47 protein-coding genes, 3 pseudogenes and 1 other annotated feature are annotated in these 48,482 nt (G+C 52.3%); of the genes and pseudogenes, 34 read left to right on the top strand and 16 right to left on the bottom strand.

The window, feature by feature from the left end; all coding sequences use genetic code 11:
• On the top strand, positions 1-60 hold a 60-nt coding region (locus ABZJ92_RS07175), incomplete at its 5' end, for an IS1 family transposase (RefSeq protein WP_071528444.1).
• 213 nt (positions 61-273) lie between these two features.
• Here the strand turns inward: ABZJ92_RS07175 and mnmE are convergent.
• The 6 genes from mnmE to ABZJ92_RS07145 all read right to left on the bottom strand — a co-directional run bounded on the left by mnmE (position 274) and on the right by ABZJ92_RS07145 (position 4,440).
• Complete coding sequence (gene mnmE / locus ABZJ92_RS07170; RefSeq protein ID WP_001282349.1) at positions 274-1,638, bottom strand: tRNA uridine-5-carboxymethylaminomethyl(34) synthesis GTPase MnmE; 1,365 nt, start codon at positions 1,636-1,638, stop codon at positions 274-276.
• 105 nt (positions 1,639-1,743) lie between these two features.
• Complete coding sequence (yidC, locus tag ABZJ92_RS07165) at positions 1,744-3,390, bottom strand: membrane protein insertase YidC (protein ID WP_000378252.1); 1,647 nt, start codon at positions 3,388-3,390, stop codon at positions 1,744-1,746.
• A gap of 2 nt (positions 3,391-3,392) precedes the next feature.
• A complete protein-coding gene (gene yidD / locus ABZJ92_RS07160; RefSeq protein ID WP_001307474.1) occupies positions 3,393-3,650 on the bottom strand; it encodes a membrane protein insertion efficiency factor YidD in 258 nt (85 codons plus the stop codon).
• Complete coding sequence (gene rnpA, locus ABZJ92_RS07155) at positions 3,614-3,973, bottom strand: ribonuclease P protein component (protein WP_000239730.1); 360 nt, start codon at positions 3,971-3,973, stop codon at positions 3,614-3,616. Before rnpA ends, yidD begins: the two co-directional genes overlap by 37 nt.
• A 16-nt stretch (positions 3,974-3,989) precedes the next feature.
• Entirely contained in the window at positions 3,990-4,130 is a 141-nt protein-coding gene (rpmH, locus tag ABZJ92_RS07150; RefSeq protein WP_000831330.1) for a 50S ribosomal protein L34, read from the bottom strand.
• 229 nt (positions 4,131-4,359) lie between these two features.
• Positions 4,360-4,440, bottom strand: a complete 81-nt coding sequence (locus ABZJ92_RS07145; RefSeq protein WP_120795392.1) for a protein YsdD — start codon at positions 4,438-4,440, stop codon at positions 4,360-4,362.
• A 296-nt stretch (positions 4,441-4,736) separates the two neighbouring features.
• On the opposite strand from ABZJ92_RS07145, the gene dnaA reads away from it, so the two are divergent.
• The 6 genes from dnaA (at position 4,737) to yidA (ending at position 12,325) form a co-directional block, all read left to right on the top strand.
• Complete coding sequence (gene dnaA, locus ABZJ92_RS07140) at positions 4,737-6,140, top strand: chromosomal replication initiator protein DnaA (protein WP_000059107.1); 1,404 nt, start codon at positions 4,737-4,739, stop codon at positions 6,138-6,140.
• 4 nt (positions 6,141-6,144) lie between these two features.
• A complete protein-coding gene (dnaN, locus tag ABZJ92_RS07135; RefSeq protein WP_000673462.1) occupies positions 6,145-7,245 on the top strand; it encodes a DNA polymerase III subunit beta in 1,101 nt (366 codons plus the stop codon).
• Positions 7,245-8,318, top strand: coding sequence for a DNA replication/repair protein RecF (gene recF / locus ABZJ92_RS07130; RefSeq protein WP_000060115.1), 1,074 nt, complete (start codon positions 7,245-7,247; stop codon positions 8,316-8,318). The genes dnaN and recF overlap by 1 nt, the downstream gene beginning before the upstream one ends.
• 28 nt (positions 8,319-8,346) lie before the next feature.
• Entirely contained in the window at positions 8,347-10,761 is a 2,415-nt protein-coding gene (gene gyrB, locus ABZJ92_RS07125; RefSeq protein WP_000072067.1) for a DNA topoisomerase (ATP-hydrolyzing) subunit B, read from the top strand.
• A 239-nt stretch (positions 10,762-11,000) separates the two neighbouring features.
• Positions 11,001-11,399 carry a YidB family protein gene (locus ABZJ92_RS07120; protein WP_005052034.1) on the top strand — a complete coding sequence of 133 codons (399 nt, stop codon included), beginning with the start codon at positions 11,001-11,003 and terminating at the stop codon, positions 11,397-11,399.
• Between the two features lie 113 nt (positions 11,400-11,512).
• Complete coding sequence (gene yidA / locus ABZJ92_RS07115) at positions 11,513-12,325, top strand: sugar-phosphatase (RefSeq protein ID WP_000985549.1); 813 nt, start codon at positions 11,513-11,515, stop codon at positions 12,323-12,325.
• A gap of 45 nt (positions 12,326-12,370) precedes the next feature.
• On the opposite strand, the gene ABZJ92_RS07110 is transcribed toward yidA, so the two are convergent.
• Positions 12,371-13,027 (bottom strand): YidX family protein, encoded by a 657-nt coding sequence (locus ABZJ92_RS07110; RefSeq protein WP_000772934.1) that lies wholly within the window; start codon positions 13,025-13,027, stop codon positions 12,371-12,373.
• A 277-nt stretch (positions 13,028-13,304) separates the two neighbouring features.
• Between ABZJ92_RS07110 and dgoR the strand changes: the two genes are divergently transcribed.
• The 5 genes and pseudogenes from dgoR (at position 13,305) to ABZJ92_RS07085 (ending at position 18,027) form a co-directional block, all read left to right on the top strand.
• Positions 13,305-13,994, top strand: a complete 690-nt coding sequence (dgoR, locus tag ABZJ92_RS07105; RefSeq protein WP_000174295.1) for a D-galactonate utilization transcriptional regulator DgoR — start codon at positions 13,305-13,307, stop codon at positions 13,992-13,994.
• Complete coding sequence (dgoK, locus tag ABZJ92_RS07100; RefSeq protein ID WP_000127104.1) at positions 13,991-14,869, top strand: 2-dehydro-3-deoxygalactonokinase; 879 nt, start codon at positions 13,991-13,993, stop codon at positions 14,867-14,869. The genes dgoR and dgoK overlap by 4 nt, the downstream gene beginning before the upstream one ends.
• On the top strand, positions 14,853-15,470 hold the full coding sequence (gene dgoA, locus ABZJ92_RS07095) for a 2-dehydro-3-deoxy-6-phosphogalactonate aldolase (RefSeq protein ID WP_001198719.1): 618 nt from the start codon (positions 14,853-14,855) through the stop codon (positions 15,468-15,470). Before dgoK ends, dgoA begins: the two co-directional genes overlap by 17 nt.
• Positions 15,467-16,615, top strand: a pseudogene (gene dgoD / locus ABZJ92_RS07090) (galactonate dehydratase). Before dgoA ends, dgoD begins: the two are co-directional and overlap by 4 nt.
• Before the next feature lie 74 nt (positions 16,616-16,689).
• Positions 16,690-18,027 carry an MFS transporter gene (locus ABZJ92_RS07085; RefSeq protein ID WP_000253451.1) on the top strand — a complete coding sequence of 446 codons (1,338 nt, stop codon included), beginning with the start codon at positions 16,690-16,692 and terminating at the stop codon, positions 18,025-18,027.
• On the opposite strand, the gene cbrA is transcribed toward ABZJ92_RS07085, so the two are convergent.
• Positions 17,988-19,088 carry a colicin M resistance lipid reductase CbrA gene (gene cbrA / locus ABZJ92_RS07080; protein WP_005052030.1) on the bottom strand — a complete coding sequence of 367 codons (1,101 nt, stop codon included), beginning with the start codon at positions 19,086-19,088 and terminating at the stop codon, positions 17,988-17,990. The genes ABZJ92_RS07085 and cbrA overlap by 40 nt on opposite strands.
• 100 nt (positions 19,089-19,188) lie before the next feature.
• On the opposite strand from cbrA, the gene ABZJ92_RS07075 reads away from it, so the two are divergent.
• Positions 19,189-20,421: a DUF3748 domain-containing protein gene (locus tag ABZJ92_RS07075; RefSeq protein ID WP_005086221.1), complete on the top strand. Its 1,233-nt coding sequence runs from the start codon at positions 19,189-19,191 to the stop codon at positions 20,419-20,421.
• Between the two features lies 1 nt (position 20,422).
• On the opposite strand, the gene ABZJ92_RS07070 is transcribed toward ABZJ92_RS07075, so the two are convergent.
• Positions 20,423-20,755 carry a YceK/YidQ family lipoprotein gene (locus tag ABZJ92_RS07070; RefSeq protein ID WP_000620888.1) on the bottom strand — a complete coding sequence of 111 codons (333 nt, stop codon included), beginning with the start codon at positions 20,753-20,755 and terminating at the stop codon, positions 20,423-20,425.
• Positions 20,756-20,993: 238 nt separating this feature from the next.
• Positions 20,994-21,066: a sequence feature (ROSE (Repression Of Heat Shock gene Expression) occurs in the 5'-region of heat shock genes and acts as an RNA thermometer to modulate expression.), on the top strand.
• Here ABZJ92_RS07070 and ibpA point away from each other — a divergent pair.
• From ibpA to ABZJ92_RS07055, 3 genes are all read left to right on the top strand, one after another.
• Positions 21,060-21,473: a small heat shock chaperone IbpA gene (gene ibpA, locus ABZJ92_RS07065; RefSeq protein ID WP_001243437.1), complete on the top strand. Its 414-nt coding sequence runs from the start codon at positions 21,060-21,062 to the stop codon at positions 21,471-21,473. Its footprint overlaps the feature before it by 7 nt.
• A 111-nt stretch (positions 21,474-21,584) precedes the next feature.
• Positions 21,585-22,013, top strand: coding sequence for a small heat shock chaperone IbpB (gene ibpB / locus ABZJ92_RS07060; protein WP_001243431.1), 429 nt, complete (start codon positions 21,585-21,587; stop codon positions 22,011-22,013).
• Between the two features lie 195 nt (positions 22,014-22,208).
• The gene (locus tag ABZJ92_RS07055) at positions 22,209-23,870 is read left to right on the top strand and encodes a putative transporter (RefSeq protein ID WP_001279752.1); all 1,662 of its coding nucleotides are present in this window, start codon (positions 22,209-22,211) and stop codon (positions 23,868-23,870) included.
• 38 nt (positions 23,871-23,908) lie between these two features.
• Here ABZJ92_RS07055 and ABZJ92_RS07050 read toward each other — a convergent pair whose 3' ends face one another.
• Positions 23,909-24,583: a GntR family transcriptional regulator gene (locus ABZJ92_RS07050; RefSeq protein ID WP_005052021.1), complete on the bottom strand. Its 675-nt coding sequence runs from the start codon at positions 24,581-24,583 to the stop codon at positions 23,909-23,911.
• A 294-nt stretch (positions 24,584-24,877) separates the two neighbouring features.
• Between ABZJ92_RS07050 and ABZJ92_RS07045 the strand changes: the two genes are divergently transcribed.
• Positions 24,878-26,494 carry a PTS sugar transporter subunit IIB gene (locus ABZJ92_RS07045; protein WP_000952127.1) on the top strand — a complete coding sequence of 539 codons (1,617 nt, stop codon included), beginning with the start codon at positions 24,878-24,880 and terminating at the stop codon, positions 26,492-26,494.
• Positions 26,494-27,308 (top strand): annotated as a pseudogene (locus tag ABZJ92_RS07040) (family 4 glycosyl hydrolase). Before ABZJ92_RS07045 ends, ABZJ92_RS07040 begins: the two are co-directional and overlap by 1 nt.
• Here the strand turns inward: ABZJ92_RS07040 and ABZJ92_RS07035 are convergent.
• Entirely contained in the window at positions 27,305-28,198 is an 894-nt protein-coding gene (locus ABZJ92_RS07035) for a helix-turn-helix transcriptional regulator (RefSeq protein ID WP_005086230.1), read from the bottom strand. The pseudogene ABZJ92_RS07040 and the gene ABZJ92_RS07035 sit on opposite strands and share 4 nt — an antisense overlap.
• A gap of 166 nt (positions 28,199-28,364) precedes the next feature.
• Here ABZJ92_RS07035 and ABZJ92_RS07030 point away from each other — a divergent pair, with 166 nt between their 5' ends.
• Positions 28,365-30,080, top strand: coding sequence for a solute:sodium symporter family transporter (locus tag ABZJ92_RS07030; protein WP_001087134.1), 1,716 nt, complete (start codon positions 28,365-28,367; stop codon positions 30,078-30,080).
• Between the two features lie 34 nt (positions 30,081-30,114).
• Positions 30,115-31,557: pseudogene (locus ABZJ92_RS07025) on the top strand (sulfatase-like hydrolase/transferase).
• A gap of 46 nt (positions 31,558-31,603) precedes the next feature.
• Here the strand turns inward: ABZJ92_RS07025 and yidI are convergent.
• The gene (gene yidI / locus ABZJ92_RS07020) at positions 31,604-32,017 is read right to left on the bottom strand and encodes a protein YidI (protein WP_000511292.1); all 414 of its coding nucleotides are present in this window, start codon (positions 32,015-32,017) and stop codon (positions 31,604-31,606) included.
• 108 nt (positions 32,018-32,125) lie between these two features.
• Here yidI and ABZJ92_RS07015 point away from each other — a divergent pair, with 108 nt between their 5' ends.
• From ABZJ92_RS07015 to ABZJ92_RS07005, 3 genes are read left to right on the top strand one after another with little or no spacing between them, the layout of a single operon-like run.
• Positions 32,126-32,473 carry a YidH family protein gene (locus ABZJ92_RS07015; protein ID WP_000703959.1) on the top strand — a complete coding sequence of 116 codons (348 nt, stop codon included), beginning with the start codon at positions 32,126-32,128 and terminating at the stop codon, positions 32,471-32,473.
• On the top strand, positions 32,463-32,825 hold the full coding sequence (locus tag ABZJ92_RS07010) for a DUF202 domain-containing protein (protein WP_001113432.1): 363 nt from the start codon (positions 32,463-32,465) through the stop codon (positions 32,823-32,825). Before ABZJ92_RS07015 ends, ABZJ92_RS07010 begins: the two co-directional genes overlap by 11 nt.
• Positions 32,822-33,319, top strand: coding sequence for a radical SAM protein (locus ABZJ92_RS07005; RefSeq protein WP_000148063.1), 498 nt, complete (start codon positions 32,822-32,824; stop codon positions 33,317-33,319). The genes ABZJ92_RS07010 and ABZJ92_RS07005 overlap by 4 nt, the downstream gene beginning before the upstream one ends.
• A 7-nt stretch (positions 33,320-33,326) precedes the next feature.
• On the opposite strand, the gene emrD is transcribed toward ABZJ92_RS07005, so the two are convergent.
• Positions 33,327-34,511 carry a multidrug efflux MFS transporter EmrD gene (emrD, locus tag ABZJ92_RS07000; protein ID WP_000828746.1) on the bottom strand — a complete coding sequence of 395 codons (1,185 nt, stop codon included), beginning with the start codon at positions 34,509-34,511 and terminating at the stop codon, positions 33,327-33,329.
• Between the two features lie 81 nt (positions 34,512-34,592).
• On the opposite strand from emrD, the gene ysdE reads away from it, so the two are divergent.
• Positions 34,593-34,667, top strand: a complete 75-nt coding sequence (gene ysdE / locus ABZJ92_RS06995; RefSeq protein ID WP_211180519.1) for a protein YsdE — start codon at positions 34,593-34,595, stop codon at positions 34,665-34,667.
• A gap of 123 nt (positions 34,668-34,790) precedes the next feature.
• Here ysdE and tisB read toward each other — a convergent pair whose 3' ends face one another.
• Positions 34,791-34,880, bottom strand: a complete 90-nt coding sequence (gene tisB, locus ABZJ92_RS06990; protein WP_000060506.1) for a type I toxin-antitoxin system toxin TisB — start codon at positions 34,878-34,880, stop codon at positions 34,791-34,793.
• Positions 34,881-35,444: 564 nt separating this feature from the next.
• On the opposite strand from tisB, the gene ivbL reads away from it, so the two are divergent.
• The 7 genes from ivbL to uhpT all read left to right on the top strand — a co-directional run bounded on the left by ivbL (position 35,445) and on the right by uhpT (position 42,656).
• Positions 35,445-35,543 (top strand): ilvB operon leader peptide IvbL, encoded by a 99-nt coding sequence (gene ivbL / locus ABZJ92_RS06985; RefSeq protein WP_001312198.1) that lies wholly within the window; start codon positions 35,445-35,447, stop codon positions 35,541-35,543.
• Between the two features lie 105 nt (positions 35,544-35,648).
• Positions 35,649-37,337, top strand: a complete 1,689-nt coding sequence (gene ilvB / locus ABZJ92_RS06980; RefSeq protein WP_000168493.1) for an acetolactate synthase large subunit — start codon at positions 35,649-35,651, stop codon at positions 37,335-37,337.
• A 3-nt stretch (positions 37,338-37,340) separates the two neighbouring features.
• Entirely contained in the window at positions 37,341-37,631 is a 291-nt protein-coding gene (gene ilvN, locus ABZJ92_RS06975; protein WP_001181711.1) for an acetolactate synthase small subunit, read from the top strand.
• A 74-nt stretch (positions 37,632-37,705) separates the two neighbouring features.
• A complete protein-coding gene (uhpA, locus tag ABZJ92_RS06970; RefSeq protein ID WP_000633668.1) occupies positions 37,706-38,296 on the top strand; it encodes a transcriptional regulator UhpA in 591 nt (196 codons plus the stop codon).
• Entirely contained in the window at positions 38,296-39,798 is a 1,503-nt protein-coding gene (uhpB, locus tag ABZJ92_RS06965) for a signal transduction histidine-protein kinase/phosphatase UhpB (protein WP_005052000.1), read from the top strand. The genes uhpA and uhpB overlap by 1 nt, the downstream gene beginning before the upstream one ends.
• 9 nt (positions 39,799-39,807) lie before the next feature.
• The gene (gene uhpC / locus ABZJ92_RS06960; protein ID WP_005051998.1) at positions 39,808-41,127 is read left to right on the top strand and encodes an MFS transporter family glucose-6-phosphate receptor UhpC; all 1,320 of its coding nucleotides are present in this window, start codon (positions 39,808-39,810) and stop codon (positions 41,125-41,127) included.
• 137 nt (positions 41,128-41,264) lie between these two features.
• Complete coding sequence (gene uhpT / locus ABZJ92_RS06955; protein WP_000879194.1) at positions 41,265-42,656, top strand: hexose-6-phosphate:phosphate antiporter; 1,392 nt, start codon at positions 41,265-41,267, stop codon at positions 42,654-42,656.
• Between the two features lie 45 nt (positions 42,657-42,701).
• Here the strand turns inward: uhpT and adeD are convergent, their stop codons facing one another.
• The gene (gene adeD / locus ABZJ92_RS06950; RefSeq protein ID WP_001065670.1) at positions 42,702-44,468 is read right to left on the bottom strand and encodes an adenine deaminase; all 1,767 of its coding nucleotides are present in this window, start codon (positions 44,466-44,468) and stop codon (positions 42,702-42,704) included.
• 174 nt (positions 44,469-44,642) lie between these two features.
• On the opposite strand from adeD, the gene adeQ reads away from it, so the two are divergent.
• The 3 genes from adeQ (at position 44,643) to nepI (ending at position 47,883) form a co-directional block, all read left to right on the top strand.
• Positions 44,643-45,977: an adenine permease AdeQ gene (adeQ, locus tag ABZJ92_RS06945; protein ID WP_001362489.1), complete on the top strand. Its 1,335-nt coding sequence runs from the start codon at positions 44,643-44,645 to the stop codon at positions 45,975-45,977.
• 52 nt (positions 45,978-46,029) lie between these two features.
• Positions 46,030-46,482: a DUF1198 domain-containing protein gene (locus ABZJ92_RS06940; protein WP_005051995.1), complete on the top strand. Its 453-nt coding sequence runs from the start codon at positions 46,030-46,032 to the stop codon at positions 46,480-46,482.
• Positions 46,483-46,692: 210 nt separating this feature from the next.
• Positions 46,693-47,883: a purine ribonucleoside efflux pump NepI gene (gene nepI, locus ABZJ92_RS06935; protein WP_001288549.1), complete on the top strand. Its 1,191-nt coding sequence runs from the start codon at positions 46,693-46,695 to the stop codon at positions 47,881-47,883.
• Positions 47,884-47,923: 40 nt separating this feature from the next.
• Here the strand turns inward: nepI and yicS are convergent, their stop codons facing one another.
• The gene (yicS, locus tag ABZJ92_RS06930; protein WP_000805504.1) at positions 47,924-48,217 is read right to left on the bottom strand and encodes a protein YicS; all 294 of its coding nucleotides are present in this window, start codon (positions 48,215-48,217) and stop codon (positions 47,924-47,926) included.
• Between the last annotated feature and the right edge of the window lie 265 nt (positions 48,218-48,482).

Genomic DNA, 48,482 nt, shown 5'->3' with positions numbered 1-48,482 from the left:
TCGGTGGAGCTGCATGACAAGGTCATCGGGCATTATCTGAACATAAAACACTATCAGTAAGTTGGAGTCATTACCCAGAATTTTTGTCTATTCTGAAATTGTTTAAATGTGAATCGAATCACAATCGTTCGGGGAGCAGTATTAAATGCTTTTTTTAAAGATTATAAATTACGTAAGAATTTTAATGTTTAAAAAAGGGTTGAGGCATAACAGGAGTGCTAACAATGAAGCGAAGCCGCATCTGACAGTCAGAATACGGCTTCGTAAGCGCGGTTACTTACCAATACAGAAGCTGGAGAAAATCCGCCCCAGCAGGTCGTCTGAAGTAAATTCCCCGGTGATTTCGCTTAAGTTCTGCTGTGCCAGGCGCAACTCTTCCGCCAGCAGTTCACCTGCCCAGGCTCCCAACAGTTGCGCTTTACCTTGCTGCAAATGCTCCGCTGCCTGTTCCAGCGCCTGTAAGTGGCGACGGCGCGCCAGGAAGCCGCCTTCCATATTGGTGTCAAAGCCCATGCTCTGTTTGAGATGGTTACGCAGCACGTCCACGCCTTCACCAGTCCTTGCCGAGAGACGAATTAACGCGTGACCGTTCACTTCACTCATTCCCAGCGTTTCGCCGGTGATATCGGCTTTATTGCGTACCACGGTGATCGGCAGTTTCGCGGGCAGACGGGCGATAAATTCCGGCCAGATCTCTGCCGGATCAACGGCGTCTGTCGTGGTGCCATCGACCATAAACAGCACGCGGTCGGCCTGTTCAATTTCCTGCCACGCGCGCTCGATACCAATACGTTCCACTTCGTCACTGGCCTCACGTAGCCCGGCAGTGTCGATGATATGCAGCGGCATTCCGTCAATGTGGATATGCTCACGCAGCACGTCACGCGTGGTTCCGGCGATATCGGTTACGATTGCCGCTTCACGGCCCGCCAGCGCGTTTAACAGGCTCGATTTACCGGCATTAGGACGTCCGGCAATCACTACTTTCATCCCTTCGCGCAACAAACTACCCTGACGTGCTTCAGCACGCACTGCATCGAGATCGGCCATCACGTCATTAAGCTGGGCTTCAATTTTGCCGTCGGAGAGGAAATCGATCTCTTCATCAGGGAAATCAATTGCCGCTTCGACGTAAATGCGCAAGTGGGTGAGGGCTTCTACCAGATGATTAACCCGTGCGGAGAATGCGCCTTGCAGCGAGTTAAGTGCCGAACGGGCCGCCTGTTCCGAACTGGCGTCGATAAGATCGGCAATCGCCTCGGCCTGGGCTAAGTCAAGTTTATCGTTAAGAAACGCGCGTTCGGAAAACTCACCAGGGCGAGCAATCCGCAGGCCGGGAATGGTCAGAATGCGTTTTAACAGCAGGTCGAGGATCACCGGACCGCCATGACCTTGCAGTTCCAGCACATCTTCGCCGGTGAACGAGTTCGGGCCAGGGAACCATAGCGCAATCCCCTGATCGAGCACGCTGCCGTCGGCGTCTTTAAACGGAAGATAATCGGCGTAGCGCGGCTTAGGCAGTTTACCCAGCACGGTTTCGGCAACTTCACGGGCTTTGAAGCCGGAGATGCGCAGGATGCCAACGCCGCCACGTCCCGGAGGCGTGGCCTGGGCTACGATAGTGTCATTATCGCTCATGATGTTCCTGTTGCTTTGTGTGGCGGATGCGCGGTGCTTATCCGCCCTACGAAAAGAAAAAAGGCGGTCAACTGACCGCCCTTATTTTAGCGAAAACTCACCGAATCAGGATTTTTTCTTCTCGCGGCTATGCAGGCCACGTTTTTCCAGACCACGGTAAATCAGCTGCTGCTGAATAATGGTTACCAGGTTGCTGACGATATAGTACAGTACCAGACCTGACGGGAACCACAGGAAGAACACGGTGAAGATGACCGGCATAAAGGTCATGATCTTCTGCTGCATCGGGTCGGTCACAGTGGTCGGCGACATCTTCTGAATGAAGAACATCGTTACGCCCATCAGGATCGGCAGGATGTAGTACGGGTCCTGTGCCGACAGGTCGTGGATCCACAGTGCAAACGGTGCCTGACGCAGTTCAACGGAACCCATCAGCATGTAGTACAACGCCAGGAAGATTGGCATCTGGATCAGCAGCGGGAAGCAGCCGCCCAGCGGGTTAACCTTCTCAGCTTTGTACAGCGCCATCATTTCCTGACTGATACGCTGTTTGTCATCGCCCAGACGCTCACGCATTGCCTGAATCTTCGGCTGCAGCATACGCATCTTCGCCATGGAGGTGTACTGCGCTTTGGTCAGCGGGTACATGATGCCACGAACGATAAAGGTGATGATGATAATGGAGAAGCCCCAGTTACCCACAAAGCTATGGATCCATTTCAGCAGTTTGAACAGCGGCTGAGAGATGAACCACAACCAACCGTAATCAACGGTCAGATCCAGGTGCGGAGCAACAGCTGCCATTTTGTCCTGGATTTCCGGGCCAACCCACAGGGTGCTGTTCATCGCGCCAGTCTGACCAGGCTGAACCAGTACCGGCTGAGATTTATAGCCGATAGCGACGATGCCGTTACCCAGATTAGCGGTATAGAAGTTGTTGGTACCGTCGTTATGCGGGATCCACGCCGTCGCGAAATACTGTTGCAGCATCGCCACCCAACCACCTTTCGAAGAGATGTTCAGGTTTTCGTTATCGGCAATGGTATCGAACTTGTATTTCTCATACTTCTCGTCAGGCGTGGAGTACGCCGCGCCACGGAAGGTGTGCAGTGCGAAGTTGCTGCTTCCGGTATCGAGATGCGGTGGCAGAGTGATGGATTGCTTCAACTGACCAAACGAGGAGATTTCCAGCGGTTTCTCGCCAGCGTTCTGCACGTTGTAGTTGACGTTGACAGCGTAATCACCACGTTTCAGGACAAACGTTTTGGTAAACGTGTTGCCTGCCGCGTCGGTATACGTCATCGGCACCTGCAGTTCGTTTTGACCTTCAGCCAGCACATAAGCGTCTTTTTCAACGTTATACAGCGGACGCGGGCCGTTAGCCGGGTTATCCGGGCCATCACGACCGGTCAGACCGCTCTGTGCCTGATAAATAAACTGCGGTGAAGTTTCCAACAGCTGGAACGGCTGGGTAGAGTTCAGCTCTTTCGGGTAAGCAGGCAGCAGAGCTTGCTCAACATCACCACCACGGGTGTTGATGGTCAGATCAAGCACGTCGGTCTTAACCGAGATCAGTTTCCCCTGGCCACTGGCCGGTACGCCCTGGTCGGCGGCGCTACCCGCTGCGGTGGTCGTTGTCTGCGTGGTCTGTTGGGCCTGAGGTTGCGGGTTTTTATCCTGCTCCCAGGCTTGCCAGATCATGAAAGACACGAACAGCAAAGCGATGACTAAAAGATTGCGTTGCGAATCCATCGTTAGTGTTCTCTGGTATCAAATGGTCCGGGCGGGACGGGATCGTCACCACCAGGGTGTAAAGGGTGGCATTTTAATACGCGTTTCACCGTCAACCAACTGCCTTTTATCACTCCAAACCTGCGCAATGCCTCAATTCCGTAGCTTGAACAGGTTGGAGTGAAACGACAATGCGGCCCGAGTAGCGGACTAATCAGGCGTTGATAGACCCGAATGAGGGCTATCAGGACCCGCGAGCCAGGCGACAGTGGCGGCGCCATAATTTTTCCAACGCTTCCGAGAGAGCACGGTTATCGAGGTCGGCAACCCCTTTTTTCGCCACCACCACGAAATCCATAGCCGGGAGTTCATGTTGGCGCAGACGGAAGCTTTCACGCGTCAGGCGTTTAATCCGATTGCGTTCATGGGCGCGTCGAACGTTTTTCTTGGCGACTGTAAGACCGATACGGGGATGCCCCAGCGAATTCAGGCGGCCGAGAATGGTAATTTGCGGCGTGCCAGCCCGTTGTGGCTGCTGGAAGACGAATGTGAATTGACTGGGAGTTAACAAGCGTAACTCCCTGGGAAATGCGAGCTTAACCACTCAGGGGTTAGCTTTATTACTTAGAAACGGTCAGACGAGCGCGGCCTTTAGCACGACGACGTGCCAGAACCTGACGACCATTTTTAGTAGCCATACGAGCACGGAAGCCGTGAGAACGGTTGCGCTTCAGTACAGACGGTTGAAAAGTGCGTTTCATGGCGATTTCTACCTAAACTTGAATAAATTCAATGGCTTTATTGGATATCCGCCGAAAAATGAAACGATGGACACCGAAGCCATGGGTGATTAAAGAGGCCGGATTGTAATAATTGTACACACCGGAGTCAATTCTCTTTCCTTATTTACCGCGCTTTTCCGCACCTTTTCGCAGGGAAAATGTACGACCTCACACCAGTGGAAACCAGCATGGCGCGCCGGGTGGAGGATTATACGGGCTGATGGGTAAAGCGCAAGGATCGTCCTGGATCTTTATTAGATCGATTAAGCCAATTTTTGTCTATGGTCATTAAATTTTCCAATATGCGGCGTAAATCGTGCCCGCCTCGCGGCAGGATCGTTTACACTTAGCGAGTTCTGGAAAGTCCTGTGGATAAATAGGGAAAATCTGTGAGAAACAGAAGATCTCTTGCGCAGTTTAGGCTATGATCCGCGGTCCCGATCGTTTTGCAGGATCTTGATCGGGCATATAACCGCAGACAGCGGTTCGTGCGTCACCCTCAAGCAGGGTCTTTTCGACGTACGTCAACAATCATGAATGTTTCAGCCTTAGTCATTATCGACTTTTGTTCGAGTGGAGTCCGCCGTGTCACTTTCGCTTTGGCAGCAGTGTCTTGCCCGATTGCAGGATGAGTTACCAGCCACAGAATTCAGTATGTGGATACGCCCATTGCAGGCGGAACTGAGCGATAACACGCTGGCCCTGTACGCGCCAAACCGTTTTGTCCTCGATTGGGTACGGGACAAGTACCTTAATAATATCAATGGACTGCTAACCAGTTTCTGCGGAGCGGATGCCCCACAGCTGCGTTTTGAAGTCGGCACCAAACCGGTGACGCAAACGCCACAAGCGGCAGTGACGAGCAACGTCGCGGCCCCTGCACAGGTGGCGCAAACGCAGCCGCAACGTGCTGCGCCTTCTACGCGCTCAGGTTGGGATAACGTCCCGGCCCCGGCAGAACCGACCTATCGTTCTAACGTAAACGTCAAACACACGTTTGATAACTTCGTTGAAGGTAAATCTAACCAACTGGCGCGCGCGGCGGCTTGCCAGGTGGCGGATAACCCTGGCGGTGCCTATAACCCGTTGTTCCTTTATGGCGGCACGGGTCTGGGTAAAACTCACCTGCTGCATGCGGTGGGTAACGGCATTATGGCGCGCAAGCCGAATGCCAAAGTGGTTTATATGCACTCCGAGCGCTTTGTTCAGGACATGGTTAAAGCCCTGCAAAACAACGCGATCGAAGAGTTTAAACGCTACTACCGTTCCGTAGATGCACTGCTGATCGACGATATTCAGTTTTTTGCTAATAAAGAACGATCTCAGGAAGAGTTTTTCCACACCTTCAACGCCCTGCTGGAAGGTAATCAACAGATCATTCTCACCTCGGATCGCTATCCGAAAGAGATCAACGGCGTTGAGGATCGTTTGAAATCCCGCTTCGGTTGGGGACTGACTGTGGCGATCGAACCGCCAGAGCTGGAAACCCGTGTGGCGATCCTGATGAAAAAGGCCGACGAAAATGACATTCGTTTGCCGGGTGAAGTGGCGTTCTTTATCGCCAAGCGTCTACGATCTAACGTACGTGAGCTGGAAGGGGCGCTGAACCGCGTTATTGCTAACGCCAACTTTACCGGACGGGCGATCACCATCGACTTCGTGCGTGAGGCGCTGCGCGACTTGCTGGCATTGCAGGAAAAACTGGTCACCATCGACAATATTCAGAAGACGGTGGCGGAGTACTACAAGATCAAAGTCGCGGATCTCCTTTCCAAGCGTCGATCCCGCTCGGTGGCGCGTCCGCGCCAGATGGCGATGGCGCTAGCGAAAGAGCTGACTAACCACAGTCTGCCAGAGATTGGCGATGCGTTTGGTGGGCGTGACCACACGACGGTGCTTCATGCCTGCCGTAAGATCGAGCAGTTGCGTGAAGAGAGCCACGATATCAAAGAAGATTTTTCAAATTTAATCAGAACATTGTCATCGTAAACCTATGAAATTTACCGTAGAACGTGAGCATTTATTAAAACCGCTACAACAGGTGAGCGGTCCGTTAGGTGGTCGTCCTACGCTACCGATTCTCGGTAATCTGCTGTTACAGGTTGCTGACGGTACGTTGTCGCTGACCGGTACTGATCTCGAGATGGAAATGGTGGCACGCGTTGCGCTGGTTCAGCCACACGAGCCAGGAGCGACGACCGTTCCGGCGCGCAAATTCTTTGATATCTGCCGTGGTCTGCCTGAAGGCGCGGAAATTGCCGTGCAGCTGGAAGGTGAACGGATGCTGGTGCGCTCCGGGCGTAGCCGTTTTTCGCTGTCTACCCTGCCAGCGGCGGATTTCCCGAACCTCGATGACTGGCAGAGCGAAGTCGAATTTACCCTGCCGCAGGCGACGATGAAGCGTCTGATTGAAGCAACCCAGTTTTCGATGGCGCATCAGGATGTTCGCTATTACTTAAACGGTATGCTGTTTGAAACCGAAGGTGAAGAACTGCGCACCGTGGCAACCGACGGCCACCGTCTGGCGGTCTGTTCAATGCCAATTGGTCAATCTTTGCCAAGCCATTCGGTGATCGTACCGCGTAAAGGCGTGATTGAACTGATGCGTATGCTCGACGGCGGCGACAATCTGCTGCGTGTGCAGATTGGCAGCAATAACATTCGTGCCCACGTTGGCGACTTTATTTTCACCTCGAAACTGGTGGATGGTCGCTTCCCGGATTACCGTCGCGTTCTGCCGAAGAACCCGGACAAACATCTGGAAGCAGGCTGCGATCTGCTCAAGCAGGCGTTTGCTCGCGCGGCGATTCTCTCTAACGAGAAATTCCGCGGTGTGCGCCTGTATGTCAGCGAAAACCAGCTGAAAATTACTGCCAACAACCCGGAACAGGAAGAAGCGGAAGAGATCCTCGACGTTACCTATAGCGGTGCGGAGATGGAAATCGGCTTCAACGTCAGCTATGTGCTGGATGTTCTGAACGCGCTGAAATGCGAAAACGTCCGCATGATGCTGACCGATTCGGTTTCCAGCGTGCAGATTGAAGATGCCGCATCACAGTCGGCTGCCTATGTTGTCATGCCAATGAGACTGTAATGTCCCTCACCCGCTTGTTGATCCGCGATTTCCGCAATATTGAAACCGCGGATCTCGCTTTATCTCCCGGCTTTAACTTTCTGGTAGGTGCCAACGGCAGTGGCAAAACCAGCGTGCTGGAAGCCATCTATACGCTCGGCCATGGTCGGGCGTTTCGCAGTTTGCAGATTGGTCGCGTCATTCGCCATGAGCAGGAGGCATTTGTTCTCCACGGGCGATTACAGGGCGAAGAGCGCGAGACGGCGATTGGCTTAACCAAAGACAAACAGGGCGACAGCAAAGTCCGTATTGACGGTACGGACGGGCATAAAGTCGCGGAACTGGCGCACCTGATGCCGATGCAGTTGATAACGCCAGAAGGGTTTACTTTACTCAACGGCGGCCCCAAATACAGAAGAGCATTCCTCGACTGGGGATGCTTTCACAACGAACCTGGATTTTTCACCGCCTGGAGCAATCTCAAGCGATTGCTCAAGCAGCGCAATGCGGCGCTGCGCCAGGTGACTCGTTACGAACAGCTACGCCCGTGGGATAAAGAACTGATCCCGCTGGCGGAGCAAATCAGCACCTGGCGCGCGGAGTATAGCGCCGGTATCGCGGCCGATATGGATGATACCTGTAAGCAATTTCTCCCTGAGTTTTCTCTGACTTTCTCTTTCCAGCGCGGCTGGGAGAAAGAGACAGAGTACGCTGAGGTGCTGGAACGTAATTTTGAACGCGATCGCCAGCTAACCTACACCGCGCATGGCCCGCATAAAGCGGACTTACGCATTCGCGCCGACGGTGCGCCGGTGGAAGATACCTTATCGCGTGGGCAGCTTAAGCTGTTGATGTGCGCCTTACGTCTGGCGCAAGGAGAGTTCCTCACTCGTGAAAGCGGGCGGCGGTGTCTCTACCTGATAGATGATTTTGCCTCTGAGCTTGATGATGAGCGTCGCGGGTTGCTTGCCAGCCGCTTAAAAGCGACGCAATCACAGGTCTTTGTCAGCGCGATCAGTGCTGAACACGTTATAGACATGTCGGACGAAAATTCGAAGATGTTTACCGTGGAAAAGGGTAAAATAACGGATTAACCCAAGTATAAATGAGCGAGAAACGTTGATGTCGAATTCTTATGACTCCTCCAGTATCAAAGTCCTGAAAGGGCTGGATGCGGTGCGTAAGCGCCCGGGTATGTATATCGGCGACACGGATGACGGCACCGGTCTGCACCACATGGTATTCGAGGTGGTAGATAACGCTATCGACGAAGCGCTCGCGGGTCACTGTAAAGAAATTATCGTCACCATTCACGCCGATAACTCTGTCTCTGTACAGGATGACGGGCGCGGCATTCCGACCGGTATTCACCCGGAAGAGGGCGTATCGGCGGCGGAAGTGATCATGACCGTTCTGCACGCAGGCGGTAAATTTGACGATAACTCCTATAAAGTGTCCGGCGGTCTGCACGGCGTTGGTGTTTCGGTAGTAAACGCCCTGTCGCAAAAACTGGAGCTGGTTATTCAGCGCGAGGGTAAAATTCACCGTCAGATCTACGAACACGGTGTACCGCAGGCTCCGCTGGCGGTTACCGGCGAGACTGAAAAAACCGGCACCATGGTGCGTTTCTGGCCCAGCCTCGAAACCTTCACCAATGTGACCGAGTTCGAATATGAAATTCTGGCGAAACGTCTGCGTGAGTTGTCGTTCCTCAACTCCGGCGTTTCCATTCGTCTGCGCGACAAGCGTGACGGCAAAGAAGACCACTTCCACTATGAAGGCGGCATCAAAGCGTTCGTTGAATATCTGAACAAGAACAAAACGCCGATCCACCCAAATATCTTCTACTTCTCCACCGAAAAAGACGGTATTGGCGTTGAAGTGGCGCTGCAGTGGAACGATGGCTTCCAGGAAAACATCTACTGCTTTACCAACAACATTCCGCAGCGTGACGGCGGTACTCACCTGGCAGGCTTCCGTGCGGCGATGACCCGTACCCTGAATGCCTACATGGACAAAGAAGGCTACAGCAAAAAAGCCAAAGTCAGCGCCACCGGTGACGATGCGCGTGAAGGCCTGATTGCGGTCGTTTCCGTAAAAGTGCCGGACCCGAAATTCTCCTCCCAGACCAAAGACAAACTGGTTTCTTCTGAGGTGAAATCGGCGGTTGAACAGCAGATGAACGAACTGCTGGCGGAATACCTGCTGGAAAACCCAACTGATGCGAAAATCGTGGTTGGCAAAATTATCGATGCTGCCCGTGCCCGTGAAGCGGCGCGTCGCGCGCGTGAAATGACCCGCCGTAAAGGTGCGCTCGACTTAGCTGGCCTGCCGGGCAAACTGGCAGACTGCCAGGAACGCGATCCGGCGCTTTCCGAACTGTACCTGGTGGAAGGGGACTCCGCGGGCGGCTCTGCGAAGCAGGGGCGTAACCGCAAGAACCAGGCGATTCTGCCGCTGAAGGGTAAAATCCTTAACGTCGAGAAAGCGCGCTTCGATAAGATGCTCTCTTCTCAGGAAGTGGCGACGCTTATCACCGCGCTTGGCTGTGGTATCGGTCGTGACGAGTACAACCCGGACAAACTGCGTTATCACAGCATCATCATCATGACCGATGCGGACGTCGACGGCTCGCACATTCGTACGCTGCTGTTGACCTTCTTCTATCGTCAGATGCCGGAAATCGTTGAACGCGGTCACGTCTACATCGCTCAGCCGCCGCTGTACAAAGTGAAGAAAGGCAAGCAGGAACAGTACATTAAAGACGACGAAGCGATGGATCAGTACCAGATCTCTATCGCGCTGGACGGCGCAACGCTGCACACCAACGCCAGTGCACCGGCATTGGCTGGCGAAGCGTTAGAGAAACTGGTATCTGAGTACAACGCGACGCAGAAAATGATCAACCGCATGGAGCGTCGTTATCCGAAAGCAATGCTGAAAGAGCTTATCTATCAGCCGACGTTGACGGAAGCTGACCTTTCTGATGAGCAGACCGTTACCCGCTGGGTGAACGCGCTGGTCAGCGAACTGAACGACAAAGAACAGCACGGCAGCCAGTGGAAGTTTGATGTCCACACCAATGCCGAACAAAACCTGTTCGAGCCGATTGTTCGCGTGCGTACCCACGGTGTGGATACTGACTATCCGCTGGATCACGAGTTTATCACCGGTGGCGAATATCGTCGTATCTGCACGCTGGGTGAGAAACTGCGTGGCTTGCTGGAAGAAGATGCGTTTATCGAACGTGGCGAGCGTCGTCAGCCGGTAGCCAGCTTCGAGCAGGCGCTGGACTGGCTGGTGAAAGAGTCCCGTCGTGGCCTCTCCATCCAGCGTTATAAAGGTCTGGGCGAGATGAACCCGGAACAGCTGTGGGAAACCACCATGGACCCGGAAAGCCGTCGTATGCTGCGCGTTACCGTTAAGGATGCGATTGCCGCTGACCAGTTGTTCACCACGCTGATGGGCGACGCCGTAGAACCGCGTCGTGCGTTTATTGAAGAGAACGCCCTGAAAGCGGCGAATATTGATATTTAATGGCGTTAACCATGCGAGCGTGCCTGATGCGCTACGCTTATTAGTCCTACGAGACTCCTGCAATATATTGATTTTGCATGATTTTGTAGGCCGGGTAAGGCGTTCACGCCGCATCCGGCAAGAAGCTATAAGAAAAGGGCGGAGATCATCTCCGCCCTTTTTATTTCTGCAATCCGCAATTATCATCCCGCAGATCTATACTTTTTGGGTCAACACGTAACGCTTTACAGGTGATTATCATGGGGCTTTTTGATGAAGTTGTCGGTGCCTTTCTGAAAGGCGATGCGGGGAAATATCAGGCGATTTTAAGTTGGGTTGAGGAGCAGGGTGGCATTCAGGTGCTGCTGGAAAAACTGCAAAGTGGCGGCTTAGGGGCCATTCTCTCAACCTGGTTGAGTAATCAACAGAGAAATCAATCAGTTAGCGGCGAGCAACTGGAGTCGGCGCTCGGCACAAATGCGGTGTCCGATCTCGGGCAAAAACTTGGCGTGGATACCAGTACGGCTTCCAGTTTACTGGCAGAGCAATTGCCGAAGATTATTGATGCGCTCTCACCGCAAGGTGAAGTGTCAGCACAAGCCAATAACGATCTGCTTTCCGCAGGCATGGAACTGCTGAAAGGGAAACTCTTCCGCTAAGCAAATGGGGAGCATGCAACCCGCGTTGCATCCCCTTTTCCCTCGGGTGTTGTACTGATTTTTGAGCGGAATCGCGTTAGCATGGGTCAGGAACTAATCTACCTTGGGAACTCATGGCTATCAAACTCATTGCTATCGATATGGATGGCACCCTTCTGCTGCCCGATCACACCATTTCACCCGCCGTTAAAAATGCGATTGCCGCAGCTCGCGCCCGTGGCGTGAATGTCGTGCTAACGACGGGTCGTCCGTATGCAGGTGTGCACAACTACCTGAAAGAGCTGCATATGGAACAGCCGGGCGACTACTGCATTACTTATAACGGCGCGCTGGTACAGAAGGCCGCTGATGGTAGCACCGTGGCGCAAACCGCTCTCAGCTATGACGACTATCGTTTCCTGGAAAAACTCTCTCGCGAAGTCGGTTCTCATTTCCACGCCCTGGACCGCACCACGCTGTACACCGCTAACCGCGATATCAGCTACTACACGGTGCATGAATCCTTCGTTGCCACAATTCCGCTGGTGTTCTGCGAAGCGGAGAAAATGGACCCCAATACCCAGTTCCTGAAAGTGATGATGATTGATGAACCCGCCATCCTCGACCAGGCTATCGCGCGTATTCCGCAGGAAGTGAAAGAGAAATATACCGTGCTGAAAAGTGCGCCGTACTTCCTCGAAATCCTCGATAAACGCGTTAACAAAGGTACGGGTGTGAAATCACTGGCCGACGTGTTAGGTATTAAACCGGAAGAAATCATGGCGATTGGCGATCAGGAAAACGACATCGCAATGATTGAATATGCAGGCGTCGGTGTGGCGATGGATAACGCTATTCCTTCGGTGAAAGAAGTGGCGAACTTTGTCACAAAATCCAACCTTGAAGATGGCGTGGCGTTTGCTATTGAGAAGTATGTGCTGAATTAATCTGTGGGCGGGCAAACAGCATAAACGCGTTTGCCCGCTTACTGATTATTGGTTTACTGCATATACAACCAGAAATTGCAGCGGTGCAGTAATGATGTCCAGTGTAACAGTCACTGGCAGTAATGCTGCGGAAACACCATCCGGAATGCCTCTGGGTGAATAGTATTCATAAAATCGCACTTTAAATGGATGGTAGAACGCCATCACCTTTGAGTAATCCATGTTTTTATTTTTCTCATGGATTGTGCCTTTTAGGTTTTCCAGTGACCTGGTACAGTGTTGAACACCACAGGCAAAACCATAATGCGTTGCCAGTGCCTTTTCTTCTTCGTTATTCCAGTAGTAGTAAAGCGATATTGTGCCGGTAAATTTCTTTTTCCCCGCATTTAAAACAAATCTTGCGTCATCGGCAACCTGAATATTGTGCCGGTTAAGTGCTGGATCATTGAGCATCTTAACGATGTCATCGGCACCATCAGTGATAAGGTAATCCAGCGATTCCCCTACAAAAACATAGCCTTTTGTTCCATTACTATCTTTTGCCTGCGATAGCCCAGTGATGGTGTCTGACTGCGATTGATACTTTCCTGAACTACCCTTTGCGGTATGGGAAACCAGAGCATACGAGATACAGCCTGAAAGCATCAGCGCCAGTGGGAATAAACCGGCAGCCTTAAAAAATCCCTTAAAATTCAACTTCATGATTAATCCTTTAAACGAGTAGCTAAGCCGTTGAAAGCATACTCTTCTTTCCCTCCTGTTTAGCGCCTGATATCCCTTTTCAGATTTCTGCCCGACGCATGTCATTTTTTTATGTGTTGTTCTTTTTTTGATCTAAATTGTAGCGCAACAATATAAGTTTGTACTACATTACGCGCGCGGCAAACGCGAACGTCATCACGCTGGTACTACAAAGTTGCCGCGTTATGCATCGATCGGGGTAAAGTAGAGAAGAACATACAGAGCACAAGGACTCTCCATGACTCTCAATAAAACCGATCGCATTGTCATTACGCTGGGTAAACAGATCGTTCACGGCAAATACGTACCTGGCTCGCCACTTGCGGCTGAGGCGGAGCTCTGTGAAGAGTTTGCAACCTCGCGCAACATCATCCGTGAGGTGTTCCGTTCGCTGATGGCGAAGCGGCTGATTGAAATGAAACGTTATCGCGGGGCGTTTGTGGCACCGCGTAACCAGTGGAATTACCTCGACACTGACGTACTGCAATGGGTGCTGGAAAACGACTACGACCCACGGCTTATCAGTGCCATGAGCGAAGTGCGAAATCTGGTGGAACCGGCGATTGCCCGTTGGGCAGCAGAGCGCGCGACCTCCAGCGATCTGGCGCAGATTGAATCGGCGCTGAACGAGATGATTGCCAACAATCAGGACCGCGAAGCGTTTAACGAAGCGGATATTCGCTACCACGAGGCGGTGCTGCAGTCGGTGCATAACCCGGTGTTACAGCAACTTAGCATTGCGATCAGTTCGCTGCAGCGGGCGGTTTTTGAACGAACCTGGATGGGCGATGAGGCCAACATGCCGCAAACGCTCCAGGAACATAAGGCGCTGTTCGATGCGATACGGCATCAGGACGGCGATGCGGCAGAGCAGGCGGCGCTTACCATGATTGCCAGCTCGACACGAAGGTTAAAGGAAATCACATGACAGCTCGCTACATCGCAATTGACTGGGGATCGACCAATCTGCGCGCCTGGCTTTATCAGGGCGACCACTGCCTGGAGAGCAGGCAATCAGAAGCAGGCGTCACGCGCCTGAACGGAAAATCTCCGGCTGCAGTGTTAGCAGAAGTCACGACCGACTGGCGTGAAGAAAATACGCCAGTGGTGATGGCAGGAATGGTCGGCAGCAATGTCGGCTGGAAAGTTGCTCCGTATTTATCTGTTCCTGCCCGTTTTTCGTCTATTGGCGAACAATTAACGTCTGTTGGCGACAATATCTGGATTATTCCCGGATTATGCGTCTCTCATGACGATAACCACAATGTGATGCGCGGCGAAGAAACACAATTGATCGGCGCGCGAGCTCTGGCTCCTTCCTCTCTTTATGTTATGCCCGGTACGCATTGCAAATGGGTGCAGGCCGATAGCCAGCAAATCAACGATTTTCGCACCGTGATGACCGGTGAATTACATCATTTACTGTTAAATCACTCATTGATTGGCGCAGGTTTGCCGCCGCAGGAAAACTCTGCCGATGCCTTCGCGGCTGGCCTTGAGCGCGGCCTTAATGCGCCCGCCATATTGCCGCAGCTTTTTGAAGTTCGCGCCTCGCATGTGCTGGGAACACTTCCCCGCGAACAGGTCAGCGAATTTCTCTCTGGTTTGTTGATTGGCGCAGAGGTTGCCAGTATGCGCGACTATGTGACCCATCAACACGCCATCACCCTTGTCGCCGGAACATCGCTGACCGCGCGCTACCAGCAAGCCTTTCAGGCGATGGGTTGCGACGTGGCGGCGGTGGCGGGCGACACGGCATTTCAGGCTGGTATAAGGAGCATCGCTCATGCAGTGGCAAACTAAACTCCCGCTGATCGCCATTTTGCGCGGCATTACGCCCGACGAGGCGCTGGCGCATGTTGGCGCGGTGATTGACGCCGGGTTCGACGCGGTTGAAATCCCGCTGAATTCCCCACAATGGGAGCAGAGCATTCCCGCCATCGTTGATGCGTATGGCGACAAGGCGTTGATTGGCGCAGGTACGGTACTGAAACCTGAACAGGTCGATGCGCTCGCCAGGATGGGCTGTCAGCTCATCGTTACGCCCAATATCCATAGTGAAGTGATCCGCCGCGCGGTGGGCTACGGCATGACCGTTTGCCCCGGCTGCGCGACGGCGACCGAAGCCTTTACCGCGCTCGAAGCGGGCGCGCAGGCGCTGAAAATATTTCCGTCATCGGCTTTTGGTCCGCAATACATCAAAGCGTTAAAAGCGGTATTACCACCGGACATCGCAGTCTTTGCCGTTGGCGGCGTGACGCCAGAAAACCTGGCGCAGTGGATAGACGCAGGTTGTGTTGGGGCGGGCTTAGGCAGCGATCTTTATCGCGCCGGGCAGTCCGTAGAACGCACCGCGCAGCAGGCAGCAGCATTTGTTAAGGCGTATCGAGAGGCAGTGCAATGAAAATCACCAAAATTACCACGTATCGTTTACCTCCCCGCTGGATGTTCCTGAAAATTGAAACCGATGAAGGCGTGGTCGGTTGGGGCGAGCCCGTGATTGAAGGCCGCGCCCGTACGGTGGAAGCGGCAGTTCACGAGCTGGGTGACTATTTGATTGGTCAGGATCCTTCGCGCATCAACGACTTATGGCAAGTGATGTATCGCGCCGGATTTTATCGTGGCGGTCCAATCCTGATGAGCGCCATCGCCGGGATCGACCAGGCGTTATGGGATATCAAAGGCAAAGTGCTGAATGCGCCAGTCTGGCAACTGATGGGCGGCCTGGTTCGCGACAAAATTAAAGCCTACAGTTGGGTCGGCGGCGATCGTCCGGCGGATGTTATCGACGGCATTAAAACCCTGCGCGAAATCGGCTTCGATACCTTCAAACTGAACGGTTGTGAAGAACTGGGGCTAATTGATAACTCCCGCGCGGTAGATGCGGCAGTCAACACCGTGGCACAAATTCGTGAAGCTTTTGGCAATCAGATTGAGTTTGGTCTTGATTTCCACGGTCGCGTCAGCGCGCCAATGGCGAAAGTGCTGATTAAAGAACTGGAGCCGTATCGCCCGCTGTTTATTGAAGAGCCGGTGCTGGCGGAACAAGCCGAATACTACCCGAAATTGGCGGCACAAACGCATATTCCACTGGCGGCGGGTGAGCGCATGTTCTCACGTTTCGATTTTAAACGCGTGCTGGAGGCAGGCGGTATTTCGATTCTGCAACCGGATCTCTCCCATGCAGGCGGTATTACCGAATGCTACAAAATTGCTGGAATGGCAGAAGCCTATGATGTGACCCTTGCGCCGCACTGTCCGTTCGGACCGATTGCACTGGCGGCTTGCCTGCATATCGACTTCGTTTCCTATAACGCGGTACTTCAGTAACAAAGTATGGGCATTCATTACAACAAAGGCGCGGAGTTACTCGACTTTGTGAAAAACAAAGAAGACTTCAGCATGGTTGGCGGCTTCTTTAAACCGTTAACGAAACCGGGCTTAGGTGTGGAAATCGACGAAGCTAAAGTTATTGAGTTCAGTAAAAATGCCCCGGACTGGCGTAATCCGCTCTGGCGTCATGAAGATAACAGCGTAGCAGAGTGGTAATTCCTGCCACGTAAGCCCCTCATCGGGCACTAAAACAGCAATACAAAAATATAACCCTCTGTAAATTACAGGGCATGGTGAGCGGCTTCGCTATGCCCAAAATCTGGAGAAAGCTCGCTATGGATATTCCCGTTAATGCAGCAAAGCCGGGGCGTCGGCGTTATCTGACGCTGGTGATGATCTTTATTACGGTGGTCATTTGTTATGTTGACCGCGCTAACCTGGCCGTGGCTTCCGCCCATATTCAGGAAGAGTTCGGCATTACGAAAGCGGAAATGGGCTATGTATTTTCGGCCTTCGCCTGGCTTTATACGCTATGCCAGATCCCCGGCGGTTGGTTTTTAGATCGCGTAGGTTCTCGCGTGACTTATTTTATTGCGATATTTGGTTGGTCAGTGGCGACTTTATTCCAAGGCTTTGCCACGGGATTAATGTCATTAATTGGTCTGCGTGCGATAACCGGTATTTTCGAAGCGCCCGCTTTCCCGACCAATAACCGGATGGTGACCAGCTGGTTCCCGGAACATGAACGCGCTTCCGCCGTTGGTTTTTATACGTCTGGTCAGTTTGTCGGTCTGGCGTTTTTGACTCCGCTGCTGATCTGGATTCAGGAGATGTTGAGCTGGCACTGGGTGTTCATTGTCACTGGTGGTATCGGCATTATCTGGTCGCTGATTTGGTTTAAGGTTTATCAGCCGCCGCGCCTGACCAAAGGTATCAGCAAAGCTGAACTGGATTACATTCGTGATGGCGGCGGTCTGGTGGATGGTGATGCGCCGGTGAAGAAAGAGGCGCGTCAGCCGTTAACAGCCAAAGACTGGAAACTGGTGTTCCATCGTAAACTGATCGGCGTTTATCTTGGGCAATTTGCGGTGGCTTCTGCACTGTGGTTTTTCTTAACCTGGTTCCCGAACTATTTAACCCAGGAAAAAGGAATCACGGCGCTGAAAGCAGGCTTTATGACCACGGTGCCATTCCTCGCGGCGTTTGTCGGCGTCCTGCTCTCTGGCTGGGTCGCGGATCTGCTGGTACGTAAGGGCTTTTCACTGGGCTTTGCGCGTAAAACGCCGATTATCTGCGGCTTGCTGATCTCCACCTGCATTATGGGCGCTAACTACACCAACGATCCGATGATGATTATGTGCCTGATGGCGCTGGCATTCTTCGGCAACGGTTTTGCTTCGATTACCTGGTCGCTGGTCTCTTCTCTGGCACCGATGCGCCTGATTGGTTTAACCGGCGGCGTGTTTAACTTCGCCGGTGGTCTGGGCGGCATCACCGTTCCGCTGGTGGTGGGGTACCTGGCGCAGGGTTACGGTTTCGCGCCTGCACTGGTTTATATCTCCGCCGTCGCGTTGATTGGCGCGCTCTCTTACATCCTGCTGGTGGGTGATGTGAAGCGCGTTGGATAATCTTTCAACTGTGGAATATGCGCCACACCACTGCGCATAATCCACTTTCTTAAAGCCGGTGCGGTCAGGCATCGGCTTTTTACTATCTTGCCGAAGAGTTTTAAACGCAGTTTGTGTGTGGCGCGCCAGTAAGCGGCGTTGCTCTTCTCCGGCTGTTTCAGGAACACCGCACGCAGAATCTCTGCGCTATCCAGCGCATAGCTAATCCCCTCCAGCGAGCTGGCGCTGATAAATCCCGCCGCTTCACCAATCAGAAAGGCGTTGTCCTTACCACAGACAAAATCCTGCCAGCGTGAGGGAAACAACACCGTGCATTTCTCACTTTTCACCGCTTTGCCAAACTGGAACTGAAAGGCGCTCATTTTCTCTTTCAGCGTCGTGAAACGCGTCTGACCGTCTTTCATTGGATAGGCACCGCCAAAGATAAAATAACCATCTTTGCTGATACTCCATGAGTAACAGTCAGTTATCGCATTATCAAAGATGCAGGAGTAGAACGGCACCGGATGTTTCTCTGCGAACCACTGCTGGATAGCGACATATTTACGGATTTGATGATCCGGGTAGAGATGTCGCCGCACCATCGAGTTTGCGCCATCGGCACCGACCAGATAGCGGGCGGTAATATGTTGCTCCCAGCCGTCTGCACGAAAAATGACATGCCATTTATCATCCTCACGCCAGATTTTTCGGCACAGGCTATCGTGATAAACCTCAACGCTGGCGGGGATCAGCGATTTCATCCACAAGTCGAAAGCATGGCGATTAATATTGATATAGCTTCGCTGGTAGTTACGCGTGAGCGATGCGGCGACGTCGACAGTTTTGACGCTGAAAATCTGTGGATTGGCGATCACATCGACAGGAAGCGTCAGTCCATCGCGAATAAAAGATCGCTGCGCGTCCGGTGCCAGCAGACCGCCGCAAGGTTTGCTGAAACCTTCAGTACCGCACTGGTGCTTTTTATCCAGCGCGATCACCTGCATTTTGCCGGCTAACTTTCGTGCCAACGCCGACCCTGCCGGGCCGAGGCCAATAATCGCCACGTCGAAATGTTCCATCTTTTCACTCACATTCATCACGATGGCAAAAGACTATTGTCTGAAAGTGAAGTCCTTGTGAAGTATGATGGCGGGAACCGTTTTGTATCAGGACCGCGCCATGAAACAGATAACCTTTGCTCCCCGTAATCACCTGCTCACCAATACCAATACCAATACAAATACCAATACCTGGACGCCCGACAGCCAGTGGCTGGTATTTGACGTGCGTCCTTCTGGGGCGTCGTTTACCGGCGAGACCATTGAGCGTGTGAATATCCATACAGGCGAGGTCGAGGTTATCTATCGCGCGTCACAGGGCGCACACGTCGGCGTGGTGACCGTTCATCCGAAGTCAGAGAAATATGTCTTTATTCACGGCCCTGAAAATCCTGATGAAACATGGCATTACGACTTCCATCATCGACGCGGAGTCATTGCTGAAGGCGGCAAGGTGAGCAATCTCGATGCAATGGATATTACCGCGCCGTATACGCCAGGAGCGCTGCGCGGTGGCAGCCATGTGCATGTCTTTAGCCCGAACGGTGAAAGGGGGAGCTTTACCTATAACGACCATGTAATGCATCAACTCGATCCGGCGCTGGATTTGCGAAACGTCGGGGTTGCTGCACCGTTTGGCCCGGTCAACGTACAAAAGCAACATCCGCGTGAATACAGCGGTAGCCACTGGTGTGTGCTGGTGAGTAAAACCACGCCCACGCCGCAGCCTGGCAGTGATGAAATCAATCGTGCTTATGAAGAAGGATGGGTAGGAAATCACGCGCTGGCGTTTATTGGCGACACACTTTCGCCAAAGGGCGAGAAAGTGCCGGAGCTATTTATCGTTGAGTTACCGCAAGATGAAGCTAGCTGGAAATCGGCAGGTGATGCGCCGTTAAGTGGAACGGAAACAACCCTACCCGCGCCACCGCGTGGCGTCGTGCAGCGACGTTTAACCTTTACCCATCATCGGGCTTATCCGGGGTTAGTCAACGTCCCGCGCCACTGGGTGCGCTGTAATCCGCAGGGTACGCAAATCGCGTTTTTAATGCGTGATGATAACGGCATTGTGCAACTGTGGCTTATCTCGCCACAGGGCGGCGAACCGCGCAAGTTAACCCATAACAAAACGGATATTCAGTCTGCATTTAACTGGCATCCGTCAGGAGAATGGTTGGGCTTTGTGCTGGATAATCGAATTGTTTGTGCCCATGCGCAAAGCGGCGAGGTTGAGTATTTAACCGAAAACCACGCCAATCCACCTTCTGCGGACGCCGTGGTCTTCTCGCCGGATGGTCAATGGCTGGCGTGGATGGAAGGTGGCCAGCTGTGGATCACCGAAACTGATCGCTAAATCAGTTATCAGGCATTCTGGCCGGTGGAATAACCGCATTGGTGGCTTGCGCGTTGGCTTCGCTTTTTTCAACGCGCGAGCGCACCGAGCTGTCTTTGCGGAACACATCCCACGGCAGTAAAAGCGTGTCCATTACAGCGGTAAACGGCATATCGAGAATCGCCAGCGACTTAGTGCCCCAGTTGGTTTCATCGTCGCCAATCATGGTGGCGCTGGCGCGGGTGCCGGGATACGTTCCTTCTTTCCCCCCGGTATGGGACATCACGCTGGAGCATCCTCCGAGTAATGTCATTCCGCTGCATATCATGAACGCTAACAACACATTTCTTATCATAATAAATTCATCTGTTGATCGTGGGTGTTGGCCTGATGAGTTATAGCGATCCCTTGCTGAAAATAACATCATCATTACGTCGCACTGTGGCGGCTATCGCACTTTAACGTTTCGTGCTGCCCCCTCAGTCTATGCAATAGACCATAAACTGCAAAAAAAAGTCCGCTGATAAGGCTTGAAAAGTTCATTTCCAGACCCATTTTACATCGTAGTCGATGAGGACGCGCCTGATGGGTGTTCTGGCTACCTGACCTGTCCATTGTGGAAGGTCTTACATTCTCGCTGATTTCAGGAGCTATTGATTATGCGTAACTTTGATTTATCCCCGCTTTACCGTTCTGCTATTGGATTTGACCGTTTGTTTAACCACTTAGAAAACAACCAGAGCCAGAGTAATGGCGGCTACCCTCCGTATAACGTTGAACTGGTAGACGAAAACCATTACCGCATTGCTATCGCTGTGGCTGGTTTTGCTGAGAGCGAACTGGAAATTACCGCCCAGGATAATCTGCTGGTGGTGAAAGGTGCTCACGCCGACGAACAAAAAGAGCGCACCTATCTGTACCAGGGCATCGCTGAACGCAACTTTGAACGCAAATTCCAGTTAGCTGAGAACATTCATGTTCGTGGGGCTAACCTGGTAAATGGTTTGCTGTATATCGATCTCGAACGCGTGATTCCGGAAGCGAAAAAACCGCGCCGTATCGAAATCAACTAATTCCCTAAGGCCGCCTGGCGCGGCCTGACATCTCCATGCTCGCCGTCAGGGAGCATATGCGAATCTTCGGATTTGCAGGTACTTACTCGCTTCTTAGAAGGAGAAATGACTATGCGTAACTTCGATTTATCCCCACTGATGCGTCAATGGATCGGTTTTGACAAACTGGCCAACGCACTGCAAAACGCCGGTGAAAGCCAGAGCTTCCCGCCGTACAACATTGAGAAAAGCGACGATAACCACTACCGCATTACCCTTGCGCTGGCAGGTTTCCGTCAGGAAGATTTAGAGATTCAACTGGAAGGCACGCGCCTGAGCGTAAAAGGCACGCCGGAGCAGCCAAAAGAAGAGAAAAAATGGCTGCATCAAGGGCTTATGAATCAGCCATTTAGCCTGAGTTTTACGCTGGCTGAAAATATGGAAGTCTCTGGCGCAACCTTCGTAAACGGTTTACTGCATATTGATTTAATTCGTAATGAGCCTGAACCCATCGCAGCGCAGCGTATCGCTATCAGCGAACGTCCCGCGTTAAATAGCTAACTAGCTATTCTCTTTGCCCCGCCATTCTGGTGGGGCTTTTTTTGTCTTTCTTCTTCAACAATGCGTTAAATTTCGACTGTTTAAGATATTTCGGCACGTTCTTTCCCGTGATAATGTGCGCTATAAGGCAAATCTGCTTCACCGATTCAGCCATAATCCGTAGCAATTAAAATGTTATCTCAAGAGAAATGGACGATGAGTGATATAGCATTAACGGTCAGTATTCTGGCTTTGGTGGCAGTCGTCGGTTTGTTTATCGGCAACGTCAAATTTCGCGGCATAGGATTAGGTATTGGCGGCGTGCTGTTTGGTGGGATCATCGTCGGCCATTTTGTTTCTCAGGCGGGGATGACATTAAGTAGCGATATGCTGCATGTTATTCAGGAATTTGGCCTGATCCTGTTCGTTTATACCATCGGGATTCAGGTAGGGCCGGGCTTCTTTGCCTCATTGCGCGTCTCCGGATTACGCCTCAACCTGTTTGCTGTTCTGATCGTCATCATCGGTGGTCTGGTTACCGCCATCCTGCATAAACTGTTTGATATTCCACTGCCGGTAGTGCTGGGGATTTTCTCCGGTGCGGTAACCAATACGCCAGCGCTGGGGGCAGGGCAGCAGATCTTGCGCGACCTGGGTACACCAATGGAAATGGTCGATCAGATGGGGATGAGTTACGCGATGGCGTATCCATTCGGCATTTGCGGGATTTTGTTCACCATGTGGATGTTGCGGGTTATTTTCCGCGTCAATGTCGAGACAGAAGCTCAGCAGCACGAGTCTTCACGCACCAATGGCGGCGCGCTGATCAAGACTATCAATATTCGCGTTGAGAACCCTAACCTGCATGATTTAGCCATTAAAGATGTACCGATTCTCAACGGCGACAAAATTATCTGCTCGCGTCTGAAACGAGAAGAAACCCTAAAAGTACCTTCGCCAGATACCATTATCCAACTGGGCGATTTGCTGCATCTGGTGGGGCAGCCAGCGGATTTACATAATGCGCAACTGGTGATTGGTCAGGAGGTCGATACCTCGCTGTCTACGAAAGGCACTGATTTGCGCGTCGAGCGTGTGGTGGTCACCAATGAAAACGTGCTCGGAAAACGTATTCGCGACCTGCACTTTAAAGAACGCTATGACGTTGTTATCTCGCGCCTGAACCGTGCCGGGGTCGAACTGGTCGCCAGTGGCGATATCAGCCTGCAGTTCGGCGATATCCTCAACCTGGTGGGGCGTCCGTCCGCAATTGATGCCGTTGCCAATGTGCTGGGGAATGCGCAGCAAAAACTGCAACAGGTTCAGATGCTGCCAGTGTTTATTGGCATCGGGCTTGGCGTATTGTTAGGTTCTATTCCCGTCTTTGTGCCAGGATTCCCGGCCGCGTTGAAACTGGGGCTGGCGGGCGGTCCGCTGATTATGGCGTTGATCCTCGGGCGTATCGGCAGTATCGGCAAGCTGTACTGGTTTATGCCGCCAAGTGCCAACCTCGCGCTGCGGGAGCTGGGGATCGTGCTGTTCCTCTCGGTCGTTGGTCTGAAATCTGGTGGGGATTTTGTGAATACCCTGGTCAATGGCGAAGGGCTAAGCTGGATTGGTTATGGTGCCCTGATCACCGCCGTTCCGCTGATTACTGTTGGCATTCTGGCGCGGATGTTAGCCAAAATGAATTACCTGACCATGTGCGGGATGCTGGCAGGTTCCATGACCGATCCTCCGGCGCTGGCGTTTGCTAATAATCTTCATCCAACCAGTGGTGCGGCGGCGCTCTCTTACGCCACTGTCTATCCGTTAGTGATGTTCCTGCGCATTATCACCCCCCAATTACTGGCGGTGCTCTTCTGGAGTATCGGTTAACTTTTTTCCGGGTGGAGTCGCCGTAAATGGTACTCCACCTAGTATTCGCTGGCATTTCTGAACATCACTGAATAATTCAAAAACTCCCCGCTCTCGCTATATGACAACGAGGTGATCCGCAGCAGTGGCGTGTGTTCCGCTACCTTCATTTGCCGCGCCAGCAGTCTATCGGCGAGCACCGGCATCAGGCTTTCATAATTACCGCCAATCAAAATCCCGCACTCTTGTTCAATATATTCAAACTTCGACCCTTCCAGATGTTGCAGCGAAAGGTTACGGAACAGTTTTACCGGCATATAGCTGTCTTCCAGCATTAGCGGTTTCCCTTCCACAAAACGAACGCGACGGGAGAAGTAGATCTGCTCGTTGATTTGAATCCGTAACTGGCTGGCAATGGCCGGAGGCGCAGGCATGATTTCAAAAATCAGCACCTGGCTGGTGACCGTTTTTCCCTGCCGTTTTAACACCTCCACCAGTCCGGTCAGGCTGGCGGTTTGATGCAGCACATCTTTGCGCACCAGGTAAGTGCCGCTGCCGTGGCGGCGGACCACCAGCCCCCACGCTACCAGCAGGTCAATGGCTTTACGGATAGTCATCCGCGATACCGCAAACTCTTCCGCCAGCTTTTTTTCACCGGGAAGAAGGCTGTTTAGCGTGAAATCCGCGGAATTAAGTCGAATTCTTAACCGCTCCGCAATGCTTTTGTAGATCATCTCTAGCTCTCTTTTTTGCCTGCAAGCACGGGTAATGCGCCCACAAGTTCTGCTTAATCGATTGAAAAAAATCTTTTTTTTAAAGATGTGTTCGATGCTGTGTACCTGTGCTCACAGATGTCTACTTTTTCGCGAAAACGTAGATCTCTACCGCCCAACGAAAAGCATGAAAGCGATCACGAATCCCATTGGGTCGTCATGTTCTGCCGATCGCATCTTCCTATCCTCGCTCCAGGTCTGCCGCATAACCAATCAGGCTTCCTACTTACAGAATTGAGAAAAGAGGATGTGGAAATGCTCAGTCAAATTCAACGCTTTGGCGGCGCGATGTTCACGCCAGTGCTGCTGTTTCCCTTCGCCGGGATTGTGGTGGGTCTTGCCATCTTGCTGCAAAACCCGATGTTTGTCGGGGAATCACTGACCGATCCGAACAGTTTATTCGCGCAAATCGTACACATTATTGAAGAGGGCGGTTGGACGGTATTCCGTAATATGCCGCTGATTTTTGCTGTCGGTTTACCCATTGGCCTTGCTAAGCAAGCGCAGGGACGTGCTTGTCTGGCGGTGATGGTGAGTTTCCTGACCTGGAACTATTTCATCAATGCGATGGGAATGACCTGGGGAAGCTACTTCGGCGTCGATTTCACTCAGGACGCGGTGGCAGGTAGCGGTCTGACAATGATGGCCGGGATTAAAACCCTCGATACCAGCATTATCGGCGCAATTATCATTTCCGGCATTGTGACGGCGCTGCATAACCGTCTGTTCGATAAAAAACTGCCGGTTTTTCTCGGCATTTTCCAGGGGACGTCTTATGTGGTGATTATCGCCTTCCTGGTGATGATCCCCTGTGCCTGGCTGACATTGCTCGGCTGGCCAAAAGTACAAATGGGGATTGAATCTCTGCAAGCGTTCCTGCGTTCGGCGGGTGCGCTTGGGGTGTGGGTTTACACCTTCCTCGAACGTATTCTGATCCCAACCGGTTTACACCACTTCATCTACGGACCGTTTATCTTTGGTCCGGCAGCTGTTGAAGGCGGCATTCAGATGTACTGGGCGCAGCATCTGCAAGAGTTCAGTCTGAGCGCCGAGCCACTGAAATCGTTGTTCCCGGAAGGCGGTTTTGCCCTGCACGGTAACTCAAAAATCTTTGGTGCCGTGGGCATTTCTTTAGCGATGTACTTCACTGCCGCACCGGAAAATCGGGTAAAAGTGGCGGGCTTGCTGATTCCCGCAACCTTAACCGCCATGCTGGTGGGAATTACCGAACCGCTGGAATTTACCTTCCTGTTCATTTCACCGTTGCTGTTTGCGGTACACGCCGTGCTGGCGGCCTCAATGTCGACCGTAATGTATCTCTTTGGTGTGGTGGGCAACATGGGCGGAGGTCTGATTGACCAGGTTTTACCGCAAAACTGGATCCCGATGTTCAGCAACCACGCGGATATGATGCTGACCCAAATCGCCATTGGGTTGTGCTTTACCCTGCTGTACTTCGTGGTTTTCCGCACCCTGATTCTGCAGTTCAACATGTGCACGCCGGGACGTGAAGATGCGGAAGTGAAACTCTACTCAAAAGCCGAATACAAAGCCTCGCGAGGCCAAACCACCGCTGCAGAGCCAAAAAAAGAGCTGGATCAGGCTGCCGGTATCCTGCAAGCCCTGGGCGGGGTCGGCAATATCTCCAGCATTAACAATTGCGCGACGCGTCTACGTATTGCACTGCATGACATGTCACAAACGCTGGATGACGAAGTCTTTAAAAAGCTGGGAGCGCACGGCGTCTTCCGTAGTGGCGATGCCATTCAGGTGATCATTGGTCTGCATGTATCCCAATTGCGTGAACAGCTCGATAGCTTAATTAATTCTCATCAATCAGCAGAAAATGTTGCCATTACGGAGGCAGTATAATGACCAAATTCTCAGTGGTTGTCGCAGGCGGTGGAAGCACCTTTACGCCAGGCATCGTGTTGATGCTCCTGGCGAATCAGGACCGTTTCCCGCTTCGTGCACTGAAATTTTATGATAACGATGGCGCGCGGCAGGAAGTGATTGCCGAAGCCTGTAAAGTCATCCTTAAAGAAAAAGCGCCGGACATTGCGTTTAGTTACACCACCGATCCTGAAGTGGCGTTCAGCGACGTTGATTTTGTCATGGCGCACATCCGCGTCGGCAAGTACCCGATGCGCGAACTGGATGAAAAAATCCCACTGCGCCACGGTGTTGTTGGTCAGGAAACTTGCGGACCCGGCGGAATAGCGTACGGCATGCGTTCCATTGGCGGCGTCCTGGAACTGGTGGATTATATGGAAAAATATTCACCAAACGCCTAGATGCTCAACTACTCCAACCCGGCAGCAATTGTCGCAGAAGCCACGCGTCGTCTGCGCCCGAATGCGAAAATCCTCAACATCTGTGACATGCCAATCGGTATTGAAAGCCGGATGGCGCAAATTGTTGGGCTGCAAGATCGCAAACAGATGCGCGTGCGCTACTACGGCCTGAACCACTGGTGGTCGGCGATATCCCGCAGTTTCAGAAAGGGTTAATGAGTCAGCAAGTGGCGGTGGAAAAACTGGTCGTGGACGCCTGGGAACAGCGTTCATATCAGCACCTGTGGCAGGCGATTACGTTGTCGAAAACGGTACCGAGCGCCTCGGTCGCCAAAGCTATTCTGGATGAGTTGCTGGAGGCCAACAAAGCGTACTGGCCAGAGTTACGTTAATTGTGTGGACTGGCATCCGTTGGGTGCTGGTCCGTATTCTTTAGCACGGCTGACGGCGCATAACCAAATTTATGTTTAAAGGCTTTGCTGAAATGAAAGGAGTCGAAGAAGTTGAGCGTATCAGCGACTTCGCCAACCGAGTTTCCTTGTTGCTTTAATAGCGATAGCGCCAGATCCAGACGCGCATCGAGGTAATATTCTTTCGGCGTCTTGCCGGTATAGCGTAAAAACAGACGACGCAACCAGGCTTCGCTACAGGGGATCGTGGCAGCCATATCAGCTACGCTCCAGCGTTGTTGCAGACTGGCATGTAAAGTGGCAATTAATTTTTCAATTTGCCGCCGTTGTGGATCTTTTTTACCATCTGCGGACATAAGACAAATCCACTGATAAATAATTTTCGTCAGAAAAGCGACTGCCAGATTATTTTTTATTGCTTCTGGTGAAGTTATTAACTCAGCAACTTCGGTGAGTTCCTGATTATAAATTTCGCCATTATAAATAACGCTTTGCTGACCAACGGAAATATCCATCATACTGGTGGGGGTAAATTCCATCCAGTACTGTTCCCAGACTAAACCTTCACAGTGATAAGAGTGAATATCCATTGGCTTTAAAAATATAATACAGTTGCTATGCAGAGTTATTTGTTCGCCATTCTTTAAAAGAATTTTCCCACATCCTTGTACGGTATACACCGCAACCCATGAGTTGGCGATAAGCGGTTTCTTCTTGTCCCGCGGCCAGATCACCCGGTAATGCTCGTCGGCGTAGGTATGCCAGAGCGAGATCAGAGAAATTCCGCTGGAGATCACATTTTCGTTAATCAATAAGGGAATATTGTACGGAGTTTCGTTTTTTACATCTGAACTTTGCAATTTTCCATTCATTTTAATATCCCTCCGGCGAATTATGCTCACAACCTGAACTTAACAGAAAACAATCCGTTCAGGGATACGACGTTTGTATTTTAAGAATCTGACTGCCTGACCCGACGCATTTTACCTCTCCCTATATTCATGCGTCCGGGACATAAACATAAATAAGGGCTATGAGATGAATTCGTTACAAATCTTGAGTTTTGTCGGTTTTACGCTGCTGGTGGCGGTGATCACCTGGTGGAAGGTTCGCAAAACAGATACCGGATCGCAACAAGGCTATTTTCTTGCCGGACGTTCACTAAAAGCGCCGGTTATTGCCGCTTCGTTAATGTTAACCAACCTTTCCACGGAACAACTGGTTGGTCTTTCCGGGCAGGCCTACAAAAGCGGCATGTCGGTGATGGGCTGGGAAGTGACTTCAGCGGTGACGCTGATCTTCCTCGCGCTAATCTTTTTACCGCGCTATCTGAAGCGCGGCATTGCCACCATCCCCGATTTTCTGGAGGAACGTTATGATAAAACGACGCGTATTATCATCGACTTCTGCTTCCTCATTGCCACCGGCGTCTGCTTTCTGCCGATTGTTCTCTACTCCGGCGCGTTGGCGCTCAACAGCCTGTTTCACGTCGGGGAATCGCTACAGATTTCTCACGGTGCGGCTATCTGGCTACTGGTAATTTTGCTTGGTCTGGCGGGAATTTTGTATGCGGTGATCGGCGGACTGCGCGCAATGGCAGTGGCGGACTCCATCAACGGTATTGGGCTGGTTATCGGCGGGTTGATGGTGCCGGTATTTGGCCTGATCGCGATAGGCAAGGGCAGCTTTATGCAGGGCATTGAGCAAATTACCACCGTTCACGCCGAGAAATTAAACTCAGTCGGTGGCCCGACCGATCCCTTGCCGATTGGCGCGGCATTTACCGGTTTAATTCTGGTGAACACCTTTTACTGGTGTACAAATCAGGGCATCGTGCAACGCACGCTGGCGTCAAAAAGCCTGGCGGAAGGGCAAAAGGGGGCGCTGTTAACGGCGGTGCTGAAAATGCTCGACCCGCTGGTACTGGTGCTGCCAGGGTTGATTGCGTTTCATCTGTATCAGGATCTACCGAAAGCCGACATGGCCTACCCGACGCTGGTCAATAACGTTCTGCCAGTGCCACTGGAGGGTTTCTTCGGCGCGGTGTTATTTGGTGCGGTGATCAGTACCTTCAACGGCTTTCTGAATAGCGCCAGTACATTATTCAGTATGGGTATTTACCGTCGCATCATTAACCAGAATGCCGAGCCGCAGCAGCTGGTCACCGTCGGGCGCAAATTTGGTTTCTTTATCGCTATCGTTTCGGTTTTGGTAGCGCCGTGGATCGCGAACGCGCCGCAGGGGCTGTATAGCTGGATGAAACAGCTCAACGGCATTTACAACGTGCCGCTGGTTACCATCATCATTATGGGCTTTTTCTTTCCGCGCATCCCGGCGCTGGCGGCAAAAGTGGCGATGGGGATTGGCATAATCAGCTACATCACCATCAACTATCTGGTGAAGTTCGACTTCCATTTCCTCTATGTGCTGGCCTGTACGTTCTGCATCAACGTGGTCGTGATGCTGGTGATCGGTTTTATCAAACCGCGCGCCACGCCGTTCACCTTCAAAGATGCGTTTGCGGTGGACATGAAACCGTGGAAAAACGTCAAGATCGCGTCAATTGGTATCCTGTTCGCGATGATTGGCGTCTATGTCGGGCTGGCTGAATTCGGCGGCTACGGTACGCGCTGGTTAGCGATGATCAGTTATTTCATCGCTGCCGTAGTGATTGTCTACCTGATTTTTGACAGCTGGTGGCATCGTCACGACCCAGCCGTAACCTTTACTCCCGACGCGAAGGATAGCCTATGAAACGCCCCAATTGACCGATACCCAGGCCACCAATATGGTCGGTTGCTATAGCGGTAAACCGCTGAATACGCAAAATATTGATAGTCTGGCGGCGGAAGGTATTCGCTTTAATTCCGCCTACACTTGTTCACCGGTTTGTACGCCTGCACGGGCCGGACTATTCACCGGTATCTACGCTAACCAGTCCGGCCCGTGGACCAACAACGTCGCGCCAGGCAAAAACATCTCCACTATGGGGCGCTACTTTAAGGATGCCGGCTATCACACCTGTTACATCGGCAAATGGCATCTCGACGGTCATGACTATTTCGGCACTGGCGAGTGTCCGCCGGAGTGGGATGCTGATTACTGGTTTGATGGGGCGAACTATCTTAGCGAACTGACGGAAAAAGAGATCAGCCTGTGGCGCAATGGCCTAAACAGCGTCGAAGATTTACAGGCGAACCATATTGACGAAACCTTCACCTGGGCGCACCGCATCAGCAATCGAGCGGTAGATTTTCTGCAATAGCCCGTGCGCGCCGAGGAACCCTTCCTGATGGTGGTTTCGTATGATGAGCCGCATCACCCGTTCACCTGTCCGGTGGAGTATTTAGAGAAATACGCTGATTTTTACTACGAACTTGGCGAGAAATCACAGGATGACCTGGCGAACAAACCGGAACATCACCGCTTATGGGCGCAGGCGATGCCATCGCCAGTCGGTGATGACGGGCTTTATCACCATCCGCTCTATTTTGCCTGCAATGACTTTGTTGATGACCAAATCGGACGTGTCATCAATGCCTTAACGCCAGAGCAACGTGAAAATACGTGGGTCATTTATACCTCCGATCACGGTGAAATGATGGGCGCACATAAGCTGATCAGTAAAGGAGCGGCGATGTATGACGACATCACCCGTATTCCGCTGATCATCCGTTCGCCGCAAGGGGAGCGGCGACAGGTCGATACGCCAGTCAGTCATATTGATTTACTGCCGACAATGATGGCGCTGGCAGATATTGAAAAACCAGAGATTCTGCCGGGGGAAAATATCCTTGCCGTGAAAGAGCCACGCGGCGTGATGGTGGAATTTAACCGCTACGAGATTGAGCATGACAGCTTTGGCGGTTTTATTCCGGTGCGTTGCTGGGTGACGGATGACTTTAAACTGGTGCTCAACCTCTTCACCAGTGATGAACTTTACGATCGCCGTAATGACCCAAATGAAATGCATAACCTGATCGATGATATCCGTTTTGCAGACGTTCGCAGCAAAATGCATGACGCCTTATTGGATTACATGGACAAAATTCGCGATCCGTTCCGCAGTTACCAATGGAGTCTGCGTCCGTGGCGTAAAGATGCACGACCGCGCTGGATGGGGGCGTTTCGCCCACGCCCACAAGATGGCTATTCGCCAGTGGTACGCGACTATGACACCGGCCTACCGACGCAAGGAGTGAAGGTGGAGGAGAAAAAACAGAAATTCTGACGATAATGCCCGCTGATGATCACCCGGCGGGCATTATTCAGGCTGCTTAAACCAGCGAACCGCCGGTCAGGAAGGAAAAAATCAGGAATATCAGCAAAATGCTGCACACGATGCCGATACCAAAAACCAGCGCGCCGCGAATGCCCCAGCGATTTTCCTTACGCATACCGCCAATAAATGCGCAAAGTAGCGCAGCAATGGCCAGTGCGATACCGCTTTGATCGAGGATTTTATCGATATCCATGTCCTCTTTTTTCTCCACAGTGGTAATTTTTTCGCCTTTTATTCCGGCGAGAAGACCTCTTTTAATTTCAGCCGTTTTGTCCGCCACGATGCTTTCAAGCGTTGGCGGTGGTGCGGAAAAAGGGCCGAATGAAAAGTGGATAATCCCCATCATTAAAGCGATGGCACCGAACAGCATGCCCAATGAACTGATTTTATTTTGCGCTATGATACCCATCTGACCTCCTTGTAGCGGATGGCAAAAGCATATCAGGAAACGGGCGGACGAAATTCTTAAAAAAAACCGCTAAAGATAGAGCGTTAGTGAAATTGCAAAGGAGCAACAATGAAAATTTCCCGCCTTGGAGAAGCGCCCGATTACCGCTTCTCGCTGGCTAATGAGCGTACTTTTCTGGCGTGGATCCGTACCGCACTAGGATTTCTGGCGGCGGGGGTTGGGCTTGATCAACTTGCGCCAGATTTCGCCACGCCCGTCATTCGTGAACTGCTGGCGTTGTTGTTGTGTCTGTTTTCCGGCGGGTTAGCAATGTATGGCTACCTGCGCTGGTTACGCAATGAAAAAGCGATGCGTCTGAAAGAGGACCTGCCCTACACCAACAGCTTATTAATCATCAGCTTAATATTGATGGTTGTGGCGGTGATCGTTATGGGACTGGTGTTGTATGCCGGATAGCCGTAAAGCCAGACGCATTGCCGACCCAGGGCTGCAGCCGGAGCGCACATCACTGGCGTGGTTTCGTACCATGCTGGGCTACGGCGCGTTGATGGCGTTGGCTATCAAACACAACTGGCACCAGGCGGGCATGTTATTCTGGATTTCGATTGGCATCCTCGCCATCGTGGCGCTGATCCTCTGGCACTACACCCGTAATCGCAATTTAATGGATGTCACGAATAGCGATTTTTCCCAATTTCACGTAGTCCGTGACAAATTTTTGATCTCCCTCGCGGTGTTATCTCTCGCAATACTGTTTGCTGTAACGCATATACATCAACTTATCGTATTTATTGAGAGAGTCGCATGACAGGAAGTCAGGTCATTGATGCTGAAGAGGACAGGCATAAGCTGGTTGTAGAGTACAAGGATGCTCTGCAACCTGCCGATTTTTATCACAATTTCAAACAGCGGGGCATCCGCTCCGTACAGCTCATTCCCTATCTTGAATTTGATGACCGGGGCGATCTGACGGCCGCTTCGGTGACAGCAGAGCTGTGGGGGAAATTTTTAATTGCCCTGTTTGAGTGTTGGGTGCGGGCAGATATCAGTCGTATCTCGATTGAGCTTTTTGACGCCACCTTACAAAAATGGTGTGGCAGCGAAAACCCGCAACCGCGCCGTGACTGCCAGGCGTGCGACTGGCATCGCCTGTGCCCGCACGCTCGGCAGGAGACGCCAGACAGCGTGCTTTGTGCGGGCTATCAGGCGTTTTATTCTTACTCCGCACCGCATATGCGGGTGATGCGTGATCTGATAAAGCAGCATCGTTCTCCCATGGAGCTGATGACGATGCTGCGGTGACGTGCGCTTAAACGGGCTGCCCCTGATGCGACATCCGCGTCGCCAGCGGCAGCCAGCACAGCACGATCAACAATCCCATTAAGGTCATCAACAACCCCAGGCTGCCCTGACCGGTTTGCGGCAACATCGCAGAGAGCGACGCCAGCACGCCGGAACCAATGTTTTGCAGACCGCCGACCAGCGCACCAGCCGTGCCCGCCAGGAAGGGGAACGGCTCCATCGCGCCGCTGGTCGCCAGCGGAAACAGCATCCCGGCACCGAAAAAGAACAGCGCGGCGGGAACGAGCAGCGTCCAGACATTCATCACGCCAAACCAGTCGGGGATCCACATCAGCAAGCCAGCCAGCAGGCAGCAGATAACCGACTGCCACATCAACGTTGAGAAGCGTTTATTAGGACGCCCGGCAAACCATGCCCCAAAAAATGCCGCCGGAATCGGCAGAATAAACAAAATACTGACCGTCATACTGCTCAGCCCTAACACCGCGCCCATCAGCACGCCGGAGCAGGCTTCAAAGGCAGCAATCCCGGCCAGACCGCCAATCAGCATCAGCAAATAACAGTTAAAACCGCTGTTACCGAAAAGCGTTTTATAACTGGTAAGCAGGCGCGTGCGCGGTGCATCGACCGGACGCGTTTCCGGCATCCAGCGGGCCATACTGAAGGTCACACCAGCACAAAGAACCAACAAAAAGAGATAACAGGCGCGCCAGTTCCACATCGTATCCAGCAGACCGCCGATTAGCGGTGCGAGCAACGGACTGACGAGAATCCCCATGTTTAACAGGCTGTTAGCATGGCGCAACTGTGTCCGTTCATATAAATCACGCGGCAAAGTACGCGCCATTACGCCGCCAACGCCGGTGCCCATCCCCTGCATCGCGCTGGCGGCAATCAATACCGTCAAACTGGAGGTCGTGACCGCGACCAGCGTTGCCAGCATAAAAATGGACATTCCGACGAGGATCACTGGTCGGCGACCGACACGGTCGGATATCGGGCCATAAAACAGCTGTGAGACACCGTAAGTCAGCAGATAAGCGCCCATTACGCTCTGCACCGCCCCTTCACGGACGTTGAGATCGCGCGCCATATCGGCAATAGCTGGAATATAAATGGTTTGCGCCATCTGACCGACGGCCACGAGTAATACCAACATCAATAACAAATTGACGTTTCTTTGCCTTTTCATTATCACGGATGCTTTTATAAAAATAATTAGAATAAGTCACTACGCATTCCCATAAATGCGGGAGAGGAATCTATCACATTGATGAATGTTAGCCAGATATACGCCAGGAATGGGGAATTGTTTAGCGGCAGAATATGTAAACAAAAGCGGCAATAAATGTTGCCGGGAGGGATGGTAGGGCGGATAAGATGCGTCAGCATCGCATCCGACTCCAACCCGCACGCTAAATATAAAAGGGGAGCGGTTACCCGCTCCCCTTTGGTGCGACTTGAATCTGAATTACTTCAGGTATTTCAGAACAGCATCAAGCAGTTGCAGTGCTGCAACAATGAGTTTGAGGATAAGAATGGCGATATCCACCAGGCTCATACGCGTCTCCTGTGGTTCAGGAGCACTGCCAGCTGACGTACCTTTCCGCTGCCTGTTGCCAGCTGTTGTGCACGCGGTATCTCAAGGAGAAACGTTGTGCTTGTTGACATAACACAGTGTGCTCACGCGGGGTTAAGGCGCTGACGGCACCACCCGTTTCAGCCAGGACTTAGTGCGCCGGGTAACGATGCGGCCCCCGCATAACACATTGCGTACAGTGATATTATAGAAGCTTACTGTATAAATAAACAGTAATATTTGGACAAAACGCAAACTGTGAACGATACTCAACTATGCACTAAATACGTCAAAATTCGTGCCGAAATTGCGCGTTCTGCGCGGAACACGTATACTTTCAGTGTTGACATAATACAGTGTGCTTTGCGGTTACCAGCCGCAGGCGGCTGACGAAACCTCGCTCCGGCGGGGTTTTTTGTTATCTGCAATTCAGTACAAAACGTGATCAACCCCTCAATTTTCCCTTGCTGAAAAATTTTCCATTGTCTCCCCTGTAAAGCTGTGCTTGTATAAATATTGTTAAACACAAAACCAACAAGGTCCCCAATGACTACTTCCATGTTCAACGCAAAACTACTACCAACTGCGCCATCCGCCGCAGTGGTCGTCGTGCGTGTGGTGGTGGTCGTCGGCAATGCGCCGTAGGGACTGGAACAACACACGATTCCAAAACCCCGCCGGCGCAAACCGGGCGGGGTTTTTCGTTTAAGCACCTCCCGGAAAGTCGGCCCAGAAGAAAAGGACTGGAGCATGGCAAGTTCGGGCACAACATCGACGCGTAAGCGCTTTACCGGCGCAGAATTTATCGTTCATTTCCTGGAACAGCAGGGCATTAAGATTGTGACGGGCATTCCGGGCGGTTCTATCCTGCCTGTTTACGACGCCTTAAGCCAAAGCACGCAAATCCGCCATATTCTGGCTCGCCATGAACAGGGCGCGGGGTTTATCGCTCAGGGAATGGCGCGCACCGACGGTAAACCGGCGGTCTGTATGGCCTGTAGCGGGCCGGGTGCGACTAACCTGGTGACCGCCATTGCTGATGCGCGGCTGGACTCCATCCCGCTGATTTGCATCACTGGTCAGGTTCCCGCCTCGATGATCGGCACCGACGCCTTCCAAGAAGTGGACACCTACGGCATCTCTATCCCCATCACCAAACACAACTATCTGGTCAGACATATCGAAGAGCTCCCACAGGTCATGAGCGATGCCTTCCGCATTGCGCAATCAGGCCGCCCTAGCCCGGTGTGGATAGACATTCCTAAGGATGTACAAACGGCGGTTTTTGAGATTGAAGCTCAGCCCGCGGTGGCAGAAAAAGCCGTTGCACCCGCCTTTAGCGAAGAAAGCATTCGTGACGCAGCTACAATGATTAACGCTGCCAAACGCCCGGTGCTTTATCTGGGTGGTGGTGTGATCAATGCGCCTGCGCGGGTGCGTGAACTGGCGGAGAAAGCGCAACTGCCTACCACCATGACTTTAATGGCGCTGGGCATGCTGCCAAAAGCGCATCCGTTGTCGCTGGGTATGCTGGGGATGCACGGCGTGCGCAGTACCAACTATATTTTGCAGGAGGCGGATTTGTTGATTGTGCTCGGTGCGCGTTTTGATGACCGGGCGATTGGCAAAACCGAGCAGTTCTGTCCGAATGCCAAAATTATTCATGTCGATATCGATCGCGCAGAGCTGGGTAAAATCAAGCAGCCGCATGTGGCGATTCAGGCGGATGTTGATGACGTGCTGGCGCAATTGATCCCGCGGGTGGAAGCGCAACCGCGTGCAGAGTGGCACCAGTTGGTAGCGGATTTGCAGCGCGAATTCCCGTGTCCAATCCCGAAAGCGTGCGATCCATTAAGCCATTACGGCCTGATCAACGCCGTTGCCGCCTGTGTCGATGACAATGCGATTATCACCACCGATGTGGGTCAGCATCAGATGTGGACCGCGCAAGCTTATCCGCTCAATCGCCCACGCCAGTGGCTGACCTCCGGTGGGCTGGGCACGATGGGTTTTGGCCTGCCTGCGGCGATTGGCGCGGCGCTGGCGAACCCGGATCGCAAAGTGTTGTGTTTCTCCGGCGACGGCAGCCTGATGATGAATATTCAGGAGATGGCGACCGCCAGTGAAAATCAGCTGGATGTCAAAATCATTCTGATGAACAACGAAGCGCTGGGGCTGGTGCATCAGCAACAGAGTCTGTTCTACGAGCAAGGCGTTTTTGCCGCCACCTATCCGGGCAAAATCAACTTTATGCAGATTGCCGCCGGATTCGGCCTCGAAACCTGTGATTTGAATAACGAAGCCGATCCGCAGGCTGCATTGCAGGAAATCATCAATCGCCCTGGCCCGGCGCTGATCCATGTGCGCATTGATGCCGAAGAAAAAGTTTACCCGATGGTGCCGCCAGGTGCGGCGAATACTGAAATGGTGGGGGAATAAGCCATGCAAAACACAACTCATAACAACGTAATTCTGGAGCTCACCGTTCGCAACCATCCGGGCGTAATGACCCACGTTTGTGGCCTTTTTGCCCGCCGCGCTTTTAACGTTGAAGGCATTCTTTGTCTGCCGATTCAGGACAGCGACAAAAGCCATATCTGGCTACTGGTCAATGACGACCAGCGTCTGGAGCAGATGATAAGCCAAATCGCTAAGCTGGAAGATGTCGTGAAAGTGCAGCGTAATCAGTCCGATCCGACGATGTTTAACAAGATCGCGGTGTTTTTTCAGTAACCGCTCAAGGCTTGAACAACATCGCGCTTATCGTTAAGGTAAGCGCGTTTTTTTTTACCCGCCAGGACAAGACCATGATCACCGTTGCCCTTATAGACGATCACCTCATCGTCCGCTCCGGCTTTGCGCAGCTGCTGGGGCTGGAACCTGATTTGCAGGTAGTTGCCGAGTTTGGTTCGGGGCGCGAGGCGCTGGCGGGGCTGCCGGGGCGCGGTGTGCAGGTGTGTATTTGCGATATCTCCATGCCCGATATCTCCGGTCTGGAGCTGCTAAGCCAGCTGCCGAAAGGTATGGCGACGATTATGCTCTCCGTTCACGACAGTCCTGCGCTGGTTGAGCAGGCGCTTAACGCGGGGGCACGCGGCTTTCTTTCCAAACGCTGTAGCCCGGATGAACTCATTGCTGCGGTGCATACGGTTGCCACGGGCGGCTGTTATCTGACGCCGGATATTGCCATTAAACTGGCATCCGGTCGTCAGGACCCGCTGACCAAACGTGAACGCCAGGTGGCGGAAAAACTGGCGCAAGGAATGGCGGTGAAAGAGATTGCCGCCGAACTGGGCTTGTCACCGAAAACGGTACACGTCCATCGCGCCAATCTGATGGAAAAACTGGGCGTCAGTAACGACGTAGAGCTGGCGCGCCGCATGTTTGATGGCTGGTGATGAAGACGTTGTTCTCCCGCTTAATTACCGTTATTGCCTGCTTTTTTATCTTCTCTGCCGCATGGTTTTGCCTATGGAGTATCAGCCTGCATCTGGTTGAGCGCCCTGATATGGCGGTGCTGTTATTTCCGTTTGGTCTGCGTCTGGGGCTAATGCTGCAATGCCCGCGCGGATACTGGCCCGTATTGCTGGGTGCGGAGTGGCTGCTGATTTACTGGCTAACGCAGGCGGTCGGTTTAACCCATTTTCCGTTATTGATGATCGGTAGTTTGCTGACGTTACTGCCCGTAGCGCTGATCTCGCGCTATCGCCATCAGCGTGACTGGCGCACCTTGCTGTTACAGGGTGCGGCGTTAACGGCGGCGGCGTTGTTGCAGTCGCTGCCCTGGCTTTGGCACGGCAAAGAGTCGTGGAATGCGCTGTTGCTGACTTTAACTGGCGGTCTGACGCTGGCCCCGATATGTCTGGTGTTCTGGCACTATCTCGCCAATAACACCTGGCTGCCGCTCGGCCCGTCACTGGTTTCTCAGCCCATCAACTGGCGCGGGCGGCATCTGGTCTGGTACTTGCTGCTGTTTGTTATCAGTCTCTGGCTCCAGTTGGGATTGCCGGACGAACTGTCGCGCTTTACGCCATTCTGTCTGGCGCTGCCGATTATCGCGCTGGCCTGGCACTATGGCTGGCAAGGAGCGCTGATTGCGACGTTGATGAACGCCATCGCGCTGATCGCCAGTCAAACCTGGCGCGATCATCTGGTGGATTTATTACTCTCGTTGCTGGTGCAAAGTCTGACAGGGTTGTTACTGGGCGCAGGCATCCAGCGGTTGCGTGAACTTAACCAGTCGCTACAAAAGGAACTGGCGCGCAATCAGCATCTGGCTGAACGTTTGTTAGAAACCGAAGAGAGCGTGCGCCGCGACGTGGCGCGTGAGCTGCACGACGATATCGGTCAGACCATCACTGCTATTCGTACTCAGGCGGGCATTGTTCAGCGGCTGGCGGCAGATAACGCCAGTGTGAAGCAGAGCGGGCAGCTCATCGAACAACTGTCGCTGGGCGTTTACGACGCGGTGCGCCGTTTGTTAGGACGGTTACGTCCGCGCCAGCTGGATGATCTCACCCTGGAGCAGGCCATCCGCTCACTGATGCGGGAAATGGAGCTGGAAGGGCGCGGCATTGTCAGCCATCTCGAATGGCGTATCGATGAATCAGCATTAAGCGAAAACCAGCGCGTGACGCTGTTTCGTGTCTGCCAGGAAGGGCTGAACAACATTGTGAAACATGCCGATGCCAGCGCGGTTACGCTGCAAGGCTGGCAGCAGGATGAACGGTTGATGCTGGTGATTGAAGACGATGGCAGCGGTTTGCCGCCGGGTTCCGGGCAACAAGGTTTTGGCCTCACCGGAATGCGCGAGCGCGTAACGGCGCTGGGCGGCACATTACACATTTCCTGTCTGCACGGCACGCGTGTCAGCGTTTCTCTACCTCAACGTTATGTCTAAGGTTCGATGATGTTGCCGTTTCTGAAAGCGCCTGCCGATGCGCCATTAATGACTGATAAACATGAAATTGATGCCCGTTATCGCTACTGGCGTCGGCATATTCTGCTGACCATCTGGCTGGGTTACGCGCTGTTTTACTTCACGCGGAAAAGTTTTAACGCCGCGGTACCAGAAATCCTTGCTAACGGCGTGCTCAGCCGTAGCGATATCGGCCTGTTAGCGACCCTGTTTTACATTACTTACGGCGTGTCGAAGTTTGTCTCCGGCATTGTCAGCGATCGCTCAAATGCCCGTTATTTTATGGGGATAGGGCTTATCGCCACGGGCATCATGAACATTCTGTTTGGCTTCTCGACGTCGCTATGGGCGTTTGCCGTGCTCTGGGTGCTGAACGCCTTTTTCCAGGGCTGGGGTTCACCGGTGTGTGCGCGTCTGTTAACGGCCTGGTATTCACGTACCGAGCGCGGCGGTTGGTGGGCATTATGGAACACGGCGCATAACGTCGGCGGCGCACTCATTCCCATTGTGATGGCAGCGAGCGCGCTGCATTACGGCTGGCGTGCCGGGATGATGATTGCTGGTTGTATGGCGATAGTCGTGGGGATTTTTCTCTGCTGGCGGCTACGCGATCGCCCGCAGGCGTTAGGTTTACCGGCGGTCGGTGAATGGCGGCACGACGCGCTGGAAATTGCTCAACAACAAGAAGGGGCAGGGTTGACGCGTAAAGAGATCCTCACCAAATATGTGTTGCTGAATCCGTATATCTGGCTGCTTTCGTTTTGCTATGTGCTGGTCTATGTGGTCCGGGCGGCGATCAACGACTGGGGCAATTTGTATATGTCCGAGACGCTGGGCGTCGATCTGGTCACGGCGAATACGGCAGTGACGATGTTTGAACTGGGCGGATTTATCGGTGCGCTGGTAGCCGGTTGGGGCTCGGACAAATTGTTTAACGGCAACCGTGGGCCGATGAATTTGATTTTCGCCGCCGGAATTTTGCTTTCAGTCGGCTCGCTGTGGCTGATGCCATTTGCCAGCTACGTGATGCAGGCAACCTGCTTCTTCACCATTGGTTTTTTTGTCTTTGGCCCGCAGATGTTAATTGGTATGGCGGCGGCAGAGTGTTCCCACAAAGAGGCGGCAGGGGCGGCGACGGGGTTTGTCGGCTTGTTTGCTTATCTGGGGGCGTCGCTTGCTGGTTGGCCGCTGGCGAAAGTGCTCGATACCTGGCACTGGAGCGGATTTTTTGTGGTTATCTCTATCGCCGCCGGGATTTCCGCACTGCTGTTACTGCCCTTTTTGAACGCCCAGACACCGCGTGAAGCGTGATGCATCTCACCTTTTCACTTCATATCCGGCAAAACTAAGAAATTTTCCAGGTTTTTCTTGGACGCTATCTCAGGCCTGATTTGCTGCTGATTTTTACAATGCATGCCTCACGCAGGTATTCATTTCAGGAGTAACCCATGCTGGCTTTCCTAAACCAAGTTCGCAAGCCGACCCTGGACCTTCCGCTCGAAGTGCGGCGCAAAATGTGGTTCAAACCGTTCATGCAATCCTACCTGGTGGTCTTTATCGGCTACCTGACGATGTACCTGATTCGCAAGAACTTTAACATCGCGCAGAACGATATGATTTCGACCTACGGGTTGAGCATGACGCAGCTGGGGATGATCGGCCTGGGTTTCTCCATCACTTATGGCGTGGGTAAAACGTTGGTTTCATACTACGCCGACGGCAAAAACACCAAACAATTCCTGCCGTTCATGCTTATCCTCTCTGCCATTTGTATGCTGGGCTTCAGTGCCAGTATGGGCAGCGGCTCGGTTAGCCTGTTCCTGATGATTGCCTTCTACGCCTTAAGCGGCTTTTTCCAGAGTACCGGCGGTTCGTGCAGTTACTCCACCATCACCAAATGGACGCCGCGTCGTAAACGCGGGACATTCCTCGGTTTCTGGAATATTTCTCACAACCTTGGCGGTGCAGGCGCAGCAGGTGTGGCGCTGTTCGGGGCAAATTACCTGTTCGATGGCCATGTCATCGGCATGTTTATCTTCCCGTCGATTATCGCGCTGATTGTCGGTTTTATCGGCCTGCGTTACGGCAGCGACTCCCCGGAATCTTATGGCCTCGGCAAAGCTGAAGAACTGTTCGGCGAGGAGATCAGCGAAGAGGACAAAGAGACAGAATCTACCGATATGACCAAGTGGCAGATCTTTGTTGAGTATGTGCTGAAAAACAAAGTGATCTGGCTGCTGTGCTTCGCCAACATTTTCCTCTATGTGGTACGTATTGGTATCGACCAGTGGTCAACCGTATACGCGTTCCAGGAACTGAAACTCTCTAAAGCGGTGGCGATTCAGGGCTTTACGCTGTTTGAAGCTGGTGCGCTGGTCGGTACGCTGCTGTGGGGCTGGCTCTCTGACCTGGCGAACGGTCGCCGTGGCCTGGTGGCCTGCATCGCGCTGGCGCTGATTATCGCCACGCTCGGTGTGTATCAACATGCCAGTAACGAATATATCTATCTGGCTTCTCTCTTTGCGTTGGGTTTCCTGGTCTTTGGCCCGCAATTGTTGATTGGTGTGGCTGCTGTTGGCTTTGTACCTAAAAAAGCGATTGGCGCTGCCGATGGTATTAAAGGCACCTTTGCTTACCTGATTGGTGACAGCTTTGCCAAGTTAGGTCTGGGAATGATTGCCGATGGGACGCCGGTATTCGGCCTTACCGGCTGGGCAGGCACCTTCGCCGCGCTGGATATCGCCGCGATTGGTTGTATCTGCCTGATGGCGATAGTGGCGGTAATGGAAGAACGCAAAATCCGCCGCGAGAAAAAAATTCAGCAGTTGACAGTGGCATAAACGTAACTGGTGACTTTTGCCCGGCATGACGCCGGGCTTTTTTTATTATTCCGTGACTTCCAGCGTAGTGAAGGCAAACTTCTCGCCATCAAATAGCCCCTGACTGGTTAGTTTTAGCGCGGGGATCACTGGCAGAGAAAGAAACGCCATCTGAATAAACGGCTCATCGGGTAACGGACCGCATTCACGGGCGGCGGCTTTCAAGGCGTCAATTTGTTCCGCCAGCGACTGCGCCGTGTCGGTGCTCATCAGCCCGGCAATGGGTAACGGCAGATGACTTTGTACTTGGCCGTTACGTACCACGCACAGCCCGCCGCCATCCTGAATCACCTGATTGACCGCCAGCGCCATCTCTTCGGCACTGCGACCGATCACCACAATATTATGGCTGTCATGGCTGACTGTCGCAGCCAGCGCGCCTTCATTCAGGCCAAAGCCGCCGAGCAAACCACAGGCCGGAGCCAGCCGTTGCCCGTAACGCTCAAGTACGGCAATAAAGCACACATCATCGCGATCAAAACCATTTTCGCTGTAGACGCTGGAGCGGGAGTGCGTAATCAATTCGTTATGGATGACGTCAATGACCCGATAGCGTTTTCCGGGCGTGAATTGCAGGGCAAAGTCGCTGGCGGAAACTGGCTGGCGGGCAATGGTATTGCCATATGGCGGGGCAGACAGCGCCAGTCTCGCCGACTCTTCCGCCTGTAAGGTTTGCGCATCAATCGGTTCGCCTTTCACCAGTACCTGCTGCACCGTGACCTTACGCGCATCGCTCAACAGGACGATATCGGCCTGCTTGCCGGGTGCCAGTAAGCCGAGGTGATTCAGACCAAAGTGGCGCGCCGTCGACCAGCTGGCGACGCGATATGCCACATGCAGCGGCACATTGTGTTGTTCGATCAGGCGGCGAATTAAGGCATCGATATGCCCTTCATGGGCGATCTCCCACGGGTTACGGTCATCGGTACAGAGCATGCATTGCGGGCTGTTAAATTCGTTGATCAACGGTGCCAGTGCGTTGAGATTGCTGGCAGCGGACCCTTCGCGGATCATCAACGACATGCCGAGTTGTAATTTCCGGCGTCCTTCTTCCAGCTGATAACTTTCGTGGCAGTTTTCAATACCCGCAGCAATATAGGCGTTAAGTTCTTTGCCACCCAAACCCGGACAGTGACCGTCCAGCGTCAGGTAGCGAAATGCATCGAGTTTATCGAGCAGCGCATTCTGCCCGTTAATTACGCCAGGGTAGTCCATCATTTCTGCAAGGCCGGTAACCTGCGGATGGTCCCGCCAGGCGAGCATCTGTTCAAGGGTAAAACTGGCACCGTTAACATCGCAGCCTTCCAGAGCGGGCACGCAAGAGCTGACCTGTAAGTACTGGTTTTGCCTTGCCTGTTCGGCACAGCGGGCAAACCAGGCGAATCCGGCTTCTCCCATCACGTTGACGATTTCATGAGGGTCGCAAATAACGGTCGTCAGGCCGCGCGGCAGGGTAGCGGTTTCAAAAGTGACCGGCGTCATCATGCTGGATTCAATATGCAGGTGAGCATCAATAAACCCTGGCACCGCCGTTGCGCCGCGAGCATCAATCCGCTGCAAAGCCGGAGTATCAGCGTATTCTGCGCCAACACCGGCAATGTAACGTCCTTTAATCACAATTGGGCCGGAAATTTCTCCGGCATTGATCAGGTCGAGAATAGAGACATTATCAATAATATAATCGGCAACAGCGTCGCCACGGGAAACGGCTAACAATTCCTGGTATTCAGCCCGGCTAATGTGATGAAATTTATGGTTAATGGAATTATTCATATTTTTCTCATTTTGATTTTATCAATTTGATTATTATTTATCATAAAGAAACGTCGCGAGATTATTAAAGAATATCTATTAATGTGCAATTGAAATGTGATAATTATCACTGAACCGTTGTTGTCATTTGTTTTACAAAAGCAAGGGATTAAATCTCCTCCAATGGACAAAAAAATGAATAATGACAATACCGATTACGTGAGTAATGAATCAGGGACGCTTTCGCGATTATTTAAACTACCTCAGCATGGGACCACCGTCCGCACAGAATTGATTGCGGGGATGACCACTTTTTTAACCATGGTGTACATTGTTTTTGTGAACCCGCAAATCCTCGGCGCGGCACAAATGGACCCGAAAGTGGTGTTTGTTACCACCTGTTTGATTGCCGGTATCGGCAGTATTGCGATGGGGATATTTGCTAACTTACCCGTGGCGCTGGCTCCGGCAATGGGGCTGAACGCCTTCTTTGCGTTCGTGGTCGTGGGGGCGATGGGGATCTCCTGGCAGACCGGGATGGGCGCGATATTCTGGGGCGCAATTGGGCTATTTTTGCTCACGCTGTTTCGTATCCGGTACTGGATGATCTCCAACATTCCATTAAGTTTACGTATTGGTATCACCAGTGGAATCGGATTATTTATTGCCTTAATGGGATTAAAAAACACTGGTGTTATTGTCGCCAATAAAGACACGCTGGTGATGATTGGCGATTTAAGTTCTCACGGCGTGTTGTTAGGTATTTTAGGGTTTTTTATTATAACCGTGTTGTCATCACGTCATTTTCATGCCGCGGTGCTGGTTTCTATTGTGGTGACGTCTTGCTGTGGATTATTTTTCGGTGATGTTCATTTTAGCGGCGTCTATTCCATTCCGCCTGATATTAGCGGCGTCATTGGTGAAGTAGATTTGAGCGGCGCGTTAACACTTGAACTCGCCGGTATCATTTTCTCCTTTATGCTGATCAACCTATTTGATTCATCAGGAACATTAATTGGTGTAACTGATAAAGCGGGCTTAATAGATAGCAACGGTAAATTCCCCAATATGAATAAGGCGCTGTATGTTGATAGCGTCAGTTCGGTGGCAGGCGCATTTATCGGTACCTCGTCTGTTACTGCCTATATTGAAAGTACTTCTGGTGTGGCAGTCGGTGGTCGCACGGGGCTAACGGCTGTCGTGGTCGGCGTTATGTTCCTGTTAGTTATGTTCTTCTCACCGCTGGTGGCGATGGTTCCTCCTTACGCAACCGCTGGAGCGTTAATCTTTGTTGGCGTGCTGATGACTTCGAGCCTGGCGCGCGTTAACTGGGATGATTTTACCGAATCGGTGCCTGCGTTTATTACCACGGTGATGATGCCCTTTACTTTCTCGATCACCGAAGGGATTGCACTCGGCTTTATGTCGTACTGCATCATGAAAGTGTGCACCGGGCGCTGGCGCGATCTGAACCTGTGTGTGGTGGTGGTCGCAGCTCTGTTCGCATTGAAGATTATTCTGGTGGATTAGTAACTGGCGAGGGTTTCCAGATATCATGAGTTCTGATTACGCAGGAGAACTCATGATCTGGATAATGCTCGCCACGCTGGCGGTAGTGTTTGTGGTTGGTTTTCGGGTGCTGACATCCGGGGCCAGAAAAGCGATTCGCCGTCTCAGCGATCGGCTGAATATCGATGTCGTACCCGTGGAGTCGATGGTCGATCAAATGGGAAAGTCAGCCGGTGACGAATTTTTACGTTATTTGCATCGCCCGGATGAGTCGCACCTGCAAAACGCCGCGCAGGTGTTGCTTATCTGGCAAATTGTCATTGTCGATGATAGCGAACAGAACCTGCTGCAATGGCACCGGATTTTACAAAAAGCCCGCCTTTCCGCGCCGATTACCGATGCTCAGGTCAGGCTGGCGCTGGGTTTTCTGCGTGAAACCGAACCTGAAATGCAGGATATTAATGCTTTTCAGATGCGCTATAACGCGTTCTTTCAGCCTGCCGAGGGCGTTCACTGGTTGCATTGAAACCGTTTCGTCTTATCAGCCTACAGACCGCGCCTGACCTGTCGGGTGGATAAGACGTTCACGCCGCATCCGGTAATCTTTGCCCTGTTCCGTTTCGATCTTAACTCCAGCTCAAGCAACACCGTAAAAGTTGCAAAAACGTTAAATTCGTCACACATTTCAATGTTAAAGTGGTCGGCTTTTCCCCTGAAACATGCCACGGGTAACACCATGAGTGAATTTATTGCCGAAAACCGCGGCGCGGATGCCATCACCCGACCGAACTGGTCAGCCGTTTTCTCGGTGGCGTTTTGTGTCGCCTGTCTGATTATCGTTGAGTTTTTGCCCGTCAGTTTGTTGACGCCAATGGCCCAGGATTTAGGCATTTCGGAAGGGGTTGCCGGGCAATCGGTGACCGTGACCGCCTTTGTGGCAATGTTTGCCAGTTTGTTTATTACCCAGACAATTCAGGCCACTGACCGCCGCTACGTTGTTATTTTGTTTGCCGTTTTGCTGACGCTCTCCTGCTTGCTGGTTTCCTTTGCTAACTCATTCAGTTTGCTTTTAATCGGTCGTGCCTGTCTGGGGCTGGCGCTGGGCGGGTTCTGGGCGATGTCGGCGTCGCTGACCATGCGTCTGGTACCGCCGCGTACGGTGCCGAAGGCGCTGTCGGTGATCTTCGGCGCGGTTTCTATTGCGCTGGTGATTGCCGCGCCGTTGGGCAGTTTTTTAGGCGAGCTTATCGGTTGGCGCAATGTCTTTAATGCGGCGGCGGTGATGGGCGTGCTGTGTATTTTCTGGATTATCAAATCATTGCCTTCACTGCCAGGCGAACCCTCGCATCAGAAACAAAATACTTTCCGCTTATTACAACGTCCGGGTGTGATGGCAGGGATGATCGCCATCTTCATGTCTTTCGCCGGGCAGTTTGCTTTCTTCACGTATATTCGCCCGGTGTATATGAACCTGGCGGGATTCGGCGTGGATGGCTTAACGCTGGTGCTGTTGAGTTTTGGTATCGCCAGCTTTATTGGTACGTCGCTTTCGTCGTTCATTCTTAAACGTTCGGTAAAACTGGCCTTAGCAGGCGCGCCGTTAATACTGGCTGTGAGTGCGTTGGTACTGACGTTGTGGGGAAGCGATAAAATCGTTGCTACCGGCGTGGCGATTATCTGGGGGCTAACTTTTGCATTGGTTCCCGTCGGCTGGTCAACGTGGATCACCCGCTCGCTGGCCGATCAGGCAGAAAAAGCCGGGTCTATTCAGGTGGCGGTTATTCAGCTTGCTAATACCTGTGGCGCGGCAATCGGCGGTTATGCGCTGGATAATATTGGTCTGACTTCGCCGTTGATGTTGTCCGGCACATTGATGTTGCTGACTGCATTGTTGGTTACTGCAAAGGTGAAAATGAAGAAATCCTGATATCAGGTAAAGAAGCGTTGGTCAGTAGTTGTTGCTGTTCTTACATATCCGGGCATTCTACCTTACCCAACGCTTCCCAATAATTGCTCTGATTATTACGTTCCATCGCCACGATGGCCTCGCGTATATGTTGTTTATTGTTTTCATCTGACAACATTAACTTTTCCCACGCTTCATCTGATAATGACGCATGTGGCGTGCAAATTTTACGTAAATCTTGTAATACCGTGGTTTTCTCTTTTGCGGACTGCAGTGAGCTAAAAGGCGACTCGGCGTATACGATGCCTGGCATAGCGAAAAAAGTGAAAATAAGCAGTAGTGTCGTTGGTTTCATGGATTCAACCTTTTACAAATGTGTATCGAATGAAGCATAAGTGTAGTTTGCTTTCATCGCTCTCATCATGCTGTACGAAACGCGCTTGCGTGGTCAGTAAGAAGTGCCAGACTTTATATTCCACTTTTATTCCTTTTTATTCTTATCGATAGCGTTTCGTTTTTTAAACCGCAGCGACCTTACCGCTATATGAGGTAGCCTGAGTTTAACGGACACTCCTTCCTGAAATAGAATGGCATCAGAAGGAGCTAATAATGAGCAGAAA

It is taken from the genome of Shigella sp. FJ200513, assembly GCF_040495915.1.
GTDB lineage: Bacteria > Pseudomonadota > Gammaproteobacteria > Enterobacterales > Enterobacteriaceae > ECMA0423.
The sequence above is the reverse complement of the archived record's forward strand: the minus strand, read 5'-3'. Positions and strand labels throughout refer to the sequence as shown.

Excerpts from the sequence above, each read along its gene's own strand:
- mnmE (WP_001282349.1), bottom strand. The coding sequence starts at position 1,638 with ATGAGCGATAATGACACTATCGTAGCCCAGGCCACGCCTCCGGGACGT.
- yidC (WP_000378252.1), bottom strand. The coding sequence starts at position 3,390 with ATGGATTCGCAACGCAATCTTTTAGTCATCGCTTTGCTGTTCGTGTCT.
- yidD (WP_001307474.1), bottom strand. The coding sequence starts at position 3,650 with ATGGCGCCGCCACTGTCGCCTGGCTCGCGGGTCCTGATAGCCCTCATT.
- rpmH (WP_000831330.1), bottom strand. The coding sequence starts at position 4,130 with ATGAAACGCACTTTTCAACCGTCTGTACTGAAGCGCAACCGTTCTCAC.
- ABZJ92_RS07145 (WP_120795392.1), bottom strand. The coding sequence starts at position 4,440 with ATGACCATAGACAAAAATTGGCTTAATCGATCTAATAAAGATCCAGGA.
- dnaN (WP_000673462.1), top strand. The coding sequence starts at position 6,145 with ATGAAATTTACCGTAGAACGTGAGCATTTATTAAAACCGCTACAACAG.
- recF (WP_000060115.1), top strand. The coding sequence starts at position 7,245 with ATGTCCCTCACCCGCTTGTTGATCCGCGATTTCCGCAATATTGAAACC.
- gyrB (WP_000072067.1), top strand. The coding sequence starts at position 8,347 with ATGTCGAATTCTTATGACTCCTCCAGTATCAAAGTCCTGAAAGGGCTG.
- ABZJ92_RS07120 (WP_005052034.1), top strand. The coding sequence starts at position 11,001 with ATGGGGCTTTTTGATGAAGTTGTCGGTGCCTTTCTGAAAGGCGATGCG.
- yidA (WP_000985549.1), top strand. The coding sequence starts at position 11,513 with ATGGCTATCAAACTCATTGCTATCGATATGGATGGCACCCTTCTGCTG.
- ABZJ92_RS07110 (WP_000772934.1), bottom strand. The coding sequence starts at position 13,027 with ATGAAGTTGAATTTTAAGGGATTTTTTAAGGCTGCCGGTTTATTCCCA.
- dgoR (WP_000174295.1), top strand. The coding sequence starts at position 13,305 with ATGACTCTCAATAAAACCGATCGCATTGTCATTACGCTGGGTAAACAG.
- dgoK (WP_000127104.1), top strand. The coding sequence starts at position 13,991 with ATGACAGCTCGCTACATCGCAATTGACTGGGGATCGACCAATCTGCGC.
- dgoA (WP_001198719.1), top strand. The coding sequence starts at position 14,853 with ATGCAGTGGCAAACTAAACTCCCGCTGATCGCCATTTTGCGCGGCATT.
- ABZJ92_RS07085 (WP_000253451.1), top strand. The coding sequence starts at position 16,690 with ATGGTGAGCGGCTTCGCTATGCCCAAAATCTGGAGAAAGCTCGCTATG.
- cbrA (WP_005052030.1), bottom strand. The coding sequence starts at position 19,088 with ATGGAACATTTCGACGTGGCGATTATTGGCCTCGGCCCGGCAGGGTCG.
- ABZJ92_RS07075 (WP_005086221.1), top strand. The coding sequence starts at position 19,189 with ATGAAACAGATAACCTTTGCTCCCCGTAATCACCTGCTCACCAATACC.
- ABZJ92_RS07070 (WP_000620888.1), bottom strand. The coding sequence starts at position 20,755 with ATGATAAGAAATGTGTTGTTAGCGTTCATGATATGCAGCGGAATGACA.
- ibpA (WP_001243437.1), top strand. The coding sequence starts at position 21,060 with ATGCGTAACTTTGATTTATCCCCGCTTTACCGTTCTGCTATTGGATTT.
- ibpB (WP_001243431.1), top strand. The coding sequence starts at position 21,585 with ATGCGTAACTTCGATTTATCCCCACTGATGCGTCAATGGATCGGTTTT.
- ABZJ92_RS07055 (WP_001279752.1), top strand. The coding sequence starts at position 22,209 with ATGAGTGATATAGCATTAACGGTCAGTATTCTGGCTTTGGTGGCAGTC.
- ABZJ92_RS07050 (WP_005052021.1), bottom strand. The coding sequence starts at position 24,583 with ATGATCTACAAAAGCATTGCGGAGCGGTTAAGAATTCGACTTAATTCC.
- ABZJ92_RS07045 (WP_000952127.1), top strand. The coding sequence starts at position 24,878 with ATGCTCAGTCAAATTCAACGCTTTGGCGGCGCGATGTTCACGCCAGTG.
- ABZJ92_RS07035 (WP_005086230.1), bottom strand. The coding sequence starts at position 28,198 with ATGAATGGAAAATTGCAAAGTTCAGATGTAAAAAACGAAACTCCGTAC.
- ABZJ92_RS07030 (WP_001087134.1), top strand. The coding sequence starts at position 28,365 with ATGAATTCGTTACAAATCTTGAGTTTTGTCGGTTTTACGCTGCTGGTG.
- yidI (WP_000511292.1), bottom strand. The coding sequence starts at position 32,017 with ATGGGTATCATAGCGCAAAATAAAATCAGTTCATTGGGCATGCTGTTC.
- ABZJ92_RS07015 (WP_000703959.1), top strand. The coding sequence starts at position 32,126 with ATGAAAATTTCCCGCCTTGGAGAAGCGCCCGATTACCGCTTCTCGCTG.
- ABZJ92_RS07010 (WP_001113432.1), top strand. The coding sequence starts at position 32,463 with ATGCCGGATAGCCGTAAAGCCAGACGCATTGCCGACCCAGGGCTGCAG.
- ABZJ92_RS07005 (WP_000148063.1), top strand. The coding sequence starts at position 32,822 with ATGACAGGAAGTCAGGTCATTGATGCTGAAGAGGACAGGCATAAGCTG.
- emrD (WP_000828746.1), bottom strand. The coding sequence starts at position 34,511 with ATGAAAAGGCAAAGAAACGTCAATTTGTTATTGATGTTGGTATTACTC.
- tisB (WP_000060506.1), bottom strand. The coding sequence starts at position 34,880 with ATGAGCCTGGTGGATATCGCCATTCTTATCCTCAAACTCATTGTTGCA.
- ivbL (WP_001312198.1), top strand. The coding sequence starts at position 35,445 with ATGACTACTTCCATGTTCAACGCAAAACTACTACCAACTGCGCCATCC.
- ilvB (WP_000168493.1), top strand. The coding sequence starts at position 35,649 with ATGGCAAGTTCGGGCACAACATCGACGCGTAAGCGCTTTACCGGCGCA.
- ilvN (WP_001181711.1), top strand. The coding sequence starts at position 37,341 with ATGCAAAACACAACTCATAACAACGTAATTCTGGAGCTCACCGTTCGC.
- uhpA (WP_000633668.1), top strand. The coding sequence starts at position 37,706 with ATGATCACCGTTGCCCTTATAGACGATCACCTCATCGTCCGCTCCGGC.
- uhpB (WP_005052000.1), top strand. The coding sequence starts at position 38,296 with ATGAAGACGTTGTTCTCCCGCTTAATTACCGTTATTGCCTGCTTTTTT.
- uhpC (WP_005051998.1), top strand. The coding sequence starts at position 39,808 with ATGTTGCCGTTTCTGAAAGCGCCTGCCGATGCGCCATTAATGACTGAT.
- uhpT (WP_000879194.1), top strand. The coding sequence starts at position 41,265 with ATGCTGGCTTTCCTAAACCAAGTTCGCAAGCCGACCCTGGACCTTCCG.
- adeD (WP_001065670.1), bottom strand. The coding sequence starts at position 44,468 with ATGAATAATTCCATTAACCATAAATTTCATCACATTAGCCGGGCTGAA.
- adeQ (WP_001362489.1), top strand. The coding sequence starts at position 44,643 with ATGAATAATGACAATACCGATTACGTGAGTAATGAATCAGGGACGCTT.
- ABZJ92_RS06940 (WP_005051995.1), top strand. The coding sequence starts at position 46,030 with ATGATCTGGATAATGCTCGCCACGCTGGCGGTAGTGTTTGTGGTTGGT.
- nepI (WP_001288549.1), top strand. The coding sequence starts at position 46,693 with ATGAGTGAATTTATTGCCGAAAACCGCGGCGCGGATGCCATCACCCGA.
- yicS (WP_000805504.1), bottom strand. The coding sequence starts at position 48,217 with ATGAAACCAACGACACTACTGCTTATTTTCACTTTTTTCGCTATGCCA.